53 protein-coding genes, 1 tRNA gene and 1 pseudogene (2 of these 55 only partly in view) are annotated in these 56,360 nt (G+C 69.5%); 16 read left to right on the top strand and 39 right to left on the bottom strand.

Annotation, left to right across the window (positions count from 1 at the left end):
- The 7 genes from ESP57_RS11520 to ESP57_RS11490 all read right to left on the bottom strand — a co-directional run.
- Window positions 1-907: the 5' portion of a type III polyketide synthase gene (locus ESP57_RS11520; protein WP_056007428.1), read on the bottom strand. The gene continues 236 nt to the left of window position 1, outside the view; the window shows 907 of its 1,143 coding nt (coding positions 1-907); the start codon lies at window positions 905-907; its stop codon lies off the left edge, out of view.
- A gap of 79 nt (window positions 908-986) precedes the next feature.
- A complete protein-coding gene (locus ESP57_RS11515) occupies window positions 987-1,349 on the bottom strand; it encodes an SHOCT domain-containing protein (RefSeq protein WP_115959693.1) in 363 nt (120 codons plus the stop codon).
- Between the two features lie 4 nt (window positions 1,350-1,353).
- Window positions 1,354-1,782, bottom strand: coding sequence for a DUF6325 family protein (locus ESP57_RS11510; RefSeq protein ID WP_056007422.1), 429 nt, complete (start codon window positions 1,780-1,782; stop codon window positions 1,354-1,356).
- An 83-nt stretch (window positions 1,783-1,865) separates the two neighbouring features.
- A complete protein-coding gene (locus ESP57_RS11505) occupies window positions 1,866-2,945 on the bottom strand; it encodes an AI-2E family transporter (RefSeq protein ID WP_129231616.1) in 1,080 nt (359 codons plus the stop codon).
- Window positions 2,945-3,616 (bottom strand): GAP family protein, encoded by a 672-nt coding sequence (locus ESP57_RS11500; RefSeq protein WP_056007414.1) that lies wholly within the window; start codon window positions 3,614-3,616, stop codon window positions 2,945-2,947. The genes ESP57_RS11505 and ESP57_RS11500 overlap by 1 nt, the downstream gene beginning before the upstream one ends.
- A gap of 39 nt (window positions 3,617-3,655) precedes the next feature.
- Window positions 3,656-5,311, bottom strand: coding sequence for a SulP family inorganic anion transporter (locus tag ESP57_RS11495; RefSeq protein ID WP_129231615.1), 1,656 nt, complete (start codon window positions 5,309-5,311; stop codon window positions 3,656-3,658).
- 83 nt (window positions 5,312-5,394) lie between these two features.
- Window positions 5,395-6,702, bottom strand: coding sequence for an ion channel protein (locus tag ESP57_RS11490; protein ID WP_243648492.1), 1,308 nt, complete (start codon window positions 6,700-6,702; stop codon window positions 5,395-5,397).
- Between the two features lie 270 nt (window positions 6,703-6,972).
- Between ESP57_RS11490 and ESP57_RS11485 the strand changes: the two genes are divergently transcribed.
- Window positions 6,973-7,380 carry an SHOCT domain-containing protein gene (locus ESP57_RS11485; protein WP_056007404.1) on the top strand — a complete coding sequence of 136 codons (408 nt, stop codon included), beginning with the start codon at window positions 6,973-6,975 and terminating at the stop codon, window positions 7,378-7,380.
- Window positions 7,381-7,501: 121 nt separating this feature from the next.
- Window positions 7,502-8,839 carry a DUF1254 domain-containing protein gene (locus tag ESP57_RS11480; RefSeq protein ID WP_129231614.1) on the top strand — a complete coding sequence of 446 codons (1,338 nt, stop codon included), beginning with the start codon at window positions 7,502-7,504 and terminating at the stop codon, window positions 8,837-8,839.
- A gap of 60 nt (window positions 8,840-8,899) precedes the next feature.
- On the opposite strand, the gene ESP57_RS11475 is transcribed toward ESP57_RS11480, so the two are convergent.
- From ESP57_RS11475 to ESP57_RS11450, 6 genes are all read right to left on the bottom strand, one after another.
- Window positions 8,900-10,087: a DUF998 domain-containing protein gene (locus ESP57_RS11475; protein WP_243648491.1), complete on the bottom strand. Its 1,188-nt coding sequence runs from the start codon at window positions 10,085-10,087 to the stop codon at window positions 8,900-8,902.
- 144 nt (window positions 10,088-10,231) lie between these two features.
- The gene (locus ESP57_RS11470; RefSeq protein WP_056007400.1) at window positions 10,232-10,723 is read right to left on the bottom strand and encodes a DUF2017 family protein; all 492 of its coding nucleotides are present in this window, start codon (window positions 10,721-10,723) and stop codon (window positions 10,232-10,234) included.
- Window positions 10,720-11,010, bottom strand: coding sequence for an ATP-dependent Clp protease adapter ClpS (gene clpS, locus ESP57_RS11465; RefSeq protein WP_056007397.1), 291 nt, complete (start codon window positions 11,008-11,010; stop codon window positions 10,720-10,722). The genes ESP57_RS11470 and clpS overlap by 4 nt, the downstream gene beginning before the upstream one ends.
- A 143-nt stretch (window positions 11,011-11,153) precedes the next feature.
- Window positions 11,154-14,291 carry an alkaline phosphatase D family protein gene (locus tag ESP57_RS11460; protein WP_243648490.1) on the bottom strand — a complete coding sequence of 1,046 codons (3,138 nt, stop codon included), beginning with the start codon at window positions 14,289-14,291 and terminating at the stop codon, window positions 11,154-11,156.
- Between the two features lie 116 nt (window positions 14,292-14,407).
- Window positions 14,408-15,322 carry a DUF817 domain-containing protein gene (locus ESP57_RS11455; protein WP_243648489.1) on the bottom strand — a complete coding sequence of 305 codons (915 nt, stop codon included), beginning with the start codon at window positions 15,320-15,322 and terminating at the stop codon, window positions 14,408-14,410.
- A gap of 17 nt (window positions 15,323-15,339) precedes the next feature.
- On the bottom strand, window positions 15,340-16,470 hold the full coding sequence (locus tag ESP57_RS11450; RefSeq protein WP_129231611.1) for a class I SAM-dependent methyltransferase: 1,131 nt from the start codon (window positions 16,468-16,470) through the stop codon (window positions 15,340-15,342).
- 103 nt (window positions 16,471-16,573) lie between these two features.
- Here ESP57_RS11450 and ESP57_RS11445 point away from each other — a divergent pair, with 103 nt between their 5' ends.
- Both ESP57_RS11445 and ESP57_RS11440 read left to right on the top strand, forming a co-directional pair.
- Window positions 16,574-19,321, top strand: coding sequence for a cation-translocating P-type ATPase (locus tag ESP57_RS11445; RefSeq protein WP_056007390.1), 2,748 nt, complete (start codon window positions 16,574-16,576; stop codon window positions 19,319-19,321).
- A 78-nt stretch (window positions 19,322-19,399) separates the two neighbouring features.
- Entirely contained in the window at window positions 19,400-20,128 is a 729-nt protein-coding gene (locus ESP57_RS11440; RefSeq protein ID WP_243648488.1) for a hypothetical protein, read from the top strand.
- A 10-nt stretch (window positions 20,129-20,138) separates the two neighbouring features.
- On the opposite strand, the gene ESP57_RS11435 is transcribed toward ESP57_RS11440, so the two are convergent.
- The 12 genes from ESP57_RS11435 to dnaK form a co-directional block, all read right to left on the bottom strand.
- On the bottom strand, window positions 20,139-21,779 hold the full coding sequence (locus tag ESP57_RS11435; RefSeq protein WP_129231610.1) for a fucose isomerase: 1,641 nt from the start codon (window positions 21,777-21,779) through the stop codon (window positions 20,139-20,141).
- On the bottom strand, window positions 21,776-23,308 hold the full coding sequence (locus tag ESP57_RS11430) for an FGGY-family carbohydrate kinase (RefSeq protein ID WP_129231609.1): 1,533 nt from the start codon (window positions 23,306-23,308) through the stop codon (window positions 21,776-21,778). Before ESP57_RS11430 ends, ESP57_RS11435 begins: the two co-directional genes overlap by 4 nt.
- Window positions 23,305-24,261, bottom strand: a complete 957-nt coding sequence (locus ESP57_RS11425; protein WP_165877450.1) for a dihydrodipicolinate synthase family protein — start codon at window positions 24,259-24,261, stop codon at window positions 23,305-23,307. The genes ESP57_RS11430 and ESP57_RS11425 overlap by 4 nt, the downstream gene beginning before the upstream one ends.
- 5 nt (window positions 24,262-24,266) lie before the next feature.
- Entirely contained in the window at window positions 24,267-25,094 is an 828-nt protein-coding gene (locus tag ESP57_RS11420) for an SDR family oxidoreductase (protein ID WP_129231607.1), read from the bottom strand.
- Between the two features lie 26 nt (window positions 25,095-25,120).
- Window positions 25,121-26,005: a carbohydrate ABC transporter permease gene (locus tag ESP57_RS11415; RefSeq protein ID WP_199470644.1), complete on the bottom strand. Its 885-nt coding sequence runs from the start codon at window positions 26,003-26,005 to the stop codon at window positions 25,121-25,123.
- Window positions 26,002-26,979 carry a carbohydrate ABC transporter permease gene (locus ESP57_RS11410; protein WP_129231606.1) on the bottom strand — a complete coding sequence of 326 codons (978 nt, stop codon included), beginning with the start codon at window positions 26,977-26,979 and terminating at the stop codon, window positions 26,002-26,004. Before ESP57_RS11410 ends, ESP57_RS11415 begins: the two co-directional genes overlap by 4 nt.
- Window positions 26,980-27,041: 62 nt before the next feature.
- Window positions 27,042-28,349 (bottom strand): ABC transporter substrate-binding protein, encoded by a 1,308-nt coding sequence (locus ESP57_RS11405; protein WP_165877449.1) that lies wholly within the window; start codon window positions 28,347-28,349, stop codon window positions 27,042-27,044.
- 107 nt (window positions 28,350-28,456) lie between these two features.
- The gene (locus ESP57_RS11400) at window positions 28,457-29,449 is read right to left on the bottom strand and encodes a LacI family DNA-binding transcriptional regulator (RefSeq protein ID WP_129231604.1); all 993 of its coding nucleotides are present in this window, start codon (window positions 29,447-29,449) and stop codon (window positions 28,457-28,459) included.
- A gap of 84 nt (window positions 29,450-29,533) precedes the next feature.
- Complete coding sequence (locus ESP57_RS11395) at window positions 29,534-29,950, bottom strand: heat shock protein transcriptional repressor HspR (RefSeq protein WP_129231603.1); 417 nt, start codon at window positions 29,948-29,950, stop codon at window positions 29,534-29,536.
- Window positions 29,951-29,959: 9 nt separating this feature from the next.
- Complete coding sequence (locus ESP57_RS11390; RefSeq protein WP_129231602.1) at window positions 29,960-30,955, bottom strand: DnaJ C-terminal domain-containing protein; 996 nt, start codon at window positions 30,953-30,955, stop codon at window positions 29,960-29,962.
- Window positions 30,956-31,094: 139 nt separating this feature from the next.
- Window positions 31,095-31,688, bottom strand: coding sequence for a nucleotide exchange factor GrpE (locus tag ESP57_RS11385; protein ID WP_056007382.1), 594 nt, complete (start codon window positions 31,686-31,688; stop codon window positions 31,095-31,097).
- Between the two features lie 2 nt (window positions 31,689-31,690).
- The gene (gene dnaK, locus ESP57_RS11380) at window positions 31,691-33,556 is read right to left on the bottom strand and encodes a molecular chaperone DnaK (protein ID WP_129231601.1); all 1,866 of its coding nucleotides are present in this window, start codon (window positions 33,554-33,556) and stop codon (window positions 31,691-31,693) included.
- A gap of 314 nt (window positions 33,557-33,870) precedes the next feature.
- Here dnaK and ESP57_RS11375 point away from each other — a divergent pair, with 314 nt between their 5' ends.
- Window positions 33,871-35,400, top strand: a complete 1,530-nt coding sequence (locus ESP57_RS11375) for a M1 family metallopeptidase (RefSeq protein WP_243648487.1) — start codon at window positions 33,871-33,873, stop codon at window positions 35,398-35,400.
- 9 nt (window positions 35,401-35,409) lie between these two features.
- Here ESP57_RS11375 and ESP57_RS11370 read toward each other — a convergent pair whose 3' ends face one another.
- Entirely contained in the window at window positions 35,410-36,993 is a 1,584-nt protein-coding gene (locus ESP57_RS11370; RefSeq protein ID WP_129231600.1) for an MFS transporter, read from the bottom strand.
- 79 nt (window positions 36,994-37,072) lie between these two features.
- Between ESP57_RS11370 and ESP57_RS18440 the strand changes: the two genes are divergently transcribed.
- Window positions 37,073-37,999: a hypothetical protein gene (locus ESP57_RS18440; RefSeq protein ID WP_165877448.1), complete on the top strand. Its 927-nt coding sequence runs from the start codon at window positions 37,073-37,075 to the stop codon at window positions 37,997-37,999.
- Window positions 38,000-38,119: 120 nt separating this feature from the next.
- Here the strand turns inward: ESP57_RS18440 and ESP57_RS18890 are convergent.
- Window positions 38,120-38,269, bottom strand: a pseudogene (locus ESP57_RS18890) (TOPRIM nucleotidyl transferase/hydrolase domain-containing protein); the annotation flags it as partial.
- Between the two features lie 240 nt (window positions 38,270-38,509).
- Between ESP57_RS18890 and ESP57_RS11360 the strand changes: the two are divergent.
- From ESP57_RS11360 to ESP57_RS11350, 3 genes are all read left to right on the top strand, one after another.
- Entirely contained in the window at window positions 38,510-39,415 is a 906-nt protein-coding gene (locus tag ESP57_RS11360; protein ID WP_243648486.1) for a serine protein kinase RIO, read from the top strand.
- A 106-nt stretch (window positions 39,416-39,521) separates the two neighbouring features.
- Complete coding sequence (locus ESP57_RS11355) at window positions 39,522-40,082, top strand: hypothetical protein (protein ID WP_129231599.1); 561 nt, start codon at window positions 39,522-39,524, stop codon at window positions 40,080-40,082.
- 175 nt (window positions 40,083-40,257) lie between these two features.
- Window positions 40,258-41,664, top strand: coding sequence for an MFS transporter (locus ESP57_RS11350; protein WP_129231598.1), 1,407 nt, complete (start codon window positions 40,258-40,260; stop codon window positions 41,662-41,664).
- A gap of 3 nt (window positions 41,665-41,667) precedes the next feature.
- On the opposite strand, the gene ESP57_RS11345 is transcribed toward ESP57_RS11350, so the two are convergent.
- Window positions 41,668-42,312, bottom strand: coding sequence for a TetR/AcrR family transcriptional regulator (locus tag ESP57_RS11345; protein WP_129231597.1), 645 nt, complete (start codon window positions 42,310-42,312; stop codon window positions 41,668-41,670).
- A 25-nt stretch (window positions 42,313-42,337) separates the two neighbouring features.
- The gene (locus ESP57_RS11340) at window positions 42,338-43,072 is read right to left on the bottom strand and encodes a MarR family winged helix-turn-helix transcriptional regulator (RefSeq protein ID WP_243648485.1); all 735 of its coding nucleotides are present in this window, start codon (window positions 43,070-43,072) and stop codon (window positions 42,338-42,340) included.
- A 172-nt stretch (window positions 43,073-43,244) separates the two neighbouring features.
- Between ESP57_RS11340 and ESP57_RS11335 the strand changes: the two genes are divergently transcribed.
- The gene (locus ESP57_RS11335) at window positions 43,245-44,009 is read left to right on the top strand and encodes a MarR family winged helix-turn-helix transcriptional regulator (RefSeq protein ID WP_129231596.1); all 765 of its coding nucleotides are present in this window, start codon (window positions 43,245-43,247) and stop codon (window positions 44,007-44,009) included.
- Window positions 44,010-44,117: 108 nt separating this feature from the next.
- On the opposite strand, the gene ESP57_RS11330 is transcribed toward ESP57_RS11335, so the two are convergent.
- From ESP57_RS11330 to ESP57_RS11315, 4 genes are all read right to left on the bottom strand, one after another.
- Window positions 44,118-44,918: an ABC transporter permease gene (locus ESP57_RS11330; protein ID WP_129231595.1), complete on the bottom strand. Its 801-nt coding sequence runs from the start codon at window positions 44,916-44,918 to the stop codon at window positions 44,118-44,120.
- A 9-nt stretch (window positions 44,919-44,927) separates the two neighbouring features.
- Entirely contained in the window at window positions 44,928-45,827 is a 900-nt protein-coding gene (locus tag ESP57_RS11325) for an ABC transporter permease (RefSeq protein WP_199470642.1), read from the bottom strand.
- An 86-nt stretch (window positions 45,828-45,913) separates the two neighbouring features.
- Window positions 45,914-47,095: an ABC transporter substrate-binding protein gene (locus ESP57_RS11320; RefSeq protein ID WP_056007352.1), complete on the bottom strand. Its 1,182-nt coding sequence runs from the start codon at window positions 47,093-47,095 to the stop codon at window positions 45,914-45,916.
- An 82-nt stretch (window positions 47,096-47,177) separates the two neighbouring features.
- Window positions 47,178-48,227, bottom strand: coding sequence for an ABC transporter ATP-binding protein (locus ESP57_RS11315; RefSeq protein WP_056007956.1), 1,050 nt, complete (start codon window positions 48,225-48,227; stop codon window positions 47,178-47,180).
- Window positions 48,228-48,368: 141 nt separating this feature from the next.
- On the opposite strand from ESP57_RS11315, the gene ESP57_RS11310 reads away from it, so the two are divergent.
- Window positions 48,369-49,175, top strand: coding sequence for a FadR/GntR family transcriptional regulator (locus ESP57_RS11310; protein ID WP_082571213.1), 807 nt, complete (start codon window positions 48,369-48,371; stop codon window positions 49,173-49,175).
- A 4-nt stretch (window positions 49,176-49,179) separates the two neighbouring features.
- Window positions 49,180-49,968 carry a cache domain-containing protein gene (locus tag ESP57_RS11305; protein WP_129231593.1) on the top strand — a complete coding sequence of 263 codons (789 nt, stop codon included), beginning with the start codon at window positions 49,180-49,182 and terminating at the stop codon, window positions 49,966-49,968.
- A gap of 43 nt (window positions 49,969-50,011) precedes the next feature.
- Here the strand turns inward: ESP57_RS11305 and ESP57_RS11300 are convergent, their stop codons facing one another.
- Entirely contained in the window at window positions 50,012-50,671 is a 660-nt protein-coding gene (locus tag ESP57_RS11300) for a TetR/AcrR family transcriptional regulator (protein ID WP_129231592.1), read from the bottom strand.
- A 79-nt stretch (window positions 50,672-50,750) separates the two neighbouring features.
- Here ESP57_RS11300 and ESP57_RS11295 point away from each other — a divergent pair, with 79 nt between their 5' ends.
- Entirely contained in the window at window positions 50,751-51,680 is a 930-nt protein-coding gene (locus tag ESP57_RS11295; RefSeq protein ID WP_129231591.1) for an alpha/beta hydrolase family protein, read from the top strand.
- 47 nt (window positions 51,681-51,727) lie between these two features.
- Here ESP57_RS11295 and ESP57_RS11290 read toward each other — a convergent pair whose 3' ends face one another.
- Complete coding sequence (locus ESP57_RS11290; protein WP_207904532.1) at window positions 51,728-52,291, bottom strand: TetR/AcrR family transcriptional regulator; 564 nt, start codon at window positions 52,289-52,291, stop codon at window positions 51,728-51,730.
- Window positions 52,292-52,362: 71 nt separating this feature from the next.
- Here ESP57_RS11290 and ESP57_RS11285 point away from each other — a divergent pair, with 71 nt between their 5' ends.
- Complete coding sequence (locus ESP57_RS11285) at window positions 52,363-52,755, top strand: DUF4267 domain-containing protein (RefSeq protein WP_129231590.1); 393 nt, start codon at window positions 52,363-52,365, stop codon at window positions 52,753-52,755.
- Window positions 52,756-52,769: 14 nt separating this feature from the next.
- Here the strand turns inward: ESP57_RS11285 and dcd are convergent, their stop codons facing one another.
- Window positions 52,770-53,375 (bottom strand): dCTP deaminase, encoded by a 606-nt coding sequence (dcd, locus tag ESP57_RS11280; protein ID WP_056007332.1) that lies wholly within the window; start codon window positions 53,373-53,375, stop codon window positions 52,770-52,772.
- A 104-nt stretch (window positions 53,376-53,479) separates the two neighbouring features.
- Between dcd and ESP57_RS11275 the strand changes: the two genes are divergently transcribed.
- Together ESP57_RS11275 and ESP57_RS11270 are read left to right on the top strand one after the other, a co-directional pair.
- A tRNA-Gly gene (locus ESP57_RS11275) sits at window positions 53,480-53,553 on the top strand.
- 364 nt (window positions 53,554-53,917) lie between these two features.
- On the top strand, window positions 53,918-54,622 hold the full coding sequence (locus ESP57_RS11270) for an SOS response-associated peptidase (RefSeq protein ID WP_129231589.1): 705 nt from the start codon (window positions 53,918-53,920) through the stop codon (window positions 54,620-54,622).
- A gap of 51 nt (window positions 54,623-54,673) precedes the next feature.
- Here ESP57_RS11270 and ESP57_RS11265 read toward each other — a convergent pair whose 3' ends face one another.
- The 3 genes from ESP57_RS11265 to ESP57_RS11255 all read right to left on the bottom strand — a co-directional run.
- Window positions 54,674-55,069 (bottom strand): SHOCT domain-containing protein, encoded by a 396-nt coding sequence (locus tag ESP57_RS11265; RefSeq protein ID WP_056007328.1) that lies wholly within the window; start codon window positions 55,067-55,069, stop codon window positions 54,674-54,676.
- Between the two features lie 124 nt (window positions 55,070-55,193).
- A complete protein-coding gene (locus ESP57_RS11260; RefSeq protein ID WP_129231588.1) occupies window positions 55,194-55,952 on the bottom strand; it encodes a DUF2306 domain-containing protein in 759 nt (252 codons plus the stop codon).
- 85 nt (window positions 55,953-56,037) lie between these two features.
- Window positions 56,038-56,360, bottom strand: the 3' end of a protein-coding gene (locus ESP57_RS11255) for a DUF2252 domain-containing protein (protein WP_129231587.1). 1,153 nt of this gene lie beyond the right edge of the window; only the last 323 of its 1,476 coding nucleotides appear in the window; its start codon lies off the right edge, out of view; it ends in the stop codon at window positions 56,038-56,040.

Below are 56,360 nucleotides of genomic sequence, written 5' to 3'. Positions count from 1 at the left end.
GATGGATCGCCCAGTGCTCGATCGCCTCGCTCGACCCGTCGCCCGCGAGCGCCGCCGCGAGCGCGTCGTCGTGCTCGAAGAGCGGCTCGAGCGCGCCGGTGATGTGATCGTCGATGATCGCCGGGATGGCGTTCGAGAGCACCATCTCGAAGCCGTGGTCGCCGATCTTCCACGCCATGTCGCCCTCGCCGACCGGCGTGATGCGAGTGGCGAAGCGGTCGAGGTCGAACGCCTTCTCGCCCGGCTCGGTCGGCCGCGCGGTCACGATGCCCGAACCGGCGCCGTCGGCGAAGAGCGACGACGCCACGATCGTGTCGGGGTCGTTCGACGATCGCAGGTGCAGCGTGCAGAGCTCGACCGAGACGACGAGCACGACCGCCGAGGCATCCGCCTTCGCCAGTTGCGTGGCGATGCGCAGCGCCGGGATCGACGCGTAGCAGCCCATGAAGCCCAGGTGGTAGCGCTCGACCCCGGGGTTCAGGCCCAGGTCGCGGGCGATCATGAAGTCGGGGCCAGGCGCGTAGAAGCCCGTGCACGAGACCGTGATGACATGCGTGACATCGGATGCCTCGATGCCCGGCGTGGCCTCGATCGCCGCACGCCCCGCCTCGACGTAGAGGCGCGTGGCATGCTCGGCGTACAGCTCGTTGCGCACCTTCGTGCCGGGCAGGAGCAGCTCGCCGGACTCGTTGTCGAAGAACACGGGATCTTCGGGATGCGCGTCCCATCGCAGCTCGTCGAGCACCGAGTGCCGGCGCTCGATGCCCGAGACGTTGAACGAGGTGGCGACGATGCGCTGGCCCAGCCGGCCGAGGCCGGGCTGGGCCGCGAACACGTCGCGCACCTCGTCTTGCACGAGCACCGTCGCCGGCACCGCGGTGGACAGACCCCTCAGCGTGACAGCCATGCCCTCACCCTAGGTACGTCGAAGGAATCGACGACAGGGCTTCCGCCCGCTGCGTCGATCGACTACGGCGACTCACGCCTCAGCCGAGGAGCTTCGCCTTGGCAGCCGCGAACTCCTCGGGCGAGAGGATGCCCTGCTGCTGGAGAGCCGCGAGCTTCTGCAACTCGCCGACGAGGTCGACCCCGGCGGCGGGAGCGGCAACCGCCTGCTGCGCGGCGACGCCCATCGCCGCCTGCTGCTGCGAGACGGCCTGCTGCGCGGCGGCGTCGATCTGCGCCTGCTGCTGCTGCGCCTCGTACTGCTGCTGCTCGTACTGGCCCTGGGCCTTCTCCTGCTGGTGTCGCTGCACGCTACCGCTGACGGCAGTGGCGGTTCCGGCGACGACGGCCGTGCGAGCGGCCATGCCGATCAGGCCCGGGCGTCCCATTCTTCTCAGTGGCATGTTCTTACTCCCCTTCGGCTTCTGCGAGCGCGGCGTTCACGACGGGCGCCGGAATGCGTTCGGTCTGCAGTACGAGTCCGCCCGACTGGGCGAACCGGGATGCCAGGCGCTTGGCCCACACGAGCTCGATCGCGAGGAGCGCCCCCGACGTGCCCGGCGGAATGCCCTGGGCGAGCTCGTGGGCGTCTTCTTCTGCGACGAGGCCGATCGCCTCGAGCTCGACCGTTCCGAAGCCGTACTCGTCGCTCACCTCTTCGAATTCGGTGATCAGCACCGAGCCGTCGAGCTCGCGCGAGATCACGAGGAAGTCGAGCAACCGGATCTCACCGCCCTCGACCAGTTCGCCGATCGCCTCGAGGGTGCCCGGGTCGGGGCGGTCGCCCTCGAACCCCACCAGATACAGCTCCACCGGGCCGTATTCGAACTCCGCCATGATCTCCCCTATCTCACGTGGTTGCAGACTACGCGCGCGCGGGCCTCATGCGCCAGAGCGGCGCGATGAATCCCTGCGGAACGTCAGGTTCGCGTCGCGTGCGGGTCGCCCGTGAGCCGCCGAAGCGGCCCCGAGCGCTCGTCGGGTTCGAGCAGGAGCGCCCGCACGAGCAGCGTCAGCGGGATGCAGAGGATCGCCCCGATGGGGCCGATCACGAGCGTCCAGAACACGACCGAGAAGAACGTCAGCGTGAGGCTGAGACCCACCGCGTCGCTCACGAACTTCGGCTGCACGAGCACCTGCAGCACGACGTTGATCACGCAGTACGCGGCCACGACCGCGAGCGCCAGCGGCCACCCGCCCACGACGAGCGCGAGGATCGCCGGCGGGATGAGGCCGATCACGAAGCCGATGTTCGGGATGAAGTTCGTGACGAAGGCGAGGATCGCCCAGACGATCGGGATCGGCACGCCGACCCACCAGAGGAACAGGCCGTCGAGCACGGCGACCACGAGTCCGAAGCTCGCGTTCACGACGTAGTAACGGCGCACGCCCGAGAAGTAGCGGGCACCGATCGTGTCGGCGGCTGCGGTGCCGAACACCCGGCCGCCGCGGCTGAGGCTCGCGGCATCCGCCGCCATGAAGATGACGTAGGCCAGCACGAAGAAGAACGCGGTCGCGGCGCCGAGCACGGCGTCGGCGACGCCGGCGGCGAAGGAGAGGAGCGTCTTCGGGTCGATCGCGGCCGCCGCCGACTCGGCCGCCTCGCTCGTCATTCCCAGCGACGTGAGCCAGTCGTAGACGGCCTGCACGGTCGCGGTCAGTTCGTCGGCGTAGTCGGGCAGCATGCCGATGAACTGCGCGGAGGCCACGACGAGCAGCGTGGCGAGGATCCCGAGGATCAGGTACGCGACCACGATCACCGCCGTCGTCGCGAGCCAGCTCGGCCAGCCGCGACGCTCGAGCGGGTGGCGCACCGGATGCGCGATGATCACGACGACCGCGGCCACCGCGGCGGGGGCGAGGATGTCGCGGGCGAACCACACCCCGGCGAAGACGACGCACGCGGCCGCGATCGTGATGAGCACCCTGGTGCCGTGGGCGAACCCGCCGCCCCCTGTTCCCCGAGCCGGTCGAAGGGCGCCGCCCGAGACATCCGTCATCAGAAGCTTCCGATGCCCTTGCCGATCAGCACGACGCCGATCACGAGGAGGAGCACCGCCATCACGGTCGCGTTGTTCTGCACGAGCCAGCCGCGGAGCGACTCGAGCGGCCCGGCCATCTTCTCGGAGGCGAGGAGGTAGGCGATCACCGGCACCGCGACCGAGCATGCGGCGATGATGACGAAGATCACGATCACGAGCGTGATCTCGCCGCCGCTCAGGCCGGCCGTGCCGATCAGCACGCCCGCGCCGGCCGCCATGAGCAGGTTCTTCGGGTTGACGGCCGAGAGCAGGAACCCGAGCACCGCGCCGCGCATCGTGGTCATCGAGTCGATCGCGGACATCCACTTCGGCAGGGCGGCGGCCTCGCCCGCCTTCGGACGACCGCGCCACTGCTTCAGGGCGAGGAACAGCAGCCCCGCGCCGAGGAGCAGCTTGATCACGCCGGAGATCGGCTTGGCCGCATCCGGATCCTGCTCGGGGATGATCGAGGCGAGCAGCGTGAACACGACGACCGCGACGACGATGCCGAGCACCCAGCCGATCATGAAGCCGACGCTCGTGCCCTTCGCCTTCGGCGAGAGCAGCATGAGGATCGCCGCGATGATCGGGATCGGGCTGATCGCGATGCCGAGTGCGAGCGGCAGGATGCCGCCGATGACCTCGCCCATGTGTGAACTCCTGTCTGGCGGCGTGGCCGCCGTCGTCGTCTAACCCTGTTGCGGTGTGCTCGCGAGCGCCGCGATCGCGGCGCGGTTGGTGTCGAAGATCCGGCGTTCGCCGAGCAGGCCGAGGTCGGTCAACCGGTCGCGGGCATCGGAGCGCACGCGGCTGAACCCGAGTTCGATGCCGCGGGCATCGAGCCACGCGACGAGCGCCGAGAAGCTCTCGGCCCCGGTCACGTCGACGTCGGTGACGGCCTCCATGTCGATGACGACGTGTCTCACGGTTCCCTCGGGCACCGCCTTGACGGCCTTCTTCACCGCGTCGTCGAACACCGACCCGTTCGCGAAGAAGAGCGGGGCCGCGAGCCGGATGACGATCACCCCGGGCGCCGTCATGGTGCCGACGGGCGCCTCGCCGAGGAGCGACTGGGTGGGCGAGTCGCCCGCCGCGAGCACGTCGATCGGCGGGTTCGCCGCGCGCTTGGCGAGGTTGATGAGCGCGAGCACGAAGGCTACGACGATGCCCGCGATCGAGCCGACGAGAAGCGTCACGAGGAAGCAGACGGCGGCGATCGCGAACTCGAAGCGGTCGAGCCGCCAGAGCATGCGGAAGTCCTTGATGCCGAGCAGCGGCAGGATCGCGACGCCGACGATCGCCCCGATCGCGGGCGACGGGATGTCGGCGAGCAGGGCCGTGCCGAAGACCAGGAGCAGGAGCGTGCCGACCGCGAGCACGAGCGAGGGCAACTGCGTGCGGGAGCCGGCCTGGTCCATCGCCGCGGTGCGCGAGGTCGAGGAGCCCATGGCGAAGCTGCCGCTCGCGCCGGCGGCGATGTTGCCGAGGCCGAAGGCGAAGAGGTCGCGGTTCGGCCTGGTCGGGTAGTTGTTCTTCTCGCCGTACGACCGCGAGACGAGCAGTCCCTCGGCCGTCGTCACCATCGTCAGCGCGAGGGCCGACGGCACGAGCATGAGCCACATCGTCCAGTCGATGACGGGCCACGTGAACGCGGGGGGTCCGGCCGGCACCGCGCCGAGCACGTCGACCCCGGCATCGTCGAGATCGGCGATCACGACGACGACCGTCGCGACGATCAGCACGATGAGCGCCCACGGCACGAGCCGGAGGAACCGCTGGCCGAGGATCAGCACGGCGACCGAGAGCGCCGCAATGGTGAGCGACCACGGGTTCGTCGTGCCGAGACCGGTCACGAGCTCGACGACCTTGTCGACGAACTCCCCGCCCGAGTCGATCTTCACGCCGAGCATCTTCGCGATCTGGCTGATGAGGATGTCGAAGGCGAGGCCGCCGACGAAGCCCACGAGGATCGGCTTCGACAGGAAGTTCGCGATGAAGCCGAGCTTGAAGACCGACATGAGCACGAAGAGGATGCCGCAGATGATCGCCTGCGCGAGCGCGAGCGTCGCGTAGTCGGCGCTGCCGGCCGCCGCGAGTCCGCCGAGGGATGAGGCGACGAGGGCCGCGGCCGCGGCATCCGGCGACACGACCAGCTGCCGCGACGAGACGACGAGCGCATAGACGACCGTCGGCACGATGAGCGCGTAGAGGCCCGCGGTCGGCGGCAGGCCGGCGATCTGCGCATACCCGATGTTCAGCGGGATCGCGATCGCGAGCAGGGTGACGCCCGCGGTCAGTTCGCGCGCGACGTTCTTCCTGCTGAGTCCCACCAACGGCTTCTGCACCGGTACCCCCTCCGTCTGCTCAGATCGACACTAGCGAGCGGATGCCTCGCCGCACCCCTCGTCTCACGCCGCAGGCGGTGCCATCAGTCGGCGCCGGCCGGCGCCGAGGGTGCCGACGCGGAGGCCGGGTCCTTCTTCGGCGCCGCGATCCGGAACTCGGGGACCCCCGACACGAGGAGCCAGGCCGGCAGCACGATCACGCACAGCATCGGGAGGATCGTGATGTCCCCGGCGATCGCGACGGCGACGAAGATCGAGATCCACCCGTCGCGGGTCACGACGAGCAGCACGCCGACGACCGCGCAACCGACGGCCAGGCCGAGGGGAAGCGACGGGATCAGCGCATGCCCGAGCATGCCGAGCGCGACGCCGATGAACGTCGCCGGGAAGACGCGACCGCCGCGGAACATCGAGCTCGCCGCGATGAGCAACGCGACGACCTTGATCCCCGCCATCGCGGCGAGCTGGCCCGCGTCGTACTTGTCGGGGTCCTGCAGCAGCTCGCCGACCTGATCGAGGCCCTTGAACATCGTGATGGGTCCGCCGAGCAGGCCGAGGAGTCCGAGGAGCAACCCGCCGGCCGTCGCGACCAGCACGGGGTACCGCAGCGAGTGCATCGCACGGTAGACGATCGGGAATGCGGCGAGCATCGCGAGTCCGACGACGACCGCGCCGACCGCGACGACCGTGCCGGTGAGCAGATCGAGCGCCTGCGGAGCCCCGTAGACGGGGATGTCGAACGCGAACGCCGGCTGGCCGAGCAGGCGCATCGTGAACGAGCCGGCCCCGGCCGCGGCGAGCGGGAGGAAGAGCCGATCCCACAGAGCACCCCCGGACTTCAGCGCGGCGACGATGCCGGTGAAGACGAGGGCTGCCGCCACGGGGGTGCCGAACAGGGCGCCGATCGTGCCGGACGCGGCGAGCAGCACGACGAGCTGCATGGGCACGGAGGGCATCAGCCGCGCGACCATCGCGACCATGATGGCCGAGTTCACGGCGATGATCGGGTTCTCGGGACCGAGGCTCACGCCGCCCGCGAGGGCGAGCACCGTGACGATGATGAGGCTCGGCAGGTTCCCCAACGGTTGCGGAGGCTCGACGAGCTCGGTCGTCGCCGAGTCGGGGCCGCCGTGCCCGGGCATGAACTGCAGCACGAGGCCGACCGCGAGACCGGTGAGCGTGAGCACGACCACGATCCACCAGCCCGACGGATCGACGCCGAGTGCACCGGGAATGCCGTCCCACAGCACGGAATCGAGCACCGCCGCGACGCTGTTGAGCGCCCAGAGCACGAGCGCGGAGAGGACGCCGATCGCGAGGGCCGGGATCGCGAGGAGCAGCAGTCGCTTGGGGGTGACCTCGGGGTCACGTGGCGGGATGGCGAGGCTCACGGTCAGATCCTGTCTGCGAGGGTCAGGGGTGAGGGAGCAGCGCGAGGCCGAGGCCCCATCCGTCGATGTCGAGCGATGCCACCCAGTCAGCCACGTGCCCTCCCGGTGCGAGGCTACCGCCGGGAGGCTCGCGCGGTGGGATGCACGCCGTCACTTCCGCCCAGCCACTGCCCGCGCGGCATATGGACGTGCGAGCGCGCCACGCGGTAGGTTCACCTCAGCAGCGCTCTATGGGGGGCGTTCATTCACAGTGAAAGGCTGCACACGCACATGAGTTTTTGGGAAAGTTTCTGGGACCTGATCTGGTGGTTCCTCTGGGCATTCGCGTTCATCGCCTACCTCTTCGCCCTCTTCGCGATCATCGGCGACCTGTTCCGCGACCAGAAGCTCAACGGCTGGTGGAAGGCGGTGTGGATCATCTTCCTGATCTTCGTGCCGTTCCTCACCGCGCTGGTCTACCTGATCGCCCGCGGCAACGGCATGGCCGAGCGCTCGCAGAAGGAGTACAAGCAGGCTCAGGCCGCGACCGACGCGTACATCCGTCAGACCGCCGGCTCCGCCAGCCCCTCCGATGAGATCGCGAAGGCCAAGGGCCTGCTCGACTCCGGCAGCATCACCCAGCAGGAGTTCGAGCTCCTGAAGGCCAAGGCGCTCGCGCACCCCACGCAGACCGTCTGATTCCAGACCTGCAGCTGAGAGGGTCGGATGCTTCGGCATCCGACCCTCTTCGCGTACCCGGGTGCCGGGCCGACTGCCGGCCGCGCAGATAGGCTGGTTCGACGACCACCAAGGGGAGAACATGCCGGATTCCGATCTCACCGCGCTCTCGACCGAAGCATACGTGTATGGCTTCCCGTTGGTCTTCAATCTCGACCAGGTGCTGCGGTACGTGAACGAGGGGATCGGCGCGAACCCGGCGGCCCCGTTCAACTCGTTCAGCCATGCCCGGAAGATGGCCGGACCTGCGGACACGTTCGTCACGATCAACAACGACACCGTGTACTCGATGGCGCAGCTCGACCTCGGCGTCGGACCAGTGCTGCTGCATGTGCCCGACACGGCGGGCCGGTACTACGTGCTGCAGTTCGTGGATGCCTGGACGGATAATTTCGCCTACGTCGGCCACCGGGCGACCGGCACCGCGGCCGGTGACTTCCTGCTGGTCCCGCGGGGTTGGGCCGGCGATGCTCCCGCTGGGGCGACGGTCATCGAGTTCCCGACGCGAGTCGCCTCCATCGTGGGCAGGTGGGCCTGCGCCGGAGAGGACGATCTCATCGCCGTGGCCGCGCTGCAGGACGCCACGACGCTGACCCCGCTCGACCACGGCGCGACGGCGCAGGGCCTCCCGCGGCCGGCGGCGTCCGACTCGGAAGCGCTCCTGTTCTTCGACAAGCTGCGGCTCTGGAGTCAATCGTTCCCCGGGGCCGAGCGCGACCAGTCGCTCCAGGCAAGCCTCTCGCCGCTCGGGATCAACGACTCCGCCCGCCCCGTCACCGAGACCGCCGAGGCAGTGACGCAGGCCCTCGCTTCGGGGTACACGCACGGTCAGGCGGTGCTGCAGAAGGTGCTCCACTCCGGGGGCTCCAGCCCGGTCGTGAACGGGTGGAAGCTGACCTTCCACGCATTCGACTACAACCTCGACTACTTCCAGGTCGGCGCGCTCGATGACCCGGCCTTCAAGATCGCCGACCCGAAGATGCGGATCGTCGAGCGCGCCGCCGCCGCGGCCGGCGGACTCTGGGGCAACCACGCCTACGAGGCGGCATACATCATGACCTACGTCGACGACCGGGGTGAACAGCTCACCGGGGCTCGCACGTACACGCTGCACTTGGATCCGACGCCGCCGGTCGGGGCGTTCTGGTCGTTGACGATGTACGACGTGCCGAACTTCTTCATGGTCGACAACCCCATCGACCGGTACTCGATCGGGGACCGGACGCCGGGCATCGTGTACGAGGACGACGGGTCTCTCGTCATCACGATCAGTCACACCGAACCGACGAACTCGACGGCACGGGCGAACTGGCTGCCCGCACCGGCCGGCGACTTCCGCCCAGTGCTGCGCATGTACGAGCCCGACGGTTCGATCCTGGATCAGAGCTACGCCTTCCCCGCGATCACCCGTATCGCCTGACCGGACGCGATCGACCTCACGGCCCCGCCGCAACGGCATGGGCCGCGCGAGGTTCGATGCCTACGCCTGCGGCGCCGTCACCCGTGACACATCCGCGATCGGCGTCGCCGCGGCATCCGAGGCGGAAGGTCCGTGCATGGCCCCGGTGTTGCGGAGGAAGACGATGATCCAGCTGAAGATCAGCACCGCCGCGACGAGCTCGACCGCGGTGAGGTTGTAGTACCCCGTCGCGAAGAAGATCGCGAGCATCACGATCACACCGACATAGACGTAGCCGAGCAGGATGAACACCTTCGGCATCGACGGGATGAACCATCGCAACCCGATGACGAGCACGGCGAAGGCGATCGTCATGCCCGTCGCCACCGTGTTGTGCACCAGGAAGAACTGATCCACCGGGAAGATGCCGACGCACGCGAGGAAGATCCCGAGGAGGATCATGCCGACGCGCACGATCGTGCGGCCCCGCAGCTCGGCGCGCGTCGCGGTCGGCACCGCGGCCGTCGCGTACCGCGCGATCGTCGTGACGATCACGCCCGCGATGATGAGGGTCAGGTTGAAGGCGAGCGCCGAGATGTCGTTCGTCATGCCGAGCGCGCTCAGGTTCTTCTGCCACCAGAGCGGATCGCTCGAGCTCAGCATGCTCGCGAGCGCGCCCACCACGAGGAAGAGGGCGAGCACGAACGAGAGCAGCATCGGCGTCAGGTGCGCAGCCGAGAGGAACACGGCATAGGCCGTGACAGCCATGCCGACGCCCGCGAGCACGGCCCCGGGGATCGTGAAGACGACCGCGCCCTGGAAGCTCTGCTCGAGCAGGTCGGCGAGCCCGATCCAGCCGAGCAGCGCGATGAAGGCATGGGCCAGTGCGATGGCGGTGAGATCGAACCAGTGGATGCGCGCGCCCGGGGCGTCGAGACCCGGCAGCACGGAGTCGGCGAAGCCGGCCGCGCTCCGCGTGCGCAGCGCGAGACGGCCGAGCAGGAAGGCGATGAGCGTGGCGATCGCCGAGCCGAAGCCGACGAACTCGCCGAGCGAGCCCTGGCCGGCGATCGGCAGGTTCCGGCCCAGGAACATGAACCAGGCGACGAGTCCGCCGATGACGAACACCGCGGCTCCGATGAGGAGGGCGATCGATTCGAGCGACTCGGCCGTGGCCGCCGGATGCCGCAGCACACGTCGGATCGACGACGGAGCGATCGCGATCGGCGATGCAGGCGGGGCGTCGAAGGTGGTGGTGTTGCGGCTCACTGGCGCTCCTCGAGATGTGCACCGCGCGCGGTCCCGGCCTCGCCGGCGGCGTGGTGATTCGGCATCAGCATGCCAGCGATCGGGCCGGTCGCCCGCGAACGACCCGCCCTGCGCGCTCAGCCCTTGACGACCCGCCCTGCGCGTTCAGCCCTTGATGGGGTCGAGCACCTCGAGCATCGAGCCCTGCACGAACCCGGCCCATTCGTAGGCCGCCCTGAGGTAGTCGTCGCGCGTCTCGTCGGCGTCGGCCTCGTCTTCGTCGACGATGCCGACCCGCTCGGCGAGGATGAGCCGCAGGTCGGTGAGGAAGGTGAGCCAGCCCCAGGCCTCCGACTGATCGAGCTCGATCTGCACGACTCCGCCGTGCTCCTCGACGGCGGTGGCGTCGCGCACGCGCTGGGCTGCCTGGCGCTTGCCGTCGACGAGGCTGTCGCGGGTGTACCTGGTGTAGTCGTGAGCGGCGTCGTGGTCGTCGGGGTATGCGTTCGGCAGCAGGCGGCCGAGCGCGGGGTCGTCGGCCTCGCCGAGGAGCAGCACCGAGTCGACCTGGTCGGCGAGCTCGGAGAGCAGCATCGCCTCTTCGGTCTCGAGCACGATGCGAACGCCCTCGCCGCCGCCCAGTCCCGCGACGATCACGGCTCGGCCCGCTCGACGGTGGCCTGCAGGCCATAGCCGTGCATGGCCTGCGCATGACGCTCCATGGCTTCACGGTTGCCGGTGGCGACGATGGCGCGGCCCTCGGTGTGCACGAGCAGCATGAGCCGCTCGGCCTCGGCACGCGGGAGGCCGAAGTAGCTGCGGAAGACGTAGCTCACGTACGTCATGAGGTTCACCGGGTCGTCCCACACGACCGTGCGCCACGGCAGCTCCACCGCGGCGCGAAGCGCCTCGTCGGTGTCGAGCTGCTCGAGGGTCAGTGTCATCTCCCAAGCCTGACATGACGACTGGCCGGACGGAACCCCGCGGGGACTCCGTCCGGCCGACTCGCCGGTCAGGGCACGGCGCCGCTCTTCCGGCGCGGTCGTCAGCGCGCCTGGATCAGGGCGCCTGGATCAGGGCGCCTGGATCAGGGCGCCGCGGTGTACGGCGCCGAGAGCACCACGGTCACCGGCGCACCGTTCGCCGTGCCCGTCACGCGTGCCGCGACCGTGCCCGCCGCGACGCTCGCCGCGCGCACCGAGAAGGTGTGCGTGGCGCTCCTGCCCGGCGCCACGGAGGCGAACGACTTCGTGCCGAACGCCGACGTGAGCTCGACCGACACCGGCGCGCTCTCGCGGTTCGTCACCTTGACCGCGATGTAGGCCTTCCCGCCGAGGACCCGCGACTCGGCGACCGCGTCCACCGCGAGCGACGGGGCCGCCACGCGGCGACCGTGCACCGAGACCTCGGCCGCGCCGCCGAACTGGAGGCCGTTCTGGGCGTTGATGCCGACGAGCTTGATGAACCGCGCCGGGGTGGCGGCGAAGTTCACGCGCGTCGCGGCGGCACCGATCGTGAAGGACCCGGTCGCGACCGGATCGCCCCACGCGACGCCGTCCTGGGAGAGGAAGACCTGGTAGTCCTTGATGCGGCCGTTCGTGCCCGCCTGCCGGGGCAGGTAAGTCATGCCGTCGACGGTGTGCTCGCCGCCCAGTCCGATCGCGATCCAGTGCGGGTAGCTCGCGGGATTGGTCGACCACCGCGTGTGCCAGAAGCTCTCGGCGCTGCCGTCGATGGCCTTCTCCGCGGCATCCGCCGGCTTCTCGTCGCTGCTGACGCCCGCGATCGACAGTCGCGACTGCGGGAGCGTGCCCTCGGGCAGGAGGGCGACGGTGGTGTCGAACGAGACCTCGCCCGCGCCGTCGGCGGAGGTGAACGCGCCGGTGACGGTGAACGGGTACGCCTGCTGGGGAGCGCCGGCCGCTGGTGTCACCGTCCAGCTGGTGGTGCCCTTCTCGCCGGCGGCCAGCGACTCGAACGCGGCGTCGGTCGACGCGACCGCGGTCCATCCCTCCGGCACCGTCAGCGCCATCGAGATGTCGGTCAGCACTTCGGTCGAGTTGTTGGTGAACGAGGTCGTCACGACTCCCTCCTCGCCCGCCACGAGTTCGGTCGCGCCCTCGAACGCGACCCATGCGTCTTGCGGCGAGAGCTGGTCGGTGTCGGTCGCGACCTCGAAGATCCGCACGCCGTCGCGGTTGATCCAGGTGGCCTTCAGCGTCGCCGGCTCGACGGTGGTGTCGGCCTCGAGACGCAGGAACACGTGCGGCTCGACCGCGCTGTGCACGAGCGAGGGGTGCGGCACGTTGAGGCTCGGGATCACCGAGCTGTGCATCGGGCTCACGATGAACTGCCAGAGGTCGTACCCGACCCGAGGGCCGTAGTTCAGGGCTCGCGACACGTGGATGTCGCCGCCGACGAGGAAGACTCCCGAGATGCGGTGCTCGGCGACGAAGTCGAGGATGGCGTCGCGCTCGTGCGCGTAGGTGCCCCAGTCGTCGCTCTCGGCGTTCTGCTTGTCGTCCCAGATCATGCCGGTCGCAAGCACCTTGAACGGCGCCGTGCTCGCGAGGAGCTTCTCCTGCAGCCAGGCCCACTGCACCTCGCCGATCGCCGTCTGCTTGGCAGGGTCCGCCCAGCTCGGCGAAATCCGGCTGAACCACCGCGGGTCGATCAGGAACACCTCGATCGGCCCGCGACGGAACGAGCTGTAGATGCCCTCGCCGGCCTCGGTGCGTACGGTCAACTGCTCGCCGTCAGCGTCGTGCCCGAAGATCGCGTTCGCCCGGTAGTCGACGAGGGCCGTGCGGTTGTTCCGCTTGCCGACGAGGTCTCCGTGCACGTCGTTGCCGCCGAAGTCGTGGTCGTCCCATGTGGCCCAGGTCGGCATCGTGCTCGTCAGCGCGGTGAGCTGCGGCTGCTCGAGGAAGGCGCGCTGCTTGGTGCGCGCGACGTCGAGGTTCGTGCTGTCGATGTACGGGGTGTCGCCGAGCATGACGAAGCCGTTGCACCCCTCGGCGATGATGCGATCCCAGATGTGATTCGCCTCGGTCCAGACGCACGACCCCATGCCCATGACGAGCTTGGTCGGCTCGTCGTGCGGCGTCGACGTCGAGAACGAGCCGCCCACATCCAGGCCGGGGATGGGCCCGTCTGCAGGGGAGATCGAGTAGGTGTAGGCCGTGCCGGCGGTCAGCCCGGCGAGGTCGAACAGCACGGTCGAGTCGTTGGACGGCGAGAGGTCGGCCTCGACCGACTGCGGGTCCTCACCCTCGCTCGAGTAGGTGCACACCCACGTCGTGCGGTCGTGCAGGTCGCTGCCCGGCCGGATGAGGATGCGGGCGTGCTCGGTGCCGGTGTCGCCGACGAGCGGGCCGGCGAAGGCCTGCAGGGTCGGCGGCACCGCGGGCGCGGTGCCCGCGCGGACGCTCTGCACGTAGGCCGTCAGCGCCGTGAAGAACATCTCGCTGTCGGCGATCGCCCCCGCCGGCTGCACGGCCGCGCCGGCGGCGTTGTAGCACTTGTCGATCGTGAGGCTCGTGATGACGAAACGGCCGGCGCCGTGCGCGGCCTCGAGCATCGCGGGCGGGCGACCGGCCGCCTGGCAGCTCAGCAGCACCCGCATCTGCCGCCAGTCGAGCAGCGACTCCCAGCTGACGCGGATCTGGGTCGAGCGACCGGTGAAGACCTTGCCGTCGACGACGCGCAGGTGGGCGACGAGCGGGTGATCGGTCGCCACGGGGAAGATCGTGTCGTAGTCGGAGTCGTTGCGGCTCGCCATGAGCGGCGCCGGCAGGTACCCGACCGTCGGGTTGAACTGGTCGGACTGGGCCATGTCGAGCAGCACGCCGCCCGCGGCGACGAACGCCTGGATCGAGGCGGCCTGGGCGGTGATGTACGCCCCATAGGTCGGCTCGTTGTTCGTGAAGCTGCCGAAGGCGATGAGGTCGACGCCCTGTTCGGTGGCGGGCTTCGCGGGATCGAACGGCACCACGGTGCATCCGGCCTTCGTGAACAACTGGGTGAGACCCGTCGCGCTCGTCCACTGGTCGCGGAACTCGAGCACGGCGACGCGCACGGGGTTCTCATCAGCAGCAGCCGCGGGGCCGCCCTGCGTGATGAGTGCCGCAGCGGCTCCGACGGCGGCTCCACCGAGGAACCCTCGTCGGCTCGTGAGCTGGCGATTCCTCGATTTCGTCGTCTGATTGTCGGATGTTTCGGTCACAGGGGCCTCCTCGGCGTCGACGTTGACGCGCGCGAACACAGCGCACGCGTCGGACATTATCTGAACCGGAGGGCGTGGCGTTGTACGAAAGATCGGATGAACGCCATAGGGCTTCACTATGACGACGCGGCAGAGTTGTCCGAAGAACTTCGTGGCGGACGCGGCGGATACACGAGGGTGACGAGCACGACCGAGATGATCATCAGCAGGAACCACGACACGAGTTTCGACGGCGACACGAGGTGCCAGCCGTCGAGCTGGTCGGGGTAGAGCCAGGCGCCGGCCCACGTGGCGATGTTCTCGGCGAACCAGATGAAGAGGGCGACGAGCACGAAGCTCACGAGCACGGGCATGCGCGGGGTGCGCCGCCAGACGCGGAAGTGCATCACGGTCGGCCACCACACCACGACGACCGCCGCGACCAGCACCCAGCGCAGGTCGACGATGAAGTGGTGGGTGAAGAAGTTCGCGTAGATGGCGACGGCCACGACCACGGTGAGCCATCGCCTGGGGTACCGCGTGAATCCGAGGTCGAAGAGCCGGTAGACGCGCACCATGTACGAGCCGACGGCCGCGTACATGAAGCCGGTGAAGAGCGGCACCCCTGCGATGCGCAGCACGCCGTCGCCGTCGTACGACCACGAGCCGACGTCGGTCTTGAAGATCTCCATGACCGTGCCCGTGAGGTGGAAGAGCACGATGACCCAGAGTTCGCGCCCCGACTCGAGTCGCGTCGCGACCATCACGACCTGGATCACGACGGCGGCGATCGTGAGCGCGTCGTTGCGCGCGAGCGCCGCGTCGTCGGGGTACCAGAGCCTCGCGGCGACGATCGCGGCGAGCAGTGCCGCGCCGAAGATGCAGGCCCAGGCCTGCTTGGCGCCGAACACGAGGAATTCGATGAACCCGGCACGGATGCCGCGCTCCGACGCTCCTGCGAGCAGGCGATGCGCACCGCGGTCGAGGGCCAGCTCGACCGCGGTGAGCTGCCGCGCGTCCTCCCGGGCGCCACGCTGCGATGGGCCGGTCACGACCGGCACCTCTCCGGTCATCCCGCCCGCCGCGAGGCCGTCACCGTGAACTTCGGATTCCGGGCGATCTGCCGGGTGCGCCCCACGACGCGTTCGAGGAGCGGGCGATACCCCAGGTGCGAGTTCCACACGCACCACAGCTCGCCACCGGGTGCGAGCGCGCGCGCCGCGTCGGCGAAGAGGTGGGCGGCGATGCCGGTCGAGATCGCCGCGTCGCTGTGGAACGGCGGATTCAGCACGATGAGTCGCTCGCTCGCGTCGGTGAGCGCTTCGAGACCGTCGGCGCGGGTGACGTGCACCCGATCCGAGACCCCGTTGGCCTCGGCGGTGAGCCGAGCGGATGCCGCGGCCGACGCCGATCGATCGGTCGCCGTGACCCGCAGCGCCGGACGCGCCCGAGCAAGCCACGACGCCACGACGCCCGTGCCGCACGCGAGATCGACGGCGGTCGCGGCATCCGGAACCGCGTCGCCCAGCTGCGCGAGCAGGAACCGGGTGCCGATGTCGACCCCGGTGCCGGCGAAGACGCCGCCGTGGGCGACCACCGTGAGCCCGAGGTCGTCGTGCCGAGCGCTCCGCGGCCAGCTCGGCCCGTCGGACGACGGCCGCACGACGGGCTCGCGCGCGAAGAGCACTCGAGACTTCTGCCGGGCGCGGCTCACGTCGAGCCGCCCGAAGCTCTGCCCGAGCATGTCGTTCATCGCGAGCGACATGTGCTTGATCCTGCCGCCGGCGACGACCACGACCTCAGGGCCGGCGTGCGCGGCGATGAGCTGCGACACCTCGTCGAGCCGGTCGAGCGATCGCGGCAGGCGCATGAGCACGAGCCGCGCGCCCGAGACGAGGTCGGGCCCGAGCGTGAGCGAGCGCACCTTGCCGTCGGAGCCGAGCCTGCCCGCGTTCGAGGCGAGCGCCCGCTCCCCCGTCACGAGGTCCTGGTGCACCCGGATACCGCGGCCGCCGGCGTCCGCCGCGGCGAGCGCGAGCGCCCCGTAGGAGTCGTCGATGACGACGATCTCCCCCGGCCCCGCCTCGCCGATGAGCGCCGCGGCCTCGTCGAGGATCAGACGGTCCGCGGCATCCGATGCCTCGAGCCCCGAGCCCTCGACATCGGGATGGCGCCGCAGGGCGTCGAAGTCGAAGGACATCCCCCAAGGGTACGGCGCGTCGAACTGATCTCGGATGCCTCTCCCGCTGGAGACATCCGCCCCACTAGCCTGTCGAATGTCGGCACGACTTCTGGGGGTTCTCATGACCATCGAAGCTCAGCACATCAGTCCGGACGAGCACGCCGTCGAATGGTGGGCGCTCGCCCCCGCCGACGTGGTCGTTCAGGTGAAGACCGAGGCCGCTCGCGGCCTGACCGCCGCCGAGGCGGAACGGCGCCTCGCCGAGGCCGGGCCCAACGCCCTGCAGAGTGCGCCGCCGCCGAGCGTCTGGCGCATCGCGCTCAGCCAGGTGCTCGAGCTCATGACGCTCATGCTCATCGCGGTGACGATCGTGTCGCTCCTCATCGGGCAGGTCACGACCGCCATCATCGTGGCGGTCCTGGTGCTGTTCAACGTGATCACGGGCACCCAGCAGGAGGTGAAGGCCCGCCGCAGCGTCGACGCGCTCGCGAAGCTGCAGACGCCGAAGGCGCGGGTGATCCGCGACGGGGTGCTGCTCCAGATCGATGCGACCGGGCTCGTGCCGGGCGACATCGTCGAGCTGGAATCCGGTGATCTCGCTCCTGCCGACGGCCGGATCCTCCGATCGGCGAACCTCGAGACCCAGGAGTCGTCGCTCACCGGCGAGTCGCTGCCGATCCCGAAGGGACCGGCCGAGAACACCGCAGGGACCGCCCTCGCCGACCGCACCTCGATGGTGTTCCAGAACACGTCGATCACCCGCGGCACGGCGCGCATCGTCGTCGTCGAGACCGGCATGCGCACCCAGATGGGCCGCATCGCATCACTGCTCTCGCAGGTGGGCGACAAGAAGTCCCCGCTCCAGCTCGAGCTCGACGGCCTCACGAAGGTGCTCGGCATCATCGCGTGGAGCGCCGTGCTCGTCATCGTGCTGATCGGCTTCGCGCGCGGACAGAGCCTCGACGAGCTGCTCTTCCTCGCCACGGCCGTCGCGATCTCGGCGATACCGACCGGCCTTCCGGTCTTCGTGCAGAGCCTGCTCGCCTGGGGCGCGTCGAAGCTGGCGAAGGAACGTGCGATCGTCACCTCCCTGAACGACGTCGAGACGCTCGGCGCGACGAGCGCGATCTGCTCCGACAAGACCGGCACCCTGACGCTGAACATGATGACCGTGCGCACCGCCTGGTTCGGCGGCAACACCTACCGGGTCACCGGCGAGGGCTACTCGTTCGAGGGCACGGTGCTGGGCACCTCCGACGAGCCGATCGACGCGCCGACCCTCGGGCTCGCGATCGGCCTGCCGAACGACGCGACCGTCTCGCCCGACGGCGACGTGGTCGGCGACCCCACCGAGGCGGCGCTCGTCGTGCTCGCCGCCAGGCTCGGCATCGATGCCGACCAGGCGCGCAAGGACTACCCCCGCCTCGCCGAAGTGCCGTTCGACTCCGACTACAAGTTCATGGCGACGCTGCAGCGCATCCCCTACCGCGGAGAGCAGCGACTCGTGCTCATCGTGAAGGGCGCGCCCGACGTCGTGCTCGGACGTTGCACGACCATGCTCAGTGAGACGCGGGAGGTCGTGCCCGTGGCATCCGACGCCGCAACTGCGGAGCTCGAGCGGATGTCGGCGACCGGCCTGCGCACCCTCGCGATCGCCGCCCGGTTCGTCGACGACGCCGACGAGGGCCGCATCGCAGCCGACCCGATGTCGTGGGTCGCTGAACTGTCGCTGATCGGCATCGTCGGCATCGTCGACCCGCTGCGCACGGAGGCGAAGGACGCCGTCGCGGTCGCTCACAACGCCGGCATCGACGTGCGCATGATCACGGGCGACCACGCCGTCACCGCGGGCGCGATCGGCGCCGAGCTCGGGCTCGGCACCGGGGCCGTGAGCGGAGCCGACCTCAAGCAGATGAGCGACGAGGAGCTCAGCCGGCGGCTGCCGGACCTGCACGTTTTCGGCCGCGTCACGCCCGACGACAAGCTGCGACTCGTCGGCCTCCTGCAGGCCGACGGCGCGATCGTCGCCATGACGGGCGACGCCGTGAACGATGCCGCGGCCATCAAGCAGGCGAACATCGGCGTCGCGATGGGCTCGGGATCGGAGGTGACGAAGCAGGCCGCGAAACTCGTGCTCACCGACGACAACTTCGCGACCCTCGTGCATGCCGTCGAGATCGGCCGCATCGTCTACTCGAAGATCACGGCGTACCTGCGATTCCAGATGACGCAGCTGCTCAGCCTGATCATGCTGTTCCTGGCGGCGAGCGCGTTCTCGATCGCCGAAGGCGTCGCGCTGTTCCCCGCCCAGGTGCTGTTCATCAACTTCTTCGTGGCGCTGTTCGCGGTCTTCGCGATCGCCGCCGACGCGAACCCGCCCGGCATCATGAACCACCCGCCGCGTGACCCGAAGATCGGCGTCGTCAACCGGGTCTCACTCGTCGAGTGGCTCGTCTACGGTGCCGTCATCTTCCTGATCGCGCTCGTGCCGCTCCTCTGGGGGCCCGACGAACCGAGCCCGGTCGAACCGACCGCGTCGATGACGATGGCCTACGTCGTGCTCGGACTCGCCACCGTGCTGAGCGCCCTGCTCATGCGCCGCACGCCCGAGTCGGGTCTGCTGGCGCCCATCGCGGCGGTCGCCAAGATCCTCGTCTGGCCGGTGCTGCTTATCGTCGCGTCGACGGAGATCGGCTTCCTGCAGCGTGCGCTCGGCACCGTCTCGCTCACGGGCTGGCAGTGGCTCGGCTGCATCGGCCTCACGATGGTGCTGCTGGTCGTCGTCGAGGGCGACAAGTGGTTCCGTCGGCGCCGGCTTGCACGCCGCCTCGCGGCGAACCCCGTCGCCGCCACCGTCGGCATCCGCTGACGTCCGGGCCGGTGCTCCTGATCACGGCCGAATTCGCTGAGTGCGGCTCTCGGCGGGGTTTGCTAACCTCGGGTCCGCATGCAGGACGCACGAGCCGGGGGACGACGGGCGGCGCGACATGAGGTCGCGACGCCCGTGACGCGTCCCCGCCGCCAGGCGTCGCCGCGGGCGAGCTCGCCCCGCCGATCGCTCGCCGCCGCCGCCGTGCTCTCGGTGCTCGGCCTGCTCGCGGGCCTCGCCCTCGCGCCGCTGCCGCAACCCGCAGGCCTCGCCTCCTTCGCGGCCGCGAGCGGCCAGCACCGCGGCGAGGCGCAGGATCTCACGGTCGCACCGGATGTCGCGGCGCCGACCGTCTCGCACGATTCCTACGTCGCGACCACCGGCACCCAGACGCTCGTCGCCGGCGGCACGAACGTCGACTGGGCCAAGCTCGTGCTCATCGAGGGCGGTTGGCCGTTGACCGAGGAGAACGTCACCTTCATGATGCGCTGGATGCGTCAGGAGAACGGCGCCGACAACTGGTGGAACCGCAACAACCCGCTGAACAATGGACAGGGGTCGGGCGGCGGCTCCGGCCTCGGCAGCTACCCGAGCCTCGTCGAAGCGGCCTACTACGCCGCCGAGAACCTGCAGTCGGGTCGCTATCCCGAGGTCGACGCCGCGCTCGCGCGAGGCGATTCGGCCGACGCCACCGCGCAGGCGATCTGGGCGTCGGCCTGGGCCTCGAGCCACTACGGGTACGGCACGCACTGGAGTTCGCGGCCCTACGACGTCATCGAGGCCCCGGCGTCGGCCTGGGGGCGCTGACCCGGTCCGCTCAGCCCTCGACGTTCACCTGACCGATCAGGTTGACCCGAACGCCGAGCCGATCAAACACGGCGGCCTTCGCGAGCAACGCGCGGTCGGCGGTCTCCGCGTCGGGCGCGTAGACGAGTTGCGCGTGGTTCGCCTTGTGGCGGGCCATGAACTGGTCGCGGGAGACCTCGTGCAGCACGACGTGCGCGATCGGCCACTCGGGGTTCGTGGCGTCCTTGCGGCGCTGCGTCTCCTCTGCGGGCAGTTCGACGACCGTGCCGCGGAAGAGGTCGACCTGCAGCACCCCGTCGGCGATGAACACGCGCGAGAGCACCACCTCGCCGGGCTTCGAGACACCGTTGATGGTCGCGCCACCGGCCGGGAAGAACACCGGTCCCTGCCGCCAGCCCTCAGCCTGATCCCAGCCGCCGAGGTGCGAGCCGGGCACCGAGCCCGAGATCTCGTACACCCACACGAACCGGCCGCCGTACTCCTCGCCCCAACGCACGTCGTGCAGGGTGTTGTCGGGCACGAGTCCCATGGCCGTCCAGACGCGGTCGGTGATCAGCGCATCGACGGCGACGCCCTCGTCGGCCTCGTTGAAGTGGGGGAACGCGCGGCCCGCGAAGAGCTCGCGGGCGCCGTCACGTGAGAGCACCGGCGGTCGTTCGGTGGAGTTCAGCAGCCCCTCGGCCAGGTCGGAGGCGGGCACGAGGTCCTTCAGGCCCTGCTGGTACTGGATGCCCACGGCGTCGAGCCCGAAGTCGTCGGAGATCCGCAGCGCAGCGATGTACATCTTCAACTGCCAGCGCACCTGAGACTCGGTGAGCTCGGTCGCCTCGTCATCGCCGAACTTGAACACCATGCCGCGATCGACGAGCCACGCGAGCGCGGCATCGGCATCGGCATCCGGCACCGTGAGCATCTCGGCATACAGCGCCGATTGCGAGAGCCGCTCCTTGTAGATGCCGAGGGGGTTCACGAGCTCGTCGTCGAAGATCGCGTTGTACATCCCCATGCAGCCCTCGTCGAAGACGCCGATGATGGCCTTGTCGGTCAGCAGCTGTTCGGCGATCGCGCGGCCGAGTTCGCGTTCGGCGGATGCCGCGAGCTCGGGCAGCGGGCGCACGTGCGAGTCGTCGTGCGTGATGCGACCCGTGCCGACCCACTCGGCGATCCCGTCGAGGAACCACTGGTCGGTGAAGTCCACCGACCAGATCGTCGAGTACTCGGTGCCCATCTTGGTCATGCCCGCGTTCAGGCCCAGCAGCCCGACGAGCCCGGGCCAGTCGCCCGCGAAGTTCGCCACCGTGAGGATCGGACCGCGGTGGGTGCGGAGGCCGGCGAGCACGTGGTGCGAGTACTGCCACACGGCCTCGGCCACGATGAGGGGGGCGTCCACCGGAATCCGCTTGAAGACCTCGAGGCCCATGCGCTGGCTCGAGATGAAGCCGTGCCCAGTGGACTCGTCGACCTCGTTGGCCCGGATCACGGTCCAGCCGAGCCCGGCGAACGCGGCGGTGACGTCCGCCTCCATCTGCCGCTGCGTCGGCCAACCGGCCGCATTGGCCGACTCCCGCAGGTCGCCGCTCGCGATCAGGTACGCCGTCTTCTCGGGCGCGCTGGGCCGCTCGTCCGTGGCGGGGAGGGTGTAGGTGGTCATGCTGCGGTTCCTTCCGTGAAGCTGCGCGCCGGGTGCTGCGCCCGCTGGTGGGCGGCGAGGGCGTGGGTGACGGTCACCGTGCCGGCGTAGAGGTCGTGATAGTGGTCGAAGAGCTCGTCGTATCGGGCCGTGTGCCCGGGCGTCGGGCGGATGACGGACTCGATCGGGTTCCACTCCGCGATGTCCGGCTCGGCGCCGAGCGCCTGCGCCGCGAGGAAGGCGGCACCGTAGGCCGCGCCGATCGTCGTGCGCGGCACGTGCTGCTCGAGCCCCGTGACATCGGACACGATCTGCAGCCACAGCGTGCCGCGGGTGCCACCGCCCACCGCGACGGTGCGACGGATGTCCGCGCCGGCGGCGGCCATGGTCTCGACGTTGTGACGCACGCCGAAGGCGGTGGCCTCGAGCGCCGCGCGGTAGAGGTCGCCGCGCGTGTGGCTCAGGCTGAGGCCGGCGATCACGCCGCGTGCATCGGGGTCGAGGATCGGCGTGCGCTCACCCGCGAAGTACGGCAGCATCAGGAGGCCGTTCGCCCCGGGGCCCGAGGCGCTCGCCTCCGCGAGCAGCGAGGGGTAGTCGGCCCCGGTGAGGTCTTTCAGCCATGCCGTCAGTGCGCCGGAGGTCGCGAGCCCACCGGCGAGGTTGCGGGTACCGGGAAACGCGCCGACCGTCGTCCACATCGACGGAGTGCGCAGGGTCTGCCGGCCGGTCGCGATCAGGAACATCGTCGTGCCGTACATGAGCATGAGATCGCCGTCGCCGTGCGCGCCGACACTGACCGCTTCACTCCAGGCGTCGATCGTTCCGGCGGTGACCGGTGTGCCGACAGGGATTCCGGTCTCGGCGGCGGCTTCGGTGGTGACGGTTCCGGCGAACTCGTTCGCCCAGCGCAGCGCCGGCGCCTCGAGCCCGGGAGCGAAGCGCTGCCACCACGGCTCGTGCCACTGCTCGCCTTCGATGTCGTAGAGCGGCGAGAGCTGGCTCGCCGACTGGTGGTCGAGCACATACTCGCCGGTCAGCCGGCTCGCGAGCCAGCTCGCCGGCATGAAGAGCCGGCGGGCGCGGGCGTATGCTCCGGGCTCCTCCTCGGCGACCCAGGCGATCTTCGGCCCGCCGGCCTGCGTCGTGAGGGGCGAGCCGCCGATGCGTGTGATCTCCTCGGCGCCGAGTTCGCGCGTCATGCGCTCGATCTGCTCGGTGGCGCGGCTGTCGACTCCGTACAGGATGGCGGGGCGGACCGGCTCGCCCTCGTCGTCGGCGAGCAGCACGCACGGCCCCATGCCGCTGACGCCGACGGCGACGACATCGACGGCACCGCGTGCGCTCGAAGCCTCGGCGAACAGGGTTCGCGCGATGCGCACGAACTCGTCCCACCACACGCGGGCATCCATCTCGACCCAGCCGGACCGGGGCCGATCGACCTCGTGCGGCACCGTCGCGCTGGCGTAGACCTCACCCGTGACGGCGTCGGCGAGCACGCCCTTGCTGCTCGACGTGCCGATGTCGACGCCGAGGGTCACCGCGGTCATGCGCCCGCCGCATCCTCGGCGGCGGTCGCCTCGACGTCCGCCTGGAGCCGCGTCCAGGCGGCCTCGAGATCGTGGATGCCGCGATCCGACACCCTGGGCAGTGGCGCGCGGCAGTGCCCGAGCTCGCCGACGCGCTTGCCGCTCATGAACTTCGCCGCCCCGAACACGTTGGCAGCCACCATCGCCTCGACAGTGTCGTTGATTCGCCGTTGCACGAGCCGCGCCGCGTCCATGTCGCCGCGCTCGAAGCGCGCTCGCAACGACCGGAAGAGCTCGATCTGGATGCCGACCGTGGTGCCGATCGCACCGCGGGCACCCACCGAGAGCGCCGGGAGGTAGATCTCGTCGAACCCGTTCACGAGCGTGAGATGCGGGTAGCGCTGCAGCATCCGCTCTGCACCGTAGAGGTTGTTCGACGTGTGCTTGACGCCGATCACCTGCGGAAGCTCGAGGATCGACTCGAACCCGCCGTCGGAGATCTCGAGGCCCGTGAACTGCGGGATGTTGTACACGAGGAACGGCACGTCGATGCTGTCGATGACGGAGCGGAAGTGCGCGGCCACGTCGTCGGTGCTGTACCGGTAATAGGGCGGCGGGATCATGGAGACGGCTGCGGCGCCCGCCGATTGGGCGGCGAGCGCGAGTCGTCGCGACTCCCCCGTCGACAACGCGCCGACGTGCGTGACGACGGGCACCCGTCCGGCTGCGACCTCGACGGCCGTACGGGTCAGTTCGCCGCGCTCCGCCTCCGAGAGCAGGAGGCCCTCTCCGGAGGAGCCTCCGATGTAGAGCCCCTCAACGCCGCGGGTGATGTCGGAATCGGCGAGGCGTGCGAAGGCGTCGAGATCGACCGACTCGTCGCTGCGGGTCGGCGTGACGAGCGCGGCGAAGAGCCGACCGTCGAGGATGCCGTTCGTGGGGCTCGTGCCGTTCGTGGCTGGCGTTACGCTCACGTCGCTCACCAGGCGGTCCATCCGCCGTCGACGACGAGATTCGAGCCGGTCACGTAGCGCGAAGCATCCGATGCGAGGAACACCAGCGCGCCGTTGAACTCGTCGGCCTCGGCCATCCGCCCGATTGGCATGCGCGCGGTGTAGTTCGCCTGGAACGTGGCATCCTGCGTGTCGCGACGCACGCCCGACGGGGTCAACGTGTTCACCCTGATGCCGTTCCTGCCCCAGTACGTCGCGCAGTAGCGGGTCAGGTTGTAGACGCCCGACTTCGCCGCGGAGTACGCGACCGGCTTGATGAACGGCACCCCCGTCGTCTCCTCCTTATAGGCGTAGATGTCCTGCACCGGCGAGCCCATGCCGTAGATCGACCCGATGTTGATGATGGAGCCCTCGAGCCCCGCCTCCCGCATCAGGCGCCCGGCGACCTGGGTCACGATGAACGTGCCGACGAGATTGGTCTCGACGACCTCTCGGAACACCTCGACCGGGAAGTGCTCGAAGGGCCCCGAGACCTCGGGCGGAGCGCTCGGCTGCGTGTCGAGGCCCGCATTGTTGACGAGGATGGTGGGCGTGCCCCACGCCTCGACGACCTGTGCGAAGCCGCGTTCCACGCTGACGGGGTCGGTGATGTCCATCGTCACCGACATGACGTCGTGCTGGTTCTCGCTGATGCCGAGCGCAGCCGCGGCGTCTTCGCGGGCGGTGCGGGACGCCACGACGACGCGGGCACCTCGATCATGCAGCGCACGCACGAACTCGGCGCCGATCTGCCCGAAGCCGCCGGTGACCACGGCGACGCGGCCCTGCACTGAGAACAATGGGTCGAACGTCATTTCTGCTCCAATCGAAGGGGGCGGCGTCAGCCCTTGACCGCGCCGGAGGTGAGGCCCGAGACGATGCCCCGTTGAGCCCAGAGGAAGAACACGATGGCCGGCAGCGCGAAGAGCAGCGCCGAGAACATGACCTGGTTCATCGGGGTGTAGAACTGCCCGAGGAACGAGGCGAGTCCGACCGGCGCCGTCCAGAGCGACGACGACGAGAGGAAGGTGTTCGCGAACATGAACTCGTTCCAGCCGTCGAAGAACGCGATGACGGATGCCGCGGCGATGCTGGGCGAGATCAGCGGGAGCACGATCGTGAACAGGATGCGGGCCCGCGAGCAGCCGTCGATTCGCGCCGATTCCTCCAACTCGTACGGAATCTTGTCGATGCCGCCCTTGATGATGAACATGGCGACCGGCATCACGAAGGCCGTGTCGGCGAGGATCAGGCCGAAGTGCCCGTTGAGGAGGCCTGCGCCCGCGAAGATCGCGTAGAGCGGCACGATGATGAGCGCCTCGGGCAGCATCTGCGTGCTGAAGAAGATGAAGCCGGCGACGCCGCGCCCGTAGAACCGGTAGCGGCTGAGCGCATAGGCGGCGGTGATCGCGAGGAGCAGGCTGAGGATCGTCGTGCCCGTGGCGATGATGAACGAGTTGCCGAGCCATCCGATGATCGGCACGTCGGTGAGGAACGAACCCCACTGGCCGATGTTGCCGATCTCGGGCCACAGCGGTTGTCCGCCCTCGCCGTAGAGGGAGGACTCGGTGCCGAGCGACGTCGCGAACATCCAGTAGACCGGGAAGCCGGCGAACACGACGAACAGCGTGATGAGGATGGCGCGGCCGATGCGCATGAGCACCGAGGTCGAACGGGCTCTGGGGGCCGCGCCGCGGGGAGCCACGGAGGCGATGTTGGTGGTCATCGCGAGACCTCCTTGCGTTCTTGGACCTGCTCGAGGATGAAGTAGACGATCGTGACCAGCAGAGAGAGCACGAGACCCAGGGCGCCGATGGCCGCCGCTCGACCGAGGTTCTGGTCCTGGAACGCCGTGCGGTAGACGTTCACGACGAGCGTGTTGGTGGCGTCGAGCGGGCCGCCGCCGGTGATGAGGAAGATGATCTCGAAGCGCCTGATCGACCAGATGGTCATCAGCAGGGTGATCACGCGAATCGTCGGTGTGATGTGAGGAAGGGTGACGGCACGGAACGACTGCCAGCGGTTCGCGCCGTCGACCCAGGTCGCTTCGCGCAGCTCCTGCGGCACGCTCTGCAGCGCTGCCAGCATGACGAGCATGACGAGCGGCATGACCTTCCACACGGTGGCCAACGTGACGGAGAAGAGTCCGAACGCCGGGTCGATCAGCCATCCGTGCTCACCGAGGCCGAGCGCACCGGTCGCGCGGTTCAGGACGCCGGCTTCGTTGTTGTAGATCCACACGAAGATGAGAGCCGCTGCCACGGTCGGCACCGCCCATGGGATGGTGACCACCGCACGAACGATGCCGCGGCCACGGAACGCCGTGTTCAGGAGCAGCGCACCGCACGTGCCGATCACGACGGCGAAGACGACCGTGAACAGCGTGTAGAGCAGGGTCGTGACCACGGAGTTCCAGAAGCGCTCGCTCGAGAGCAGGTACTCGTAGTTCTCGAAGCCCACCGGCCGGCCGCCGCTCGGGTTCACGAGTTTCGTCGACGTGAACGAGAGGATGATGCCGCGCACGAGCGGGAACACCGTCAGCACGGTCAGGTAGAGGATCGCGGGGAGCACGAACAGATACGCGCCCCACCGCTCGAGGAAGCGCCCGAACCCGGGAGCCCTGCGGCGACGCCCTCGTGGGGGCGCGCCCTTGGACGGCGCAGCCTCAGTGGTCGCTGCGAGCGGAGTGGTGACCGACACGGTGAGTCCTTCCGATAGGTGCGCGGGCGGGCGCCGGGGGTGGGCGCCCGCCCGAACGGGCGTCAGCCCAATTCGCTCTCGAGCATCGACTGCACCTTCTCGAGCGCCGGCTTCACGTCGCCGCCGTTGGTGCGAAGGCCCTCGACCGCCGTCAGGAACTCGCGCCAGACGACCTTGCTCTCGGTCTCGAATCCCTCGACGAGGGTCGAGCGGGAGGTCTTGGCCGCCTCGAGGAACTGCGGCGCCCAGGGGTTCGCTTCGAGGAAGGCGGGGTCGGGCTGGATGTCGGTCGCCATCGCGGAGGCACCCAGACCGGCGCGAATCGCGGTCTGTCCTTCTTCGCCGAGCACCCAGCGCACGAAGTCCTTCGCGCCTTCCACGTTGTCGCCGTTGGCGTTGACGGCCAGCACGAGCTGCGAGTTGGCACCGGGGTTCTCGAACGGCAGCGGGGCGGAGCCGAGGTTGGATCCGTTGATGAGGTTCTCGGGGTTCGAGGTCAGGGTGGTCGCCACGCCGGAGTTCTCGAACATGATGCCCACCTGGCCCTGGCCGAACTTGGCACGGAACGTGGAGGCGTCGTCGCCGATCGGGGCGACGCCGGAACCGAAGGTCTCGAGGAACGCCTCGACGGCCTCGACGTTCTCGTCGGACGCGATCGTGAGTTCGTCACCGTCGGAGAGCTCGCCGCCGAAACCGTAGAGCCAGTTGGCCATCTCGAGGGTCCAGCCGTCGATCTCGGCGGTCTGGTGCCGGCCGGCGAACCCGGAGATGCCCAGCGCCGAGGTGATGGTCTCGGCCGCGCTGGTGAACTCCGCGTATGTCTCGGGGACTTCGAGTCCGAGCTCGGTGAAGATGTCCTTGTTGTAGACCATCGAGTACGTGGGTCGCTCCCAGTTGAACCCGTACTGGGCGTCGAGGAAGTACCCCGACGTGTTGGTCTCGTTGAGCGAGTCGCCGAGCTCGTCGGCGATGTCGTCGAGCGGCTCGAGGAGACCGGCCTCGGCGAGCGTGACGAACTGGCTGTCCTGGAGCACCATGACATCCGGTCCGCCGCCCGCACCGAGCTCGGTGCTCAGCTTGTCCGCGTAGTTCGCGAAGGGGATCTCGATCTTGGTCAACGAGGTGTCGCCGTCGGGGCCGTCGTAGTCCTTCACGGCGTCCCAGATGATCGGGCCCTTGCCGTCTTCGAGGAACTGCCAGTTCGAGAAGGTGAGCTCGCCGCCCGATGCCTCAGCGTCACCGGAGGAGCTCGGAGCGCAACCAGCGAGCGCGAAGATGCCCGCTGCCGCCACGGCGGCGACCCCGGCGAGACGAGCCCGACGGGACCCGCCCTCGGTGGGTGCCCATCGGGTCTTGGATGCTGTGTTCACATTCACTCCTTCATCGCAGTGCAGTGCGGCCGGGATCGCCGCCGGGGGATGTAATCGATTTCACGATGCACGGCTGAAGATGCGCGATGAAATCGATTTCTTGGAATTTACTCCGCGGCTCCGGGAATGTCAAGAACACGGCTTCCGACGTCGGCGCGCAGCTCGACCGTGCGCACCGGTTGGGTATCGCCGTTGATGCGATCGATGAGCATGGCCGCTGCCGACATGCCCATCTGCCGGGCAGGGAGCCTGACGAAGGAGAGGTCGTCGGTCGGGCCGAGCACGTACGGAAGCGAGCCGATGACCGACACCCCGAACCCGCTCGTCGAGAGGCCCCGTGCATGCAGTTCCTGCAGCGCTCCGACGGCGATCAGGTTGTTGGACGCCACGACGGCATCGGGTCGCGACGGCGACTCGAGCAGCTCGGCCATCGCTGCGCGACCACCGTCGACGCGGAAGTCCGAGTGGTACAGGAGCCCATCGCTCGGCACGCCGGCGTCGCGCATGGCCCGCTGCCAGCCCTCGGCGCGATCACGCGCCGTATCGATCGACTCCGGGCCCGTGATGCACGCGATCCTGCGGAATCCGGCCTCGATCAGTGCGGTCGTCGCCAGCGTTCCCGCCGCGCGGTTCGGCATCACGACCGCGTCGATGTCGTCATGGAAGACACGGTCGACCGCGACGACCGGACGCCCGCCCCTCCGGACCGCGGCGAGGTCGGGCTGCCCCGACGAGGTGGCCAGGAGCAGTCCGGCCATGTCCTCGGCCCGGACGATGTCGAGGTACGTCGCCTCCTTCGCCGGGTCGTCATCGGAGTTGCAGAGCACCACGCTGAGGCCCGCCTCCTGCGCGACATCCTCGACGCCCCTCGCCATCTCGGTGAAGTAGGGATTCTCGATGTCGGGGATGATGAGTGCGATCACCTGGTTGCTCTTCATGCGAAGCGATCGCGCCCGCCGGTTCGGCGTGTACTCGAGCTCGTCGATTGCGCGCTGGATCGACTCGACCTTGTCGGGCGAGACGTACAGGTTGTTCAGCGAACGTGAAACCGTCGCGGGAGAAACCCCCGCGCGTTTTGCAACATCGTAGATCGTGGCCACCCGACACACAGTAGCTGATATCGATTTCGTGCGATAGCCCACCGGGAGAGCCGCTCAGCGGCGGCCCGTGACGAGGCGATGCGCCTACTCGCGCTCCAGCGGACGCCACACGACGACCGCGTTCTCGCGGCGCGCGCGGGTGCCGGCCCTCAGCGAGATGACCTCACCGGCCGAACCTGCCGCGAAGACCCGGCGGCCGGGCCGGTTCAGCATCTCGTCGGCGAGCGCGCCCTCGAGTTCGCGCACCCTGGCGCGCAGGGTCGCCACCTCGTCTTCGAGTCCGAGCACCCGGCGGATGCCCTCGAGGCTCACGCCCTCGCTCGAGAGCTGGGCGATCTCACGCAACTGCACGACGTCGTGCATCGAGTACCGCCGAGACTTGCCCGCAGTGCGGGTCGGTGAGACGAGCCCGAGCCGGTCGTACTGGCGCAGCGTCTGGGGGTGCATGCCCGCGAGTTCGGCGGCGACGGAGATGACGAAGAGCGGGCTCCTCTCGTTCATCTCCACCGCCTAGCCCTTCGCCTTCGCGAGCAGGTCGGCGCGGGGATTCTCGTCGGGCAGCAGCGCGGCGAACTCCTCGAGCTTCGCCTCCGCCTCCTTCGAGAGATGGGATGGAACGGCGACCTGCACGACCGCGAGCAGGTCTCCGGTGCCCTTCGGGGTCTCGACTCCGCGGCCCTTGACGCGCAGGACCCGGCCGCTCGGCGTGCCGGGGGCGACCCGCAGCTTGACGGGGCCGCCGCCGAGGGTCGGAACCTGGATCGTCGCGCCGAGGGCGGCCTCGGTGAAGGTGACGGGCACGGTGACCCTGAGGTTCAGCCCGTCGCGCTCGAAGACCGGGTGCTTGCGCACCGTCACGGTCAGCACGATGTCGCCGGGCTCGCCGCCGTCGGGCGAGGGCTGACCCTTGCCGCGCAGTCGGATCTTCTGCCCGTCGGCGACACCCGCCGGGATTCGCACCGTGATCGGCTTGCCCTCTGCGGTCTGCAGGGTGATCTGGTCGCCCTTGGTGGCCGTGACGAAGTCGAGCGTCGTCGACGCCGTGACATCCCGACCCTTGGTGGGCCCGCCGGCGCCGCGGTAGCCGCCGGTGGGCTGGCCGAAGCGGCCGCCGCCGAAGAGCCCGCCGAGCAGGTCGTCGTAGTCGCCGCCCTGCTGGAACGTGTAGGACTGGCCGCGACCGCCGCCGCCCTGGCCGAACATGCCGCCGAAGACGTCTTCGAACCCGCCGGCGCCGCCGGCACTGCCGGGCGCAGTGAATCGTGCGCCGGAGCCCATGGCCCGCACGGCGTCGTACTCCTTGCGCTGCTCGGGATCGGCGAGCACGGAGTGCGCCTCGCTGATCTCCTTGAACTTCGCCTCGGCGGCAGCGTCACCGGGGTTGGAGTCGGGGTGGTACTTGCGCGCGAGCTTGCGGTACGTCTTCTTGAGGTCTGCGTCGCTCACGTCTTTGGAGACGCCGAGCACCTTGTAGAAGTCCTTGTCGAACCAATCCTGACTGGCCACCGGCACCTCCTCTTCTGAAATCTAGTCGGGTCTGTCTGTCGGGGCACGCGATCCCGCTGGTCGAGTAGCGACGAAGGAGCGTCTCGAGACCTCGAACGGGTCTCGATACGCGCTTCGCGCTACCCGACCGGCGGATGCACTACTGCGGGGTCTTCACGACGACCTTCGCTGCGCGGAGCAGCGTGCCGCCGAGGGCGTACCCGGTCTCGACGACGTCGGCGACCGTGTCGATCTCGACGTCGTCGGCCGGCTGCTGGAAGATCGCCTCGTGCCGCTGCGGGTCGAACGGCTCGCCGACCTCGCCGAACGAGGTGAGGCCGAGCTTCTCGGCCGCGCCGCGCAGCTTCGCCGCGATGGTCGCGAACGGCGCGTCTCCGTCGAGGTCGCCGTGCTTCTCGGCCCGGTCGAGGTCGTCGAGCACGGGCAGCAGCACGGCCACGGCCGCACCGACGGCGCGCTCGCGCTCGAGCTCGCGGTTCGCCTCGGTGCGCTTGCGGTAGTTGGCGTACTCCGCGGTGATGCGCTTGAGGTCGGCGAGGTGCTCGTCGCTCGGATCCTGCACCTCGGCGTTCGCCGCGTTCAGGATGTCGTCGACCGTGAGCACCTCGTCGTCGTCACCGGCAGCGGATGCCGCGGCATCCGTCTCAGCCTCTGGCGTCTCGATATCGGGCCCCTCGGCCTCGATGAGTTCGTCATCGAGGCCTTCCGGCTCGTTCTCGTGCTTGCCTGACATGGCTACTTCTTCTCTTCTTCGTCGTCGATGACCTCGGCGTCGACCACGTCTTCGTCGGACGCGGCCTCTTCACCGGTGGGCGTCGCGTCTTCGCCGGCCGGAGCGGAGGCGTCGGCCTGGCTCTGCGCGTAGATCGCCTCGCCGAGCTTGCCCTGCGATGCGTTGAGCTTCTCGAACGCCGACTTCACGGCGTCGTCGTCTTCGCCCGCGAGCGCGGTCTTCAGCGCGTCGACATCGCCCTGTACCTCGGACTTTACGTCGGCGGGGAGCTTGTCGTCGTTGTCCTTGATCAGCTTCTCGATCGAGTAGACGAGCTGCTCGGCCTGGTTGCGGGTCTCAGCCGACTCGCGACGCGCCTTGTCTTCGGCGGCGTGCTCCTCGGCCTCGCGCACCATGCGCTCGATGTCGTCCTTCGGGAGGCTCGAGCCGCCCGAGATCGTCATGCGCTGCTCCTTGCCGGTGCCCTTGTCCTTCGCCGACACGTGCACGATGCCGTTGGCGTCGATGTCGAACGTGACCTCGATCTGCGGAATGCCCCGCGGCGCCGGCGCGATGCCGGTGAGCTCGAAGGTACCGAGCGGCTTGTTGTCGCGGGTGAACTCGCGCTCGCCCTGGAAGACCTGGATCGCGACCGACGGCTGGTTGTCGTCGGCGGTCGTGAAGGTCTCGCTGCGCTTGGTCGGGATGGCCGTGTTGCGCTCGATGAGCTTCGTCATGATGCCGCCCTTGGTCTCGATGCCGAGGCTGAGGGGGGTGACGTCGATCAGGAGCACGTCCTTGCGCTCGCCCTTGAGGACGCCCGCCTGGAGGGCCGCGCCGACGGCGACGACCTCATCGGGGTTGACGCCCTTGTTGGGCTCCTGGCCGGTCTCCTTCTTCACGAGCTCGCTGACCGCGGGCATGCGCGTCGATCCACCGACGAGCACGACGTGCGCGATGTCGGAGAGCTTGACGCCCGCCTCGCGGATGACGTCTTCGAACGGCTTCTTCGTGCGGTCGAGCAGGTCGCTCGTCATGTTCTCGAACTCGGCGCGCGTGAGCGTCTCGTCGAGGTTCGCGGGGCCGTTCTCGGTGAGCGAGAGGTAGGGCAGCTGGATGGACGCCTTCAGGTTCGAGGACAGTTCCTTCTTGGCCTGCTCAGCGGCCTCCTTCAGGCGCTGCTTGGCGATCTTGTCGTTCGAGACGTCGACGCCGGTCGACTCCTTGAACTTCTTGATGAGCCAGTCGACGATGCGCTGGTCCCAGTCGTCGCCGCCGAGGCGGTTGTCACCCGCGGTTGCCTTGACCTGGATGGTCGAGAAGTCGTCGTCCTTGCCCACCTCGAGGAGGGACACGTCGAACGTGCCGCCACCGAGGTCGAAGACGAGGATGAGCTCGTCCTCCTTGCCCTTGTCGAGGCCGTACGCGAGCGCGGCCGCAGTGGGCTCGTTGATGATGCGGAGCACGTTGAGGCCCGCGATCTCGCCGGCCTCCTTCGTGGCCTGGCGCTCGGCGTCGTTGAAGTACGCGGGCACCGTGATCACGGCGTCGGTGACCGTGTCGCCGAGGTACTGCTCTGCATCTCGCTTCAGCTTCTGCAGGATGCGCGCCGAGATCTCCTGCGGCGTGTACTGCTTGCCGTCGATCTCGTCGGTCTTCCAGTCGGTGCCCATGTGGCGCTTGACCGACGCGATGGTGCGGTCGACGTTGGTGACGGCCTGGCGCTTCGCGGTCTCGCCGACGAGCACCTCGCCGTCTTTCGTGAATGCGACGACCGACGGAGTGGTGCGCAGACCCTCCGCGTTCGCGATGACCGTGGGCTCGCCGCCCTCGAGGACCGCGACGACCGAGTTGGTGGTGCCGAGGTCGATTCCTACTGCACGTGACATGTGTGTTCTCCTTCTCCCGGCCGGCGGCCCCGGCCGCACGCGAGTGCCGCGCGGCCCGTGGATCAGCTGGCCGGATACCGGTTCGACCCTTGCTGGCCCGCAACCGAAGTACCTGAGGCAAGACTTGAGCCTTGCCGACTCAAGCTTCTCAGCGCCCCGTGAACGTGTCAAGTCGAGGTGGTGAAACTTGAGTGTACTTGACTCAACTCACAGCCGGCGTCCAGTATTCCGAGGCGGGGACTACCGGCCGAGCCCGCCCGTCCATAGAGTTTCGCCGAGGGCACGGCCATGCCCGAACGGCGACGGGAGCGATCGTGAACAACAGACGGATGCAACTGGCGGGCGGCCTGACGGTCGCACTCGCGGTGATCGGGGGACTCGGGGCGACCGGCGCGATCGCAGCTCCCGGGACGCCGAACGGCCCGCGCTACACGGCGGGCGTGCCCGGAGCGGGTGACGCGTACTTCCCGTATTCCGGCAACGGGGGCTACGACGTGCAGCACTACGACCTCGATGTCACCTACACGCCGCCGGCTGCCGAACCCGCACCGCTCGTGGGGCAGTTCGACGGCACCGCGACGATCGACCTCGTGGCCACGCAGGATCTCGACCGGTTCAACCTCGACCTGCGCGGCATGGCGGTCAGCTCGGTCACGGTGAACGGCAAGCCCGCGAAGGCCGTCGCGCCACCGGCCGCCGGCGCCGTCGTCGACGGCGCCGCGTACTGGCACGTGCAGAACGACGAGGAGCGCCGCTGGGAGCTCACCGTGCAGCCGCGCCCGAAGCTCAAGTCTGGCCAGAGCGTCCAGGTGGTCGTCGAATACGGCGGCCCGACCACCCGGCCCCTCGACATCGAGGACGCCCTCTACGGCTGGGTGACGACGCGCGACGGTGCGATGGTGGTCAGCGAGCCCGACGGCTCGATGACCTGGTACCCCGTCAGCGACCACCAGACCGACAAGGCGAGCTACAGCTTCGCGATCACGGTGCCCGAGGGCAAGACCGCCGTGGCGAACGGCGTGCAGCCGAAACCCGAGGAGACCGCCGGCGGCTGGACCACCTGGTACTGGGACGCCCCCGACCAGCAGGCGAGCTACCTGACGACCGCCTCGGTCGGCGACTTCGACCTGCGCGACCCGTACCTCTCGTCGAGCGGCGTACCGATCATCGACGCGGTCGACACGAAGCTCTCGCCCGCGAGGCTCGCGACCACGAACGCGAGCCTCGCGCGACAGGTCGACATGCTCGACTTCTTCGAGAGCCGCTTCGGCCCGTACCCGTTCAGCGCCTTCGGGGCGATCGTCGACAACGACAGCGTCGGGTACGCCCTCGAGACGCAGACCCGCCCGGTCTACTCGAGCCAGGCGAGACAAGGCACAGTCGCGCACGAGCTCGCTCACCAGTGGTTCGGCGACGCGGTCAGCCCCGAGCGCTGGCAGGACATCTGGCTCAACGAGGGTTGGGCGACCTACGCGACCTGGATGTGGGTCGAGGCGGACGGCGGCACCCCCGCCCAGGAGTCGTACAACGAGTGGTACGCCTCCGAAGATGCCGACGCCGAGTACTGGGACCTCCAGATCGGCGACCCGGGCCCGCTGGGACTGTTCCAGGAGCCGGTCTACGACCGTGGCGCGGGCACACTGCACGCGCTCCGCGTCGAGCTCGGCGACGAGGCGTTCTTCGCGGGCACGCGGCTCTGGCTCGAGCGCTTCGACGACTCGGCGGGAACGGCGGAGGACTTCCAAGCCGTCTTCGAGGAGGTCTCGGGCCGAGACCTCGACGCCTTCTTCCAGACCTGGCTCTACGAGCAGGCCAAGCCGCCGGCCACCTGGACCATGCCGTAGGCGAAAGTGTCAGCCGAGCGCCGCTCCCTCCGCCGACGCCGAGGGCTTCGGGTCGGGGAGCCGGCGCATCCGCAGCGCGTTCGCGACGCCGAGGAGGCCGGCGAGGATCGGCACGAGCAGTGCGACCTGCAGGGCGATGAAGCGGGAGTCGGTGTTGATGCGCACGATCTCCGCCTGCACCTCGGGAGGCTGATCGACGAGCAGTTCCTCGAGCCCGGTGTTCGTCATGATCTCGGCGTCCTCCTCGAGCACCGACGAGACCTGTTGCTGCTCGTCGGGGCTGAGCACCGAACTCGCCTCGGCGCTCGCGGTGAACGTGAAGGCGAGCGTCGCGAGCATGATCGCGCCGGCGAAGGCGAGGCCGAACGAGAGGCCGAACGAGCCGGCCGCCGAGTTCACGCCCGCCGCCTCGCTGACGCGCTCGTCGGAGATCGGCGAGAGCGTGTAGTTGTTCAGTTGCGAGACGAGGAGGCCGAGTCCGCAGCCCGCCACGACGAGCGGAATGGTGAGGTACCAGCCCGAGTCGGCGATGGGCACGATCGGCACGACCACCGCGATGCCGACGACGACGAGGGCGAATCCCCAGAGGATGATCGTGGCCGGGCGCCGCTTGAGTCCGCGACCTGCGAGCAGCGCGACGACGAACATGCTGAGCGACAGCGGCGCGATCGAGAGTCCCGCCTGCAGCGCGTTGTACTCGAAGACCATCTGCAGGTAGATGGGCAGCACGATCATCGTGCCGCCGAGGGCGATCTGCTGCAGCAATTGCCCACTCGCACCCGCTCGGAACATCTTCGACTCGAAGAGCGTCGGGTCGAGCAGCGTCGGCTTGCCGCGACGCTTGCGGCTGCGCAGCCAGAACACGAGCAGGCCGAGGCCGAGCACGCCGACGCCGATGATCAGGCCGACGTAACCGCCCCCTTCCTGCCAGACGAGGATGCCGGTGACGACGCCGCCCATGCCGACGATCGAGAGGAACGCCCCGACGAGGTCGATCGACCGATCCCCGTGGTACGGCACGTCCTTGACGAGTCCGATGCCGGCGAGCACGACCGCGATGATCACCGCCTCGAGCGCGAACCCGACCCGCCACGAGAGGAAGGTCGTGATGAACCCGCCGAGGAGCGGGCCGACGGCGGCGGCGATCGCGGCGGATGCCCCGACGAGGGCGTACACCCGCGTCTGCTGCGCCCCCTCGAAGTTGCCGTGGATGAGCGACTGCATCGCCGGCAGCAGCAGCGACGCGCCGATGCCGCCGATGAAGGCCCAGAAGATGATGATCGCGGTGAGGTCCTGCGCGAACACCATCGCGATCGCGCCGATCGCGTAGCCGAGCAGGCCGAGGATGTACGCGAACTTCCGCCCGATGAGGTCGCCGGTCTTGCCGCCGATCAGGATGAACGCCGCCGAGACGAGAGCCTCGAGCGCGATCGCGCCCTGCACGCCGCTCACCGTGGTGTCGAGATCGTGCACCACCGCGGAGATGGATACGTTCATGAGGGAGGTGTCGACGACCAGCACGAACATGGCCATCGCGAGCAGGATGGCGAGCCGTCCGTTGAACCGCCCCCCGGTGGCTCCATTGGGTTCCATGGCTCACTGAACCACATCGCGGACGCCGCCGGAAGAGCCCGTTCACGACTCGTTCCCCGGCTGAAGCTACGATGCGGCCATGCTGAAGCCGTCCTCCGACGCCACCGCCGGCCACGTCGTGCACCTCATCGAGCGATTCGACACCCCGCAGAGCGCGCCGGAATCCCTGCTGCTCCCGAAGCGGATGCGCACCCTCGGGCGCGCGATGTTCGCACTCGCCGGTGTGATCGCGACCGTCGGCGCCGCCGTCGCCCTCGTGCTGCTCTGGACCGATGAGACGCCGGGTTGGTGGTTCAACCTGATCTTCACGATCATGATCGGCTGCATTCCGGTCGTCGTATGGGCGATCCTGGTCGGTTCGATCCAGGATGCGGCCGCCGAGCGAGCGCTGCAGGAGACCTGGCAGGAGCACCGTGATCGCTCCCGAGCCGAGCCGGGCACGGTGGCGGACCGGCGCATCGCGCTCTCGGACGACGGCTCCGTCTCCTCCTTCGACCTCGTCGTGACGCTCGGCCGGGGAGCGACGCTGAGCGGGAGCTGGCGGCCGCGCACCTCGTCGGGTCGCCCGTTGCTGCAGACGCAGGTGCCGGGAGTCGGCACCGCGGTGCGGGTCTGGCGGATCGCCGATGCCGACGTCGCGGCGAGCGCGAGCCCGGTCGTCATCGAGGTGGCGGACCCGACGGTCGTGGTGCAGCACCGAGCCTGTCTCGATGAGCGCCCGCATCCCGGCCGGGATCCGCGACTCCTCGAGCGCGTCGATCATGAGCGGCGCGAACTGCGCCTTGCGCCCGGCGTGCGTGCCGAGGAATCGCCGGAGCTGCGCGTCCGTCGCCCTCCCGCGTTGCGCGGGCTGATGCTGGAATCCGCGGAAGCGGACGATCTCGCCGTGCTCGGCGAGCAGTTGCTGCATGCGATCGACGCCGAGCGCACGGATCAGCTCCCCTTCGAGGTCGGGGTCGCACGCGAAGAACCCGAGCCCGGCCAGCTCGGGCAGGGTGGCGGCTGAACCGAGTCCACCGCCTTCCAGAGCACGCTGCACGTAGGAGATCTCGGCGGCGTCGAAGAGGCCGAGCACCCGCGGCCGCACGGGCCAACTGGCGAGTTCGCCGAGGCGATGGTGCAGGTTCGTGATCCCGTCCATCGAGACGACCCGCACCTGCGCGGCCGCCAGGTCGCGCCCGAGCCGTACCGCGAGTGCCTCGACCGCGAGCCGGTCGCTGTTCCCTTCGACGAGCAGCAGGGTGTCGGATGCCGCGTGCCCCGGGTCGCCTCGCATGGGGCGACCCTACTCCGCCTCCCGCTTCGGCGGGCTCTGCGAACCATGACACTGGACGCGCCCGGCGAAACGCCCTAAGCTGCCGAAGCTGCCGTTTCGCGCAGCATCCGCCCCGGTGCATCCGGTGAAGAAAGGAGTCGATCATGGCTGTCGTTGTCGTGAACCTCCACGTTCCCTTCACTTGCGAGGCCTCCACCCGCTGAGCGGTCCGGTGGCCTCCGCGACCTTCGGAGATCCACCTTGCACATCACCTCGTCTCTCGACGAATCCGCCGTCGTGCGTGCGCACGCGGCATCCACTTCATTCACGACCCCGCGGTTCGACGCGGGCGACCTCGCCTTCCAGACCACGGAACCCGGCGAGGGCCAACGCTGGTCGACCTGGCCGGCCACCACTCCGCTCGAGCGCGGCCCCCAGCCGCGACCCGAGTGGCTCGTCACGGATGCCGCGGCGATCGACACCGAACTCGGTGTCGTGAAGACCGGCAAGGAGGCCGACCTCTGCCTCATCGAACGGGCCGTGCCCGACGCCGAACCCGGCACGCTCGGCAAGCACGTGCTGCTCGCCGCGAAGCGGTATCGCGGCAGTGAGCACAGCGACTTCCACCGCTCGACCGTCTACACCGAGGGCCGCACCACACGTCGCAGCCGTGACGCGCGCGCCCTCGCCAAGGGCACGACGTTCGGCCGCGAGGTCGCGCGCATGCAGTGGGCCTACGCCGAGTTCGAGGCGTTGACCCGGCTCACCGAACTCGGAGCGGCCGTGCCGTACCCGGTGCAGGTGAGCGGCACCGAGGTGCTCATGGAGTTCATCGGCGACGGCCGGGTCGCCGCGCCGCGCCTCGCACAGGTGCGGGCGACGCCCGACGAGCTGCGGGAACTGTTCCACCAGGTCGTCGACTTCATGCGCACGCTCGCGCGCTCGGGGCTCGCGCATGGCGACCTCTCGCCGTACAACTTGCTCGTGCACGACGGCGGGATGGTCGCGATCGACCTGCCGCAGGTCGTCGACGTGGTGTCGAACCCGCAGGGCTTCGACCTGCTGCACCGCGACTGCCGGAACGTCTGCGACTGGTTCACGCGGCAGCGCCTCGAGTGCGACGCCGAGCAGTTGTTCGGCGAGCTGATCGCGGAGGTCTACAGCTGAGCGGTGAGCGTCTGAGGGCCGGGCGATGTCAGGGGTATCCCTGAGATGGGGTCACGGTTCGAGCACATCCGTTGCGAATAGGAAGATATGTTCCTATTCTCTGGGCATGGCATCTCGAACCACACTCCTCGCGACGATCGCCGCCGGCGCGCTCGCCCTCGTCCTCACCGGCTGCGGCGCCGGCGCGCCCGCGCCGTCCGCCTCCGGCGCCGCCCCGGAGGCCTCGGCGACGGCTGATCCCGCTGCCACCGCCACGGAGGCACCTTCCGATCCGGAGGCCGGTGCGCTCAGCTGCGACACCGTGCTCACCGACGCCGAATACACGCGGCTCGCCGCCGAGGGCCACGAGCCCCGGGATGATCCGTTCCTCCTCGGCCCTGCCATGGAGCGCATGGCCGACGAGGGCGCGCTCGTCTGCGTCTGGAACAAGCCGAACAGCGATGTCGCCGTCTGGTACGCCCGGCTCGAGGTCGGCGACCAGGGCCAGGCGTGGCTCGATCAGCTGCAGGCCGAGGGCTGGTTCGAGGACACCCACCAGGGCGACGGCAGCTACCAGGCGCCGGCGGACTACGACGCGAACTACCAGCCGTCGGTGCTGCTCGACTCCGGCGTGCTGCACTTCGTGGGCGACAACCGCCTGCTCCGAGAGGTGCGCGAACTGCAGTAGGCGACCCGGCTCGCGGCCGGGCAGGCCGCGAGCCGTGAGCGGCGGGGTCCGCAGCAGCGATACAGTGCCCTCGGGTCGATGAGGACCCCGGCTCGTGCGAGCGAGGCCGCCCGGGTCGCGCCCGGCCGCGGCATCCGCCACCCGCTGTTCACCTGAGAGAACGAGACTGCAGCCCATGACCGATCCCGACGCGCCGCGCTCACCCGAAGCGCCCCGCAACTTCCCGCCCTCGCACCTCACCCCGGCCGACGGGGCCGCGGCGACGATCGGGGTGGCGACCGGGCAGGTCGAGGCCGTCGCCGAAGCCGGAGCCCGCAAGGGGCGGATCTTCGCATGGGGCTTGTGGGACTGGGGATCGGCGGCGTTCAACGCGGTCGTCACGACGTTCGTGTTCACGGTGTACCTCACGAGCGAGTCGTTCGGTCCGAAGGGCACCGTCGAGGCGCAGCTCGGCTGGGCGCTCGCGATCGCCGGCCTGCTCATCGCGCTGCTCGCACCCATCACGGGCCAGCGCTCCGACACGAGCGGCCGTCGCAAGTTCTGGCTCGCGGTCAACACCTACATCGTCGTCGCCATCACGGTCGCGATGTTCTTCGTGCAGCCCGGCCCCGAGTACCTGCTGCTCGGCCTGTTCCTGGTGGCCGCCGGCAACGTCTTCTTCGAGTTCGCGGGCGTCAACTACAACGCCATGCTCGTGCAGGTCTCCACGCCCCGCTCGATCGGCAAGGTCTCGGGCTTCGGCTGGGGCATGGGATACGTCGGCGGCATCGTGCTGCTGCTCGTCGTGTACTTCGGCTTCATCCAGCCCGAGGTCGGCCTCTTCGGGGTCACCGGCGAGAACGGCATGGACGTGCGCGTCACGATGCTCGTCTCCGCCCTGTGGTTCGGCCTGTTCGCCCTGCCCGTGCTGTTCGCGGTGCCCGAGTACCGCAACCCCGCCGCCGTCGAGCGGGAGAAGATCGGCTTCTTCGCCTCCTACGCGCGCCTCGGCCGCGACATCAAGCGGCTCTGGAATGAGCAGCGCAACACCGTCTGGTTCCTGCTGGCGAGCGCGGTCTTCCGCGACGGCCTCGCGGGCGTCTTCACGTTCGGCGGCGTGCTCGCGGCATCCGTCTTCGGGTTCTCTGCCGGCGAGGTCATCATCTTCGCCATCGCGGCGAACGTCGTGGCCGGCATCTCGACGATCGCCGTCGGCGCGCTCGACGACAAGCTCGGCGCGAAGCCGGTGATCATGGCGGCCCTCATCGGGCTCGTGGTGAGCGGGCTCATCGTGTTCTTCCTGCACGACGGCGGGCAGATCGTGTTCTGGACCGCGGGCCTCGCGCTCTGCCTCTTCGTGGGACCCGCGCAGTCGGCGAGCCGTACCTTCCTCGCCCGCCTCATCCCCGCCGGTCGCGAGGGCGAGGTCTTCGGCCTCTACGCCACGACCGGTCGCGCCGTGAGCTTCCTCGCGCCGACCGCCTTCGCACTCTTCGTCACGATCGGCGGCGAGCCGTACTACGGCATCCTCGGCATCGTGCTCGTGATCGCGCTGGGGCTCGCGCTCCTCATCCCCGTGAAGGCGAGCGCACCGACGAGGTAGCGGTCAGTCGCCCGCCCGCGCACTCAGACGGGCGACGGTCTCGTCGAGCGTGCGGCCCACGATGCGGGTCATGTCGACGGCGTCGGGGTTCAGGAGCCACTGCACCTGCAGTCCGTCCATCACGGCGATGAGGGCGGAGGCCGAGTCGGCGAGGTCGTCGGGGTCGGTGTTGCCGGTGACCTCGCCGAGCACGCCGGCGATCTTCTCGCGCAGCACGTCGAGGCGCGCCTGGAAGTACTCGTGCGCCGGATGCCCGTCGGTGACCGACTCCCCCGACAGCACGGCGTAGGCCTGCACGACGCCGCGACGGCGCGAGTTCTCCTCGACCGTGTCGACGAGATGCTGCAGGAACGCCGGGCCCTCGGTCTGCGCACGGGCGGGCACGCCCGCGACCTCCTCGCCGTCGCGGTACTTCAGCATCGCGACGAGCAGCCCCTCCTTGCTGCCGAAGTGATGCAGCACGCCGGCATGGGTCATCCCGGCCTGCTCGGCCACCTCGACAAGGGCGCCCTTGTTGTACCCGCGGGCGCCGAACACGTTCATCGCCGCCTTCAGCACGGCCTCGCGGCGCTCGGTGGTGCGGGCCTGCGGGCGCAGGGCGCGCTCGGCAGCCGGCCTGCCGCGCGCGTCGTCATGGACTTCGGCCACGGGGTTCCCTCCTGTGCGGATGCGTCTAGCCCTCGTCGCGCGGCCAGTCGGCGATGAAGCGCGAGAGCAGACGCGCGAACTCGGCGGTCTCCTCGGGAGTGAAGGCGGCGAGCGCGGTCTCGACGGCACCGCGGCGCGTGTCTCGGGCGCTCTCCAGCAGCTTCCGGCCGGAGGCCGTGAGCACGAGGGCGCTCCGCCGGGCATCGGATGGGTCCGCCTCACGGCGCACATGCCCCGCCTCGACGGCCGCCTGCACGAGCCGGCTCGCCCGCGGCTGATCGACGCCGATCGCCTCGGCGAGCTGGCTCACCGAGGGCGGGCGCTCGGCGCCCTCGAGCGCATCGAGCAGGCGGAAGCGCGCAGCGTGCGCGAGCGCGTGCCGGCCGGGACCGCCACCCGGGCCTCGCCCGCGACCTCGCCCGCCCCAGCCTTCGGGTCCCCCGCGACCGCCGCGGTGGCCTCGACGGTCGTCGGGCTCGGCCCCCTCGCCGCGCTCGTGGTCGGCGTGCCCCGGATGCTCCGCAGTATGGTACCCGTCGGGCCCGTGGTCGTGCGGGTGGTCGTGCGAGTGCCCGCCCCCGTGCCCGTCGTGGCCCTCCTGCCCGAAGTGCTCGGCCCGGCGCTGGAGCCGCCGGCGTTCCTGATCGCGGCGCATCGTGACGAGGGCCTGCTCGATCACGGTGATCGGGTCGTTCGGGGCTGCGCCCGCGGCATCCGACCCTGAACGTTCCCCGGGAGGGACTTGACTCGATGCGTTCATGTATGTCATTGTACATATACATGCTACAGTGCATGCAATTGATCGGGTGCTCCACCCGGGTCGAAGCGAACGCCGACTGAGGCGACGCCGCCCGAGCGCACCCGCCCTCTGCGGGCGAGCCTCCAGTGCCGCCCGCGACACCGACGCGCTCCGCGTCACGAAAGGAACACCCATGACCACCCCCGACAACACTCAGAACAACAGCACCAACGGCCCCGCGAGCCCCCGCCCCTTCGGCTTCTGGCTCAAGGTCATCGACCGCCGCCTCGACGAGGCGATGGGCGATCTCTTCGCCGAAGAGGGCCTCACTCGCCGCGACTGGCGGCGCCTCAACCTCGTGGCGGGCACCGTCACCGACCCCCGCATGAGCGAGAAGCTCGCAGCGCGCCCCGAGCGCGTCGAGCCGCTCGTCGAACGCGGATGGGTCGAGGGCGAGCCCGGCGCCTGGCGCCTGACCGAGGCCGGCGAGACCGCTCGTGCCTCACTGCAGGAGCGCGTCGCAACGCTCCGCGCGAAGGTCGCCGGCGCCGTCAGCCCCGAGGACTTCGCCACGACCATGGCCTCGCTCGAGGCCATCGCCGGCGAACTCGGTTGGGTCGATGGCGAGCGGATGCCGCGTGGGCACCGACGCGGCTTCGGCCGCCGTCACGGCGGCGAGGGCTTCGGCCGACGTCAGCACGGTGAGGGCTTCGGCCGGCGTCACGGCGGCGAAGGCCACCGTCACGGCGAAGGGCACGACGCCGGCCACGGTCGGTGCGGCCACGGCCACGGCGACGGGCACGGGCACGGGCACGGCCCCACTCGCAACGACGTCCACGTGCATGTCCACGTGCACGGAGATGCCGGCCGACCCGGTCACCCGCACGAGCGCGGTGACCACGGCCATCGCGGCCACGACGGTCACGAGGGCCACGGCCGCGGTCGCAACCGAGCCTGAGCCCGGCTGAACACTGCCGCACGCCGCCTCGACGGCCACCGCTGCACACCACGAGGGACCCGCCACCGGCGGGCCCCTCGTCTGCTTGCGGCATCCGCTCGTCACACCTCAGCGCTTCTCAGCCTCCGATCCCGAGAGCCGCTGCGCGATGTAGATCGGGATGATCGAGACGAGCACGAGCACGACCGCGATGACCGACACGATGGGCGCCTGGTTCGGCCGGAACATGTTGTTCAGGATGAAGATCGGCAGCGTCGTCACCCCCGATCCGGCCGTGAACGTCGTCACGATGATCTCGTCGAAGGAGAGGGCGAAGGCGAGCAGTCCGCCCGCGAGCAGCGCCGAGCGCAACTGCGGGAAGGTCACGAGCCGGAAGGTCGTCCACACACCGCCGCCGAGGTCGGCCGAGGCCTCCTCGAGGTTGGTGCCCTGCCGCCGGAGCCGCGCGATGACGTTGTTGAACACCGTGACGATGCAGAACGTCGCGTGCGCGATCACGATCGTCCAGATCGAGAGCGGCACCCCCATGATCGTGCGGAAGAAGTTGTTGAGCGCGATACCCGTGATGATGCCCGGGAGTGCGATCGGCAGGATCACGAGCAGGCTGATCGCCTCGCGCCCGAAGAACTCGAAGCGCTGCAGGGCGAGCGAGATGAGGGTGCCCAGCACGAGCGAGACGATCGTGGCGATCACCGCGATCTGCACGCTCGTCGCCACGGCCTCCATGGCGCCGGCGCTCTGGAACGCGCGGCCCCACCACTCGAGCGTGAAGCCGGGCGGCGGCCAGGTGAGCGACGTCGACGTCGAGAACGAGTTCACGAGCACGACGAAGAGCGGCACGTAGACGACCAGGAGGATCGCGCCGGTCACGACGCCGAGCATCGTGCGGGAGAGTCTGGAGAGTCGCATCCGTCGCCCCTAGAGGTTGTCGAGCGCGCCGGTGCGACGCACGAGGAAGAGGTAGCCGAAGATGATCACGATCGGGATGAGCGCGATCGCCGAGGCGAGCGGCAGGTTGTTCGCCGCGCCGACGTTCGTGTAGACGAGGTTTCCGAGCATCTGGTTCGCGCCGCCGACGATGTTCACCGTGATGTAGTCGCCGAGCGAGAGCGCGAAGCTGAAGATCGTGCCCGCGATGATCGCCGGCAGCACGAGCGGGAACACCACGAGGCGGAGCGTCGGCCAGGTACGCCCGCCGAGGTCGGAGGAGGCCTCGAGCAGCGAGTCTGGCACGCGCTCGAGTCCCGCATAGATCGGGAGGATCACGTACGGCAGCCACAGGTACGACAGCGTGATGATGGTCGCGGGCAAGCCGTAGCCCGGCGTGCTGCCACCGAAGGGCGCGAGCAGCCACTCGAGGATGCCGTCCTGCGAGAGCACCGACCGCCAGGCGTAGGCCTTCACGAGGTAGCTCGCCCACAGCGGCGTCAGCACCGCGATCACGAGGATCCGCTGCATGCGCGGCGTCGCCACCTTCGCCATGAAGAACGCGATCGGCAGCGCGAGCGCCACGTCGATGAGCGTGACGGCGAGCGCGACGCCCAAGGTGCGCAGGGTCACCGTCTGGTACAGCGAGCCGGTGATCACCGTGACGATGTTGTCGAGCGTCCACTCCTGGGTGATCTCGCCCGTGAAGCTGTCGACCGACCAGAACGCGGTGACGAGCAGCAGCACGAGGGCGACGATGTAGACGATGCCGAGCCAGAAGAGCGGTGCGCTGAGCAGCAGGCCGAGCCGGGCGCGTGGGTGCGTGCTGAGGAAGACGGAGACCCGGCGTGCCGGGGTCTCCCGCGGTCGGGGCACGGTCGCGTGCGTCAAATGCGTGTCCTGTCGGTCGAATGATCCGGATGCCGCGGGGCCGAGGGAGTCCTCGCGAGGTCTCCCCCGGCCCGTGGTGGGCGGGGTCAGCCCTTGATCTCCTGCCACGCCTCGGTCCACGCGGCGTAGTCGGTGCACTGCACGTCGGTGCGGCCGTCGAGGCACTTCTCGATCGGGGTCGACCAGTACCAGATCTGCGACGCGTAGTCGGCGTCGCCGGCGTGGTACGCCTCGCAGTCCTCGCGGTACTCGCAGGCCTCGTCGCTCGACGGAGCCTCGCCGAAGTACGACGTGGCCGCGGCGTTCGCCTCGGGGCTCGCGATGTAGTCGAGCCACGCGTACGCGCAGTTCGGGTTCTTCGACTCCGACGCGATCATCCAGGTGTCCGACCATCCGGTCGTGCCCTCTTCGGGCAGCACGACGTCGGTCGCGACTCCCTCGCTCTCGAGCACGTTCTCGATGACCTGCCAGCTCGTGCCGACGACGGTGTCGCCGGTCGTGAAGGCCTGGATCTCCTTGAGGTAGTCGGACCAGTACTCGCCGATGTTCTCGCGCTGCTGCTTCAGCAGGTCGACCGCGGCGGCGAGCTGCTCCTCATCGAGGGAGTACGGGTTCTCGATGCCGAGCTCGGGGTTGTGCGCCATGAGGTAGACCGCGGCGTCAGCGATGTAGATCGGCGAGTCGTACGCCGTCACCTGACCGGCGTACTCGCTCGAGCCGTCGAAGACGACGTCCCACGAGGTGGGTGCGGTCGGGAAGACCTCGGTGTTGTACATGAGGAGGTTCGCGCCGTAGCCGTGGGGCACTCCGTACGCGACGCCGTCGACCGAGTTCCACGCCTGGTCCTTCAGGAACGGGTAGATGTTCTCGTAGTTCGGGATCAGGTCGGTGTTGACGGGTGCCACGTCGCCGGCGGCGACGAGGCGGAGCGACGCGTCGCCCGATGCGGAGACCACGTCGTAGTCGCCGGTCTTCATGAGGTTCAGCGCCTCGTCGGAGGTGCCGAAGGTCTTCGTCGTGACCTCGCAGCCGGTGTCCTCCTCGAAGGGCGTCACCCAGTCGACGGCGGGGTCGTTCGAGCCGTCCTCGACGTATCCGGGCCAGGCGAGCAGGGAGACCTGACCCTCCATCTCGCCGAGTTCGGTGGCGGCCTCGCCGCCGTCCGAACCGCCGCCCGACGTCGTGCCGCAGGCGGTGAGCATCGCGATCGAGGCGATCGCGAGTCCCACGGTCGCGCCGCGGCGTGCCGTGTGCGTGGTGCGCTTCATGGTTCTCTCCTCTTCTGGTGTGCCGTGTGGTGCAGTTGTGGTGCTGGTCTTCGATGCGGTCGTCGAGAACGTGCGTGGTGCGTCAGCCCGAGATCCCCGGGAGCACCTCGATGCCGAGCGGCACGACGTCGTCGTCGTGCCACGAGACCACGACGCGGTCGCCGCGCTCGTCGTCGTGCTGGCGACCCCGGTCGTTCTGCTCGAGCACGGTCACGCGGGTGCCGTCGTCGAGGTCGACGACGAGGCGCACGCCGCTGCCGAGGTAGATCGCCTCGACGACCGTGCCCGGCACGTCGACGACTCCCTGCTGGCGCAGGCCGTCGCGTGTCACGGTCATCTTCTCGGGGCGCACGGAGTGGTGGCCTTCGCGTCCGAGGATCGTGCGTGAGCGGTCAGCGTCGAAGAGGTTCGAGGTGCCGACGAAGTCGGCGACGAAGCGCGAGCGGGGGCGCTCGTAGAGTTCGGCGGGGGTGCCGAGCTGCTCGATGCGGCCGTCGTTGAACACCGCGATCCGGTCGGAGAGCGTGAGCGCCTCCTCCTGGTCGTGCGTGACGAAGATGAAGGTGATGCCGAGCTCGCGCTGGATCTGCTTCAGCTCGACCTGCATCTGCTCGCGGAGCTTGAGGTCGAGGGCGCCGAGCGGCTCGTCGAGCAGCAGCACCTTCGGCTGCACGACGGTGGCCCGTGCGAGGGCGACGCGCTGGCGCTGCCCGCCCGAGAGCTGCGAGGGCTTGCGGCCGGCCATCTGCTCGAGCCGCACCGAGGCGAGGGCGCGAAGCGCGCGCTCGTTGCGCTCCTTGCGGCCGAGGCCGCGCACGCGCAGACCGTAGGCCACGTTGTCGAGCACGCTCATATGCGGGAACAGCGCGTAGTCCTGGAACACCGTGTTGACATCACGGTCGAACGGCGCTCGCTTCGTGACATCCTGCCCGAAGAGCTCGACCGTTCCCCCGCTCGGCTGTTCGAAGCCGGCGATGAGCCGCAGCACCGTGGTCTTGCCCGAGCCCGACGGCCCGAGCATCGAGAAGAACTCGCCGGCCGCGATCTCGAGGTCGACGTGGTCGACCGCCGTGACCGCCCCGAACTCCTTGGTGAGTGCGGTGAGGCGGATGGCCGGTTGCGTCTCGGTCATGGACATCTCCTTCGATGCGACCCGAAACATCTGAAACCAGATGTTCGTCTGTCCAGAATCATATGACTCCAGATGTAAAAGTCCAGACCCCCGTGTTACGGTCGTGTCACGGATTCGCCAGCACAGATGCGGGGAGGTCGGATGCCGCAGGCCACGAGCCGCTCCGACGCCACGCGCGCGGTCGTCTTCTCACCGCTCGAGGGGGCCGGTCGCGCCGAACTCGTCGAGCAGCGACTGACGGATGCGATCGTCGCGGGCGTGCTGCGCGACGGTGAGCGCCTCCCCAGCGAGTCCGAACTCGCGAAGAGCCTCGGCGTCGCCGTCGTGACCGCCCGCGAGGCGCTCGTGGCGCTTCGCGACAAGGGCCTCGTGCTCACGCGACGAGGCCGCGACGGTGGCAGCTTCGTCACCCACGATCGCGACGCCGCCATGCGCATGACCGACGCACGGGTTCGCGCGCTCAGCCGCATCGAGCTGCGCGACCTCTCGCTGCACTACGCCGCGATCGCGGGCATGGCGGCCGAGGTCGCGGCCGATCGCGCGAGCGACGACGACCTCGCGAGCCTCGTCGAGGTCGACGCCCGTGCCGACCTCGGCTCCGCGGGCGGCGCCCGACGGGCGATGAGCCGGTTCCAGCTCGAGATCGCCGCGGTGAGCCAGTCGCCCCGGCTCGTGCACGAGGAGCTCCGCCTGCAGGCCGAATCCGGCCCCCTGCTCTGGCTGTGCCTGCGCGAACAGGCGTATCGTGACCGCAGTAGACAGGCGCGGGTCGAGGTCATCGAGGCGATCCGCAGCGTCGACCCGCCACGGGCACGGCGCGCGACCACCGACCACATCGCAGCCGCCACCGAGTGGCTCATCGACGAGAAGTCCCGGCTCGAGTCCCCGCAGCAGGGTCCCGAACAGGGTCGGCAACCGGCACCGGATGCCGAAGACCGGAAGGGCTGAGGCCATGACCACCCCCGTCGTCAACGCAGCCGACACCATCGCCCACCGCATCGCCGCCACGATCGACCCGCTCTTCGCGCTCATCGACACCTGGCGCGACGAGCTCGAGGCGCGCCTCGCAAGGACCGCCGAGCCGAGCGCCGCCGAGTTCGACCCCGTCGTCGCCGCGCTCGTGCGCCCCGCCCTCGACGACTCCAGCGCGCTGATCACCGGCGCGGGGTTCGTGGCCGCGCCCGGGTTCCTGCCCGATGCGCCGTGGCACCTCGCGTGGTGGTTGAGCGGCACGAACACGTTCCGCGCCGCCGCCGACGGGGGCGTGCGTCGCCTCGACGCCGAGAGCGACCCCGACGCCGAGCAGTTCCGCGACTACACGACGCTCGAGTGGTGGCGCATCCCGGCACGCACCGGCACGCGTCACCTCACCGGCCCGTACGTCGACTACCTCTGCACCGACGACTACACCGTCACGATCACCACGGGCGTGATGGTCGACGGCGAGATGGCCGGCGTCGTCGGCACCGACGCGTACGTCGCCCGCCTCGAGCAGGAACTGCTGCCGGTGCTGCGCGAGTCGGGGCATCCGTGCACGCTCGTGAACGCCTCGGGGCGCATCGTAGCCTCGACCGACTCACGGCACGCGACGGGTGCGCTGCTCCGGCTCGACGGGCTCGCCTCGGTGCTCGCGCCACTGCACGAGCATCAGGGCCAGGCCTCGGCCGGCGTGCTGCCCGGCGGTCAGTTCGTGGTGCCGTGCGGCGACACGACCCTCGCGCTCGTGTTCGCGACGACCTGATCGGCGCGCCCGCGCACGCGGTCGCGTGCCCCGGGTCGCCCCGTCAGGCGGTGAGGTCGTCGACCTCGGCGAGCCGCGCGACGAGCGCGTCGTCGGCTCCGGCGGCGCGGAGGCGGGCGACGAGCGCGCGCCGCGCGAAGACGTAGGGCAGGTTCGAGCCACCGAGCAATGAGCGGGTGTTCGCGGCGTCGAGCAGCGCGGTCGCCTCGAAGGCGAACTGCTCGGGATCCTCATCGGCCCCGACCTCGCCCTGTGCCACGGCGTAGCCGAAGGACGCGGCGATGTACCCGTTCCACTCGCCCATTGCCGCGGCGAGCGCGTCGCGCACGGGCCCGGGCTTGGAGTCGAACTCGGCGGTGGTCGCGGCGAAGAAGCATCCGCCCGCGAACACCCGGCCGCGTGAGTACGCGATCCAGCCATCGAGCAGGGCCACGATGCGACGGATGCCTCGGGGCTCGCCGCGTGCCGGCTCGATGACGCTGGCAACGAAGCGCAGCCGCGCCGCCTCGATCGCGGCGAGCTGCAGGCGCTCCTTCGAGCCGAACAGGGTCGCGACCCCGCTCTTGCTGACGTGCGCGGCCTCGGCGAGCCGGCCGATCGAGAGCCCGTCGAGCCCCTCGACCGAGGCGAGGTCGACGGCGCGATCGAGCACGAGGCGTCGCGACGCGTCGCCCTTCAGCCGTCGTCCGTCGGTCTCGATCATGTCTTGATTGTACGCACGATCGTTCGTATAGTATGCGTACGACCGTTCGTATTGTCAGGTGCAACACCGAGGAGCCACGATGTCAGCAGCATCCGCAATCGCCACCGGAGTGCGCGCCGCGGCGCGCATCTCCCCCGACCTCGGTGCGGCTCTCGCGCTGCCGCTCTTCCGGCGCGTCGGCAAGCGCGCACCCGTCGTCGCCACCGACCTGGCGACCCATCACGCCGCTCGCCGCGGCACCGTGCGCATCCCCGGCATCCGCGGCAGGGGCGTCGATGTCGCCACCTACGAGTGGGGCGCGGGCGAACGCACCGTCCTCCTCGCACACGGCTGGCAGTCGCGCGCCAGCATGTTCGCCCCGCTCGTTCGCGAGCTCCGGAGCGAGGGATTCCGCGTGCTCGCGTTCGACGGGCCGGCCAACGGCGACTCGCCCGGCCGCCACACGTACGTCGTCGACCACCTCGACGTCATCGGCGAGCTCACCCGGCGCGAGGGGGCGTGGCACGCGATCGTCGGGCACTCGTTCGGTTCGCTCGCCGCGCTCATGGCCGTGCACGGCGGGATCCCGGCGACGCGGGTCGTCGGCATCGCCAGCGCAGCGGACCCGAGGATATTCGTCGACGGCTTCGGCACGATGCTCGGCCTCGATGCATCGACTCGCGACGCCCTCGCCGCGAGATACGCTGCGCGCGACTTCACCGGGCAGCCCGACCCCTTCGAGCGCTACTCGGCTGTGCGACATCCGCTGCCCTTCGAGACGCCACTGCTGCTCGTGCACGACCGAGGCGACCTGCGGATCCCGTTCATCGAATCGGAGCGACTGCTGGAGGCGAACCGCGGTCACGCCCGGTTGCTCGCGACCGAGGGGCTCAGCCACAACCGGGTGCTCAGGGCCGACGTCACGCTCGACGCCGTGATGGAGTTCATGCTCGCGGGCGACGAGGCGTCGACCGGGCGGATGGCACGGGCGGCCTCACTCGCAGCGCACCCTTCGGGAGCCGCGGGCTGACTCAGGCGGCCTCGGGCGGCCCCGGGGCCGATGCAGGCCGACTCGGTTCAGCTCGCGATGAGGCCGAGCAGCACCGCAAGGCGGCCCTCGCCGTCGCCCGGAACCCGGCGGGTGCGCTGCAGCATCGTGAGGCCGTGGAGGCTCGCCCACAGCACCTCGGCGAGCGTGTCGGGATGCTCGGCGAACGGCTGCACCACGGCGCGGATCTCGGCGAATCCCGCGACCAGTTGCGGCAGGGTGCCCGCTTCGGCGAACGCGAGCCCCGTGCCGCGCACGAACATCGCGTCGTACATGGCGGGGTGCGCCTCGGCGTACCGGAGATAGGCGCGACTCACCGCCTCGAGCGCGTCCTCTGGGGTGGACGCGCCCGATCGAGCCTGCGCGAGGGCGTCGGCCATCTCACCGAAGCCCTCGACGGCGACCGCGTCGATCAGTGCGTCCATCGAGTCGAAGTGCGAATAGATGACGGGCTGCGTGTAGTCGATCGCATCGGCGAGGCGCCGCGACGTCACCGACGGCCAGCCTTCAGCCTCGGCGAACTCCCGGGCGGCCGCGAGGATCGCCAGGCGTCGCTGCTCCCGGCGCCGGGCCATGCGTTCACTCGTTGCCACGAATCCGAGACTACCGCTCGGTCGAAAGGAATGCTAGCGTCGCAATAAATCTTTCAACGATAGGAAATCACATGGACCTCACCCAGTTCACCGTCGCCACCTGGATCGGCGCCTCGCTCGCCCTCGTGCCCGCTCTCGGCATCATCGCCGTCGGGATCTCGTACCTGGCGTGGCCGACGGCCGTCTCGCAGGGCTTCGGCTTCACCACCGCGATCACCCCCGAGGTGACGCCGTGGCAGCACATCAAGGGTCCGCGCGACATCGCCTCGGGGCTCGCCGTGCTGGCGATGCTCGTGTTCTTCGGTCCGGCGGCGGCCGCCGTCATCCTGCTCGTCGAAGTGCTCATCCCGATCGGCGACGCGCTCATGATCATCCGCAACCACGGCCGGCTGTCGGCAGCCCTCGGCATCCACGTCTCGACAGCGGCGCTGATGATCGTCGCCGCCGTGCTGCTGTTCCTCTGAACAGCCGGTGCGGGCTAGTCGCCCCGCGACCCGGCGTCGGTGACACCGACATCCGTGCGGTGGAACTGGTGGAACGAGCGCGACGCCGTCGGCCCGCGCTGCCCCTGGTAGCGGTTCGCGTACTCGGCCGAGCCGTAGGGCCGCTCGCTCGGCGACGACAGGCGGAAGAAGCACATCTGGCCGATCTTCATGCCCGGCCAGAGCTTGATCGGCAAGGTGGCGACGTTCGACAGCTCGAGCGTGACGTGGCCCGTGAAGCCCGGGTCGATGAACCCGGCCGTCGAGTGCGTGAGCAGGCCCAGCCGGCCGAGCGAGCTCTTGCCCTCGAGGCGCGCGGCGACGTCGTCGGGCAGGGTCACGGCCTCGTAGGTCGAGGCGAGCACGAACTCGCCCGGGTGCAGGATGAACGCCTCGTCGGGCCGCACCTCGATGAGGTGGGTCAGCTCGGGCTGGTCTTCGGCCGGATCGATGAAGGGGTACTTGTGGTTGTCGAAGAGACGGAAGTACCGGTCGAGGCGCACATCGATCGACGAGGGCTGGATCATGCCCGGTTCGTACGGGTCGAGCCCGATGCGGTTCGCGTCGAGTTCGGCCCGGATGTCGCGATCTGAGAGCAGCACGCTGCCAGCGTAGCAACGCGGCCCCGACGAGTCCGCCGGTCGGGTAGCGAAGCGCATCGAGACCGTTGATACGATGGTGCACACGGTGTCTGCGGATGCCGCGTGCGGATGTAGTTCAATGGTAGAACTTCAGCTTCCCAAGCTGATAGCGCGGGTTCGATTCCCGTCATCCGCTCCACATCGCGAATTCGGGTGCGTCGCGCACCGAACGCTCTGGCGCGCCGACCCCCCAATGGGGGCCGTTCGGGTGGTAATCTCGACCCACCAGCACGAACGGCGGCGACTGCGATTCGGGTTCGCAGCCTCCTCACTACCGCTCGTGATGGTCGGACGAGGAGCAGGAGGGGGCCAACCGTTCTTCGCCCCTGAGTGACGCGCTCGCTCAATGCGTGCGCCATCGGTGGAACCGCGACCCTACCCGCGTAGGTCACCGATGGCCGGGCCGGTGAGACCCCTTCACCGGCCCGGCGGCCCCATCCCCTTCGAACTCCGCTCGACGGCCGCTCTGGCCACGTGTCGGGGGCCGGGTGCAGACTGGCAGCATGTGCGGACGATTCGCAAACGACGCCAAGATCGACGAGCTCATCCAGGAGTTCGTCGCCGAGGGCGGCGACTACCGCGACTGGCGGCCCCAGTTCTCCATCGCCCCGACCGAGGTCGTGCCGATCGTGCGGGAGCGCAAGAACAGCGAGACCGGCGAGGTGCGGCGTTCGGTCGATCCCGCGGTCTGGAACTTCCGCCCGTCGTTCATGAAGGAGTCGAAGCGCCCGCAGTTCAACACGCGCATCGAGACCGTCGCCACCAACGGGTTGTGGAAGGGCGCCTTCGCGTCATCCCGCTGCCTCGTGCCGATGCGCGGCTACTACGAGTGGACCGGCGAGCCCGGCAGCAAGCAGGCCTGGTTCCTGCACGGCGAGCAGCCGCTCCTCGCGGCGGCCGGCATCTACACCGCGCGCAAGGTGGGCGACGAGTGGGAGGTCTCGACGTCGATCATCACGCGCGAGGCTCGGGATGCCTCGGGCGAGGTGCACGACCGCATGCCCGTCTTCCTCGACCGCGACGCCTGGGACGACTACCTCGCACCCGTGAAGCTCGACGACGCCGGCAAGGCCGAGATGATCGAGCTCATGACGGCCGAGTCCGAACGCGTCGCCTCGTCCATCTCGAACTACGAGGTCGACCGTCGGGTCAACAACTCGCGTGCTGTCGATCCGGCCGACCCGACGCTGATCGAACCCCTCGACTGACGCGGCGAGCGCGCACCACGCCCGCCCGCCCGCGTCAGCAGTTCGGACCGGTCAGTACTTGCCGCCCAGCGCCTTGTTCTTCAGCGCCTCGAACTCGCCGTCGGTGATGAGTCCCTGTTCGCGCAGCGACTGCGCCTTCTCGATCTCCGACGCCGGGTTCGCGAACGATGTCGCGCGGATCTCCTCCTCGGAGTACTCCTGGTACTCGACCTGCTTGCGCGCCGAGCGCTCGGCCATGCCCTTGCCGCGCGCGATCAGGTAGACCAGCGCCGTGACGAACGGCACGAAGACGAGGAAGAGGACCCACACGGCCTTGAGCCATCCGTTGAGCGAGTGATCGCGGAAGATGTCGATGAGGATGTAGATGAGGGCGAACAGGTACGCGACGTAGGCGAAGATCCAGAAGCAGAACCAGAACCAGTCCCAGACGCTGTTGAGGAAGTACATGGTGATCGCCTTTCGCCCGAGCCGGGATCACCGGCGTGCAGAATCGGCACCGTGACGGCGCCGGTCGTCCTTCTGCCGTCAACCTAGCGCAGCCCCCGCCCCGGAGGACAGAGGCCACGCGGGATCACTCCGGCAGCGCGTAGGACGGGAGTCCCCGACGGCGGATCAGCCACTCGGCCACGATGAGATTCGGGATCCAGCAGAGGAACGGCACCGCCGCGTACGCGTTGTCGAACGCCGCTTCGAAGTCGAAGTCGCCGGGCAGCGCCTGCACGCCGAGCAGCACGCCGATCCAGAGCCGCAACGTCACCGCCGCGTAGGTGAGGGCGAAGTTGCGCATCATCCATGCCCGGTGGCTCGGGACATCCCCCGCCCGGATGGCACGGTAGGCGCGCACGCCGGTGGCGATCCACAGCGCGGCGAGCGCGCCGAACCCGAAGAACCCCACGAGGCCGGCCGAGTTGAACGGCGCCATCACGAGCCCGGCGACGCCCGCGATCAGCACGGCACCGAGGTAGGTCCGCCCGGTCCAGCGATGCACCCGCGGATGTCTCGTGCGAAGCCCGCGCCAGAACTGGAACGGCCCGGCGATGAGGGCGATGGCGCCCGCGACGATGTGCACGTAGAACGCGAGCTGCACGAACCCGGGTCGCCCGTCGTAGTTCGAGGCGAGGCCGACGCCGTCTTCCGAGAGGGCGGCGAGCGATGCGGTGAGGTAGGGCGTGACGGCGTAGACCGTGATCGCCAGTGAGGAGAGCAGCACCCACGTCCATCCCGCGCGCGCGGCGAACGATCGAGGGGCGCGAGGCGGCGGCATCCCCTCTCCCCGCACGTGCGGTGCGTCGGGGGCGGATGCGGCTGGGGTCCTGGTTCCGGTGCTCATGCGGCTCAGCATGGCGACCGGCGCGCCGGACCGGCACGGGGTGCTCCCCCGGTTCGCACGGGGGGAAACCCCCGTGCGTGCGGCCTCACCCCTCCGACGCCTCGAGCCGCCCCGACTGCACCGCCGCGACGAAGGCGCGGTGGTCCCGTTCGTTCTGGTCGGCGTACGCCACCGCGAAGTCGGCGATCGCCTGGTCGAAGCGGTCGCTGTCGCCGAGGTAGCCGGCGATCGCGACGCGGTCGCCCGAGCGGGCGTGCGCCCGCGCGAGCGTCTCGCCGCAGACCTTGGCGTAGAGCTTCGCCCCCGACGGCACGCTCGTCTCGACGTCGAACGCCCCCTTCCAGTCGTGCAATTGACGCAGGTAGAAGTCGCGCTCGACGCCGTCGCCGCCCCGCACGCGCTGCCAGC

It is taken from the genome of Agromyces fucosus (genome assembly GCF_004134865.1).
In the GTDB taxonomy this organism is placed as follows: domain Bacteria; phylum Actinomycetota; class Actinomycetes; order Actinomycetales; family Microbacteriaceae; genus Agromyces; species Agromyces fucosus.
Note: the sequence above shows the minus strand (reverse complement) of the source record. Positions and strands in the feature narration are given on the sequence as shown.

Bases quoted from the DNA above. Each gene is read 5' to 3' on its own strand.
- ESP57_RS11385 (WP_056007382.1), bottom strand. From the start codon at position 31,688: ATGTCAGGCAAGCACGAGAACGAGCCGGAAGGCCTCGATGACGAACTC.
- ESP57_RS11450 (WP_129231611.1), bottom strand. From the start codon at position 16,470: ATGTCCTTCGACTTCGACGCCCTGCGGCGCCATCCCGATGTCGAGGGC.
- ESP57_RS11335 (WP_129231596.1), top strand. From the start codon at position 43,245: ATGACCACCCCCGACAACACTCAGAACAACAGCACCAACGGCCCCGCG.
- ESP57_RS11305 (WP_129231593.1), top strand. From the start codon at position 49,180: ATGACCACCCCCGTCGTCAACGCAGCCGACACCATCGCCCACCGCATC.
- ESP57_RS11370 (WP_129231600.1), bottom strand. From the start codon at position 36,993: ATGGAACCCAATGGAGCCACCGGGGGGCGGTTCAACGGACGGCTCGCC.
- ESP57_RS11395 (WP_129231603.1), bottom strand. From the start codon at position 29,950: ATGAACGAGAGGAGCCCGCTCTTCGTCATCTCCGTCGCCGCCGAACTC.
- ESP57_RS11350 (WP_129231598.1), top strand. From the start codon at position 40,258: ATGACCGATCCCGACGCGCCGCGCTCACCCGAAGCGCCCCGCAACTTC.
- ESP57_RS11500 (WP_056007414.1), bottom strand. From the start codon at position 3,616: ATGGGCGAGGTCATCGGCGGCATCCTGCCGCTCGCACTCGGCATCGCG.
- ESP57_RS11510 (WP_056007422.1), bottom strand. From the start codon at position 1,782: ATGGCGGAGTTCGAATACGGCCCGGTGGAGCTGTATCTGGTGGGGTTC.
- ESP57_RS11505 (WP_129231616.1), bottom strand. From the start codon at position 2,945: ATGACGGATGTCTCGGGCGGCGCCCTTCGACCGGCTCGGGGAACAGGG.
- ESP57_RS11485 (WP_056007404.1), top strand. From the start codon at position 6,973: ATGAGTTTTTGGGAAAGTTTCTGGGACCTGATCTGGTGGTTCCTCTGG.
- ESP57_RS11315 (WP_056007956.1), bottom strand. From the start codon at position 48,227: ATGACCGAGACGCAACCGGCCATCCGCCTCACCGCACTCACCAAGGAG.
- ESP57_RS11440 (WP_243648488.1), top strand. From the start codon at position 19,400: ATGCAGGACGCACGAGCCGGGGGACGACGGGCGGCGCGACATGAGGTC.
- ESP57_RS11415 (WP_199470644.1), bottom strand. From the start codon at position 26,005: ATGACCACCAACATCGCCTCCGTGGCTCCCCGCGGCGCGGCCCCCAGA.
- ESP57_RS11330 (WP_129231595.1), bottom strand. From the start codon at position 44,918: ATGCGACTCTCCAGACTCTCCCGCACGATGCTCGGCGTCGTGACCGGC.
- ESP57_RS11355 (WP_129231599.1), top strand. From the start codon at position 39,522: ATGGCATCTCGAACCACACTCCTCGCGACGATCGCCGCCGGCGCGCTC.
- clpS (WP_056007397.1), bottom strand. From the start codon at position 11,010: ATGACACTGACCCTCGAGCAGCTCGACACCGACGAGGCGCTTCGCGCC.
- ESP57_RS11480 (WP_129231614.1), top strand. From the start codon at position 7,502: ATGCCGGATTCCGATCTCACCGCGCTCTCGACCGAAGCATACGTGTAT.
- ESP57_RS11435 (WP_129231610.1), bottom strand. From the start codon at position 21,779: ATGACCACCTACACCCTCCCCGCCACGGACGAGCGGCCCAGCGCGCCC.
- ESP57_RS11285 (WP_129231590.1), top strand. From the start codon at position 52,363: ATGGACCTCACCCAGTTCACCGTCGCCACCTGGATCGGCGCCTCGCTC.
- ESP57_RS11340 (WP_243648485.1), bottom strand. From the start codon at position 43,072: ATGAACGCATCGAGTCAAGTCCCTCCCGGGGAACGTTCAGGGTCGGAT.
- ESP57_RS11310 (WP_082571213.1), top strand. From the start codon at position 48,369: ATGCCGCAGGCCACGAGCCGCTCCGACGCCACGCGCGCGGTCGTCTTC.
- ESP57_RS11515 (WP_115959693.1), bottom strand. From the start codon at position 1,349: ATGCCACTGAGAAGAATGGGACGCCCGGGCCTGATCGGCATGGCCGCT.
- ESP57_RS11445 (WP_056007390.1), top strand. From the start codon at position 16,574: ATGACCATCGAAGCTCAGCACATCAGTCCGGACGAGCACGCCGTCGAA.
- ESP57_RS11270 (WP_129231589.1), top strand. From the start codon at position 53,918: ATGTGCGGACGATTCGCAAACGACGCCAAGATCGACGAGCTCATCCAG.
- ESP57_RS18440 (WP_165877448.1), top strand. From the start codon at position 37,073: ATGCTGAAGCCGTCCTCCGACGCCACCGCCGGCCACGTCGTGCACCTC.
- ESP57_RS11420 (WP_129231607.1), bottom strand. From the start codon at position 25,094: ATGACGTTCGACCCATTGTTCTCAGTGCAGGGCCGCGTCGCCGTGGTC.
- ESP57_RS11300 (WP_129231592.1), bottom strand. From the start codon at position 50,671: ATGATCGAGACCGACGGACGACGGCTGAAGGGCGACGCGTCGCGACGC.
- ESP57_RS11430 (WP_129231609.1), bottom strand. From the start codon at position 23,308: ATGACCGCGGTGACCCTCGGCGTCGACATCGGCACGTCGAGCAGCAAG.
- ESP57_RS11265 (WP_056007328.1), bottom strand. From the start codon at position 55,069: ATGTACTTCCTCAACAGCGTCTGGGACTGGTTCTGGTTCTGCTTCTGG.
- ESP57_RS11260 (WP_129231588.1), bottom strand. From the start codon at position 55,952: ATGAGCACCGGAACCAGGACCCCAGCCGCATCCGCCCCCGACGCACCG.
- ESP57_RS11320 (WP_056007352.1), bottom strand. From the start codon at position 47,095: ATGAAGCGCACCACGCACACGGCACGCCGCGGCGCGACCGTGGGACTC.
- ESP57_RS11295 (WP_129231591.1), top strand. From the start codon at position 50,751: ATGTCAGCAGCATCCGCAATCGCCACCGGAGTGCGCGCCGCGGCGCGC.
- dnaK (WP_129231601.1), bottom strand. From the start codon at position 33,556: ATGTCACGTGCAGTAGGAATCGACCTCGGCACCACCAACTCGGTCGTC.